Source organism: Streptomyces sp. NRRL B-1347, from assembly GCF_000720325.1.
Classification (GTDB): Bacteria; Actinomycetota; Actinomycetes; order Streptomycetales; family Streptomycetaceae; genus Streptomyces.
On the sequence record NZ_JOJM01000066.1, the window covers coordinates 1 to 43,647 of the forward strand.

Annotated in this window: 38 protein-coding genes; 16 read left to right on the forward strand and 22 right to left on the reverse strand. The window is 74.4% G+C overall.

Annotation, left to right across the window (positions count from 1 at the left end; all coding sequences use genetic code 11):
- Positions 1-126: 126 nt before the first annotated feature.
- Complete coding sequence (locus tag IG74_RS0136440; protein ID WP_030686113.1) at positions 127-2,550, reverse strand: serine/threonine-protein kinase; 2,424 nt, start codon at positions 2,548-2,550, stop codon at positions 127-129.
- A 221-nt stretch (positions 2,551-2,771) separates the two neighbouring features.
- Positions 2,772-3,596 (reverse strand): VOC family protein, encoded by an 825-nt coding sequence (locus IG74_RS0136445; RefSeq protein WP_030686115.1) that lies wholly within the window; start codon positions 3,594-3,596, stop codon positions 2,772-2,774.
- A gap of 324 nt (positions 3,597-3,920) precedes the next feature.
- On the opposite strand from IG74_RS0136445, the gene IG74_RS0136450 reads away from it, so the two are divergent.
- On the forward strand, positions 3,921-4,568 hold the full coding sequence (locus IG74_RS0136450) for a TetR family transcriptional regulator (protein ID WP_030686118.1): 648 nt from the start codon (positions 3,921-3,923) through the stop codon (positions 4,566-4,568).
- A 173-nt stretch (positions 4,569-4,741) separates the two neighbouring features.
- Here the strand turns inward: IG74_RS0136450 and IG74_RS0136455 are convergent, their stop codons facing one another.
- Together IG74_RS0136455 and IG74_RS0136460 are read right to left on the reverse strand one after the other, a co-directional pair.
- On the reverse strand, positions 4,742-5,272 hold the full coding sequence (locus IG74_RS0136455; protein WP_051856168.1) for a nitroreductase family deazaflavin-dependent oxidoreductase: 531 nt from the start codon (positions 5,270-5,272) through the stop codon (positions 4,742-4,744).
- Positions 5,272-6,591 (reverse strand): acyl-CoA dehydrogenase family protein, encoded by a 1,320-nt coding sequence (locus tag IG74_RS0136460; protein ID WP_030686124.1) that lies wholly within the window; start codon positions 6,589-6,591, stop codon positions 5,272-5,274. Before IG74_RS0136460 ends, IG74_RS0136455 begins: the two co-directional genes overlap by 1 nt.
- Positions 6,592-6,737: 146 nt before the next feature.
- On the opposite strand from IG74_RS0136460, the gene IG74_RS0136465 reads away from it, so the two are divergent.
- The 3 genes from IG74_RS0136465 to IG74_RS0136475 all read left to right on the forward strand — a co-directional run bounded on the left by IG74_RS0136465 (position 6,738) and on the right by IG74_RS0136475 (position 9,227).
- Positions 6,738-7,922 carry a thiolase C-terminal domain-containing protein gene (locus IG74_RS0136465; RefSeq protein ID WP_030686126.1) on the forward strand — a complete coding sequence of 395 codons (1,185 nt, stop codon included), beginning with the start codon at positions 6,738-6,740 and terminating at the stop codon, positions 7,920-7,922.
- Positions 7,923-8,043: 121 nt separating this feature from the next.
- Entirely contained in the window at positions 8,044-8,712 is a 669-nt protein-coding gene (locus IG74_RS0136470) for a pyridoxine/pyridoxamine 5'-phosphate oxidase (protein ID WP_030686129.1), read from the forward strand.
- Positions 8,709-9,227, forward strand: coding sequence for a GNAT family N-acetyltransferase (locus IG74_RS0136475; RefSeq protein WP_234334565.1), 519 nt, complete (start codon positions 8,709-8,711; stop codon positions 9,225-9,227). The genes IG74_RS0136470 and IG74_RS0136475 overlap by 4 nt, the downstream gene beginning before the upstream one ends.
- 17 nt (positions 9,228-9,244) lie before the next feature.
- Here IG74_RS0136475 and IG74_RS0136480 read toward each other — a convergent pair whose 3' ends face one another.
- From IG74_RS0136480 to IG74_RS54300, 3 genes are read right to left on the reverse strand one after another with little or no spacing between them, the layout of a single operon-like run.
- Positions 9,245-10,129 carry a GNAT family N-acetyltransferase gene (locus IG74_RS0136480; protein ID WP_030686134.1) on the reverse strand — a complete coding sequence of 295 codons (885 nt, stop codon included), beginning with the start codon at positions 10,127-10,129 and terminating at the stop codon, positions 9,245-9,247.
- Positions 10,089-10,568, reverse strand: coding sequence for a Zn-ribbon domain-containing OB-fold protein (locus IG74_RS0136485; RefSeq protein WP_051856171.1), 480 nt, complete (start codon positions 10,566-10,568; stop codon positions 10,089-10,091). The genes IG74_RS0136480 and IG74_RS0136485 overlap by 41 nt, the downstream gene beginning before the upstream one ends.
- Entirely contained in the window at positions 10,565-10,699 is a 135-nt protein-coding gene (locus IG74_RS54300; protein WP_267885630.1) for a hypothetical protein, read from the reverse strand. Before IG74_RS54300 ends, IG74_RS0136485 begins: the two co-directional genes overlap by 4 nt.
- A gap of 166 nt (positions 10,700-10,865) precedes the next feature.
- Here IG74_RS54300 and IG74_RS0136495 point away from each other — a divergent pair, with 166 nt between their 5' ends.
- Both IG74_RS0136495 and IG74_RS0136500 read left to right on the forward strand, forming a co-directional pair.
- On the forward strand, positions 10,866-12,059 hold the full coding sequence (locus tag IG74_RS0136495; RefSeq protein WP_030686141.1) for a flavin-containing monooxygenase: 1,194 nt from the start codon (positions 10,866-10,868) through the stop codon (positions 12,057-12,059).
- 482 nt (positions 12,060-12,541) lie between these two features.
- Entirely contained in the window at positions 12,542-14,767 is a 2,226-nt protein-coding gene (locus IG74_RS0136500; protein ID WP_030686143.1) for an acetate--CoA ligase family protein, read from the forward strand.
- A 34-nt stretch (positions 14,768-14,801) separates the two neighbouring features.
- On the opposite strand, the gene IG74_RS0136505 is transcribed toward IG74_RS0136500, so the two are convergent.
- Entirely contained in the window at positions 14,802-15,824 is a 1,023-nt protein-coding gene (locus tag IG74_RS0136505; protein ID WP_030686144.1) for a GlxA family transcriptional regulator, read from the reverse strand.
- 59 nt (positions 15,825-15,883) lie between these two features.
- On the opposite strand from IG74_RS0136505, the gene IG74_RS0136510 reads away from it, so the two are divergent.
- Entirely contained in the window at positions 15,884-17,203 is a 1,320-nt protein-coding gene (locus tag IG74_RS0136510; protein WP_030686147.1) for an MFS transporter, read from the forward strand.
- Positions 17,204-17,206: 3 nt separating this feature from the next.
- Here the strand turns inward: IG74_RS0136510 and IG74_RS0136515 are convergent, their stop codons facing one another.
- The 5 genes from IG74_RS0136515 to IG74_RS0136535 all read right to left on the reverse strand — a co-directional run bounded on the left by IG74_RS0136515 (position 17,207) and on the right by IG74_RS0136535 (position 22,064).
- The gene (locus IG74_RS0136515; RefSeq protein WP_078869352.1) at positions 17,207-17,809 is read right to left on the reverse strand and encodes a flavin reductase family protein; all 603 of its coding nucleotides are present in this window, start codon (positions 17,807-17,809) and stop codon (positions 17,207-17,209) included.
- A 153-nt stretch (positions 17,810-17,962) separates the two neighbouring features.
- Positions 17,963-18,754 (reverse strand): enoyl-CoA hydratase/isomerase family protein, encoded by a 792-nt coding sequence (locus tag IG74_RS0136520; protein WP_030686152.1) that lies wholly within the window; start codon positions 18,752-18,754, stop codon positions 17,963-17,965.
- Between the two features lie 55 nt (positions 18,755-18,809).
- Entirely contained in the window at positions 18,810-19,859 is a 1,050-nt protein-coding gene (locus IG74_RS0136525) for a Zn-dependent alcohol dehydrogenase (protein ID WP_030686154.1), read from the reverse strand.
- Between the two features lie 10 nt (positions 19,860-19,869).
- Positions 19,870-21,075 carry an acyl-CoA dehydrogenase family protein gene (locus tag IG74_RS0136530; RefSeq protein ID WP_030686155.1) on the reverse strand — a complete coding sequence of 402 codons (1,206 nt, stop codon included), beginning with the start codon at positions 21,073-21,075 and terminating at the stop codon, positions 19,870-19,872.
- Positions 21,076-21,083: 8 nt separating this feature from the next.
- Positions 21,084-22,064, reverse strand: coding sequence for an SDR family NAD(P)-dependent oxidoreductase (locus tag IG74_RS0136535; RefSeq protein ID WP_030686157.1), 981 nt, complete (start codon positions 22,062-22,064; stop codon positions 21,084-21,086).
- Positions 22,065-22,147: 83 nt separating this feature from the next.
- Here IG74_RS0136535 and IG74_RS0136540 point away from each other — a divergent pair, with 83 nt between their 5' ends.
- Positions 22,148-23,104, forward strand: coding sequence for a cyclase family protein (locus tag IG74_RS0136540; RefSeq protein WP_030686160.1), 957 nt, complete (start codon positions 22,148-22,150; stop codon positions 23,102-23,104).
- 489 nt (positions 23,105-23,593) lie between these two features.
- On the opposite strand, the gene IG74_RS0136545 is transcribed toward IG74_RS0136540, so the two are convergent.
- The 3 genes from IG74_RS0136545 to IG74_RS0136555 all read right to left on the reverse strand — a co-directional run bounded on the left by IG74_RS0136545 (position 23,594) and on the right by IG74_RS0136555 (position 26,575).
- Complete coding sequence (locus IG74_RS0136545) at positions 23,594-24,052, reverse strand: ATP-binding protein (protein ID WP_030686161.1); 459 nt, start codon at positions 24,050-24,052, stop codon at positions 23,594-23,596.
- Between the two features lie 505 nt (positions 24,053-24,557).
- Positions 24,558-25,433, reverse strand: coding sequence for an acyl-CoA dehydrogenase family protein (locus tag IG74_RS0136550; RefSeq protein ID WP_030686165.1), 876 nt, complete (start codon positions 25,431-25,433; stop codon positions 24,558-24,560).
- Positions 25,434-25,441: 8 nt separating this feature from the next.
- Positions 25,442-26,575, reverse strand: a complete 1,134-nt coding sequence (locus tag IG74_RS0136555) for an acyl-CoA dehydrogenase family protein (protein ID WP_030686167.1) — start codon at positions 26,573-26,575, stop codon at positions 25,442-25,444.
- Between the two features lie 168 nt (positions 26,576-26,743).
- Between IG74_RS0136555 and IG74_RS0136560 the strand changes: the two genes are divergently transcribed.
- Positions 26,744-28,303 carry a class I adenylate-forming enzyme family protein gene (locus IG74_RS0136560; RefSeq protein ID WP_030686169.1) on the forward strand — a complete coding sequence of 520 codons (1,560 nt, stop codon included), beginning with the start codon at positions 26,744-26,746 and terminating at the stop codon, positions 28,301-28,303.
- Between the two features lie 9 nt (positions 28,304-28,312).
- Here IG74_RS0136560 and IG74_RS0136565 read toward each other — a convergent pair whose 3' ends face one another.
- Together IG74_RS0136565 and IG74_RS0136570 are read right to left on the reverse strand one after the other, a co-directional pair.
- Positions 28,313-28,804: an EF-hand domain-containing protein gene (locus IG74_RS0136565; protein WP_030686171.1), complete on the reverse strand. Its 492-nt coding sequence runs from the start codon at positions 28,802-28,804 to the stop codon at positions 28,313-28,315.
- Between the two features lie 306 nt (positions 28,805-29,110).
- Positions 29,111-29,485, reverse strand: coding sequence for an STAS domain-containing protein (locus tag IG74_RS0136570; protein WP_030686174.1), 375 nt, complete (start codon positions 29,483-29,485; stop codon positions 29,111-29,113).
- Positions 29,486-29,757: 272 nt separating this feature from the next.
- Between IG74_RS0136570 and IG74_RS0136575 the strand changes: the two genes are divergently transcribed.
- The gene (locus tag IG74_RS0136575) at positions 29,758-30,366 is read left to right on the forward strand and encodes a sigma-70 family RNA polymerase sigma factor (protein ID WP_030686176.1); all 609 of its coding nucleotides are present in this window, start codon (positions 29,758-29,760) and stop codon (positions 30,364-30,366) included.
- Positions 30,363-31,673, forward strand: a complete 1,311-nt coding sequence (locus tag IG74_RS0136580) for a zf-HC2 domain-containing protein (protein WP_051856173.1) — start codon at positions 30,363-30,365, stop codon at positions 31,671-31,673. The genes IG74_RS0136575 and IG74_RS0136580 overlap by 4 nt, the downstream gene beginning before the upstream one ends.
- 46 nt (positions 31,674-31,719) lie before the next feature.
- Here IG74_RS0136580 and purU read toward each other — a convergent pair whose 3' ends face one another.
- On the reverse strand, positions 31,720-32,625 hold the full coding sequence (purU, locus tag IG74_RS0136585) for a formyltetrahydrofolate deformylase (RefSeq protein ID WP_030686181.1): 906 nt from the start codon (positions 32,623-32,625) through the stop codon (positions 31,720-31,722).
- A 51-nt stretch (positions 32,626-32,676) separates the two neighbouring features.
- A complete protein-coding gene (locus tag IG74_RS0136590) occupies positions 32,677-33,177 on the reverse strand; it encodes an SCO4402 family protein (protein ID WP_078869360.1) in 501 nt (166 codons plus the stop codon).
- Between the two features lie 118 nt (positions 33,178-33,295).
- On the opposite strand from IG74_RS0136590, the gene IG74_RS0136595 reads away from it, so the two are divergent.
- Entirely contained in the window at positions 33,296-34,594 is a 1,299-nt protein-coding gene (locus IG74_RS0136595) for an ABC transporter substrate-binding protein (protein WP_030686185.1), read from the forward strand.
- A gap of 49 nt (positions 34,595-34,643) precedes the next feature.
- On the opposite strand, the gene IG74_RS0136600 is transcribed toward IG74_RS0136595, so the two are convergent.
- Positions 34,644-36,419 (reverse strand): hypothetical protein, encoded by a 1,776-nt coding sequence (locus IG74_RS0136600; RefSeq protein WP_030686187.1) that lies wholly within the window; start codon positions 36,417-36,419, stop codon positions 34,644-34,646.
- Between the two features lie 208 nt (positions 36,420-36,627).
- Positions 36,628-38,016 carry a hypothetical protein gene (locus IG74_RS0136605; protein ID WP_030686189.1) on the reverse strand — a complete coding sequence of 463 codons (1,389 nt, stop codon included), beginning with the start codon at positions 38,014-38,016 and terminating at the stop codon, positions 36,628-36,630.
- Positions 38,017-38,406: 390 nt separating this feature from the next.
- Between IG74_RS0136605 and IG74_RS0136610 the strand changes: the two genes are divergently transcribed.
- The 4 genes from IG74_RS0136610 (at position 38,407) to IG74_RS0136625 (ending at position 43,350) form a co-directional block, all read left to right on the forward strand.
- Entirely contained in the window at positions 38,407-39,069 is a 663-nt protein-coding gene (locus IG74_RS0136610) for a bifunctional DNA primase/polymerase (RefSeq protein ID WP_030686192.1), read from the forward strand.
- A gap of 69 nt (positions 39,070-39,138) precedes the next feature.
- On the forward strand, positions 39,139-39,912 hold the full coding sequence (locus IG74_RS0136615) for an ABC transporter ATP-binding protein (protein ID WP_030686195.1): 774 nt from the start codon (positions 39,139-39,141) through the stop codon (positions 39,910-39,912).
- A complete protein-coding gene (locus IG74_RS0136620) occupies positions 39,909-41,543 on the forward strand; it encodes a hypothetical protein (protein WP_030686198.1) in 1,635 nt (544 codons plus the stop codon). Before IG74_RS0136615 ends, IG74_RS0136620 begins: the two co-directional genes overlap by 4 nt.
- 439 nt (positions 41,544-41,982) lie before the next feature.
- A complete protein-coding gene (locus tag IG74_RS0136625; RefSeq protein ID WP_030686200.1) occupies positions 41,983-43,350 on the forward strand; it encodes a PAS domain-containing protein in 1,368 nt (455 codons plus the stop codon).
- Positions 43,351-43,647 lie beyond the last annotated feature (297 nt).

Below are 43,647 nucleotides of genomic sequence, written 5' to 3' on the forward strand. Positions count from 1 at the left end.
GAAGGCTTGCCGGAGATCCCCGTCCCGGGTGGGGGTGGGTGGGTGGGTGGGACCGCCCCGGGTGCGGGGGCTGGGCCCGGTGAGGGCAGGGCCAGGCCCGGAGGGGGCAGGGCCGGGCCCGGGGTGTCAGCGGGCTGTGGCTGTGCCTCGTTCCGCGTCCAGGGCGTAGACGCAGCGGTCCTTGCTGCACGCGTACACCACCCCGTCCCGCACCACGGGCGCCCCCGTGATCTCGCCGCCGGTGGCGAGCTTCCAGCGGAGGCGGCCGTCGTCGGCCTTGAGGGTGTAGAGGAGGTGGTCGGTGGCGCCGAAGTGGATGCGGCGGTCGGCGACGACCGGGGAACCGACCACCTCGCCGCCCGCCTGGAAGCGCCACTTGGGGGTGCCGGTGACGGCGTCGAGGGTGTAGAGGCCCTTGCCGCTGCCGACGTGCACGTGGCCGTCCGCGACCAGGACGGGGTCGACGGATGAGCGGGACTCGGTCGCGATGCGCCAGCGGTCGCGGCCGTCCGTGGCGTCGAGGGCGTACACCGTGCCCAGGTAGTCGGCGAGGTACACGCCGCCGCCGGTGACGGCGGGACCGGGCGCGAAGGCGGGCGGGGAGAGGAACACGGCGGGCGCCTCGAAGTGCCAGCGCACGTGCCCGGCCGCGACATCCAGGGCGAGCACGCGCGTACCCGCGGCCACGTACACGAAGCCGTCGGCGGCCTGGGTCACGCGGACGGGCACGCCGCCGCAGGACGCGGCGTCGCCGATGGGGTACGACCAGCGCTCGATGCCGCTGCGGGCGTCGACGGCGCGGAGCCGGGCGTCCTTCCAGACGTACACCGTGCCGTCGCGGATGACGGGCGCGGCCTCGGGCGTCTCGAACTCGGTCTGGGCGCCGGTGATCTCCCACAGCTTCTCGCCGTTGGCGGCCTCCCAGCCCTGGACGCCGCCGCCGCGCGTCGCGGTGACGACGGTGCCCCGGTCGGCCTGGAGCGCGTACACCCAGGCGTCCGTGGACAGGCGCCACAGGTCGGCGCCGTCGGCGCCGTCGAGGGCGTACAGGGTGGGCCCGTCGGACGCGTGGATGCGGCCGTCCGCGACGGCCATGGACCAGGCGACGTCGCGGGTCTTGAAGCTGCGCCGCCCGGTGCCCACGTCGAGGGCGTGGACCTCGAAGGAGGTGACGTAGACGAGGTTCCCGGCGACGGCGGGGGTGCCCCACACGTCGTTCGACATGCGGAACCGCCAGGGCCGCCAGGAGCCGCCCGCGGCGGCCCCCGCGCCGGTGGGCGCGGCGGCAGGACCGGTGCCGTTGGCGCGCTGCGGTGCCGGTACGGGCGCCGAGGAGCGGGACCAGGACCCGGCGAGCCCGGACGGCGGCGGCACCACGGCGGCGCGGGCCTCGGCGACCCGGGGCCCGGGCCCGATCGGCACCTGGGCGCCCGCGAGCTGCACGGGCCCGGTGTCGGGCACGCCCCCGTGGAAGGGGGCGTGGGAGGCGGCGTGCGAGGGCGTGGAAGGGACCGCCTGCGAGGGGGCGTGCGCGGGCATGGCGGGCGCCTGCCGCGGCGGGGGCGGCATGGAAACGGGCGCGGACGCGGCCCCGGCGCGGCTGTTGCGCCCGGCGGAGCCCGCGGTGGCGGCGGCGCGCGCGGGCGGCCGTCCGCCGCGCCGGGCCTCGATGAGGGCCACGGCCCGCTCGGGCAGCCAGGCGGACGCGGTGCCGCTGTCGTCGCCGGAGCTCTCGGAGGCGAACAGGTGCGGGGCGAGCTGGGCCTGGAGGTCGGCGGGGGTGGGCCGCAGCGTGGCGTCCATCTGCATGCAGGACTCGATGAGCGGCCGCAGCTCGTCGGGCAGACCCTCCAGGTCCGGGCCCTCGCGGAGCAGCATGAAGACGGTCTCGACGGGGTTGGCGCCGTGGAACGGCGCGTGCCCGGTGGCGGCGAAGACGAGGGTGGAGCCGAGCGAGAAGACGTCGCTCGCGCCGGTGACGCTGCGGGAGTCCTTCGCCTGCTCGGGCGACATGTAGGCGGGGGTGCCGACCGCGACGTTCGTCATGGTGAGGCGGGTGTTGGAGACGCCGGACGCGATGCCGAAGTCGATGACGCGCGGGCCGTCCTCGACGACGAGGACGTTGGACGGCTTCAGGTCGCGGTGCACGAGGCCCGCGCCGTGGATGGACTCCAGGGCCTCGGCGACCCCGGCGGCGAGCCAGCGTACGGCCTGGGTGGGCAGCGGCCCGTGCTCGTTCACTATCTCTTCGAGCGAGGGCGCGGGCACGTACGCCGTGGCGAGCCAGGGCACGGCGGCGCGCGGGTCGGCGTCCACCACCGCGGCCGTGTAGAAGCCGGACACGGCGCGCGCGGCCTCCACCTCACGCGTGAAGCGGACCCGGAACAGCTGGTCCTCGGCGAGTTCCGTCCGCACCGTCTTGATCGCCACGCGCCGTCCGGACGCGGAGCGCGCGAGATACACGAGCCCCATGCCGCCGGCACCGAGCCGCCCAAGGACCTCGAACGGGCCGATCCGCCGCGGATCGTGCTGCGTCAGCTGGTCCACCACTTGCCTGCCACCTCCCCGTACCCGGCCACCGTTCCTGAGCGGCCTCGTGCAGCGTCTCACCACCGAGCCGCTCGGGCGGCACGCACCCTGATTCTTCCTGTCCCGGGCGATGGTTGCGAACCCGGGGCAACATCGGGATGTTTCCGTACAAAAGCCGCACGAGGGGACCGGATGGGGGACTTCCGTCCCGGGCGGAGAGCTTCCGTCCCGGATGCCGGACTTCAGTCCTGGAGGATGCCGAAAGTCGCCCCTTGGTTGTCGACGAGGACGGCCACCCTCCCGTACTGCATGTCGAACGGCTCGGTCCGGACCCGTCCGCCGAGGCGTCGCGCCGCGGCGGCCGTCGCGTCGCAGTCGGCCACGCTGAAGTAGCTGAGGAAGTGCGCGGGCATCTCCGCGGGCACGGACCCCGACATCACGGCCCGGCCCCCGATCGCGGTCTCGGGCCCGGCCTCGACGCCCTCCGGCGACCAGGTGCGGAACTCCTCGCCACCGGCCTCACCACCGGCCTCACCACCGCCCTCGCCCCCCGCGTCGCCGCCGATCTCGACGTCGTAGACGCCGTACGCGAAGACCGACTCGTAGAACGGGTCCACCGCGCTCTTGTCGCGTACGTACACCTCGGTCCAGCAGTAGGCGCCCGGCTCCCTGAGCCTTCCGAAGCCGGGGTGGCGCCCCGCCTGCCAGAGGCCGAAGACCGCGCCCTCGGGGTCGGCCACGAGGCCCATCGTGCCGAGGGCGCCCACCGGAACCGGCTCCGTGATCACCTGCCCGCCCGCGGCCGCGACCCGGGCGGCGGCCGTGGCGGCGTCGGGGGTCGCCAGATAGACCGTCCAGGTGGTCGGCATGCGGCCGTCCGGCTTGGGGGCGAGCGCGGCGACGGGTTCGCCGTCGAGCAGGGCCTGGACATGGGGCCCGTGCCCGACACCCGCGCCCGCGCCCGCGTCGAAGGTCCACCCGAAGAGCTCACCGTAGAAGCGCTTGCCGCCCTCCACGTCGGGCAGCATCGCGTCCACCCAGCAGGGGACGCCTTCCGCGAATTCCATAGAACCGTTTCCTCAGCTCTAGAACCGTTTCCTCAGCTCTTGCCGCCGGACGGCCCGGAGGGCCTTTCCCGCGGCTCCCCACGGCTTCCCGCGGCTTCCTGTGGCTCTTCGTGACTCCGTGTGGCTTCCGTCACAGTCAAGCTAACCGCCCGTCCGGGACCGCGCAGCCCGCCAAATCGAACACTTGGCCAATTCATTTCGGACGGCGCACACCTCCGTCCCCGGGCGCACTCCGAACCCCCTCCAGCGCCCCTGTGCCACCGCTCCAACCCCATTTGCACTCGGCCGAATCGCGCTCCGATCACCCCTCGGTAAGCTGACGGCATGACAGGACAGGTACGAACCGTCGACGGCCGAGTGGCCGGTCGACGCGGTCAGGCGACACGTCAGAAACTGCTCGACTGCCTGAGCGAGATGCTCAGCTCCTCGCCCTACCGCGACGTGAAGGTCATCGACGTCGCCCGGAAGGCGGGCACTTCACCGGCGACGTTCTACCAGTACTTCCCGGACGTCGAAGGCGCCGTCCTGGAGATCGCCGAGCAAATGGCCACCGAGGGCGCTGAGTTGACCCACCTCCTCGAGGGCCGCTCCTGGGTCGGCAAGGCAGGCTGGCAGACGTCGCAGGACCTCGTCGACGGCTTCCTGGAGTTCTGGCGGAAGAACGACGCGATCCTCCGGGTCGTCGACCTCGGCGCCGCCGAGGGCGACAAGCGCTTCTACAAGATCCGGATGAAGATCCTCAATTCGGTGAACAACTCCCTTGCGGACACCGTCAAGGAGCTCCAGTCCAAGGGCAAGGTCGACAAGGACGTGAGCCCCGCCGCGATGGCCGGCTCGCTGGTCGCGATGCTCGCCGCGGTCGCGTCCCACCAGCGCGGATTCCAGACGTGGGGCGTCAAACAGGCCGAACTGAAGCCGAACCTGGCCGTGTTGGTCCATATGGGCGTCACGGGCAAGAAGCCCACGAAGTAGCGGCGGCAGCCCCGAACAGTCCTGTCACCCCGGCGCGGCCACCCGGGCCGCGCCAGACGGGGCTGCGCCCCTTTCTCCCCTTTGTCGCCGCACTCCTCCGGCTTTCCCTGGCTTCCCCCGGCTTCCCCCGGCTTCCCCCGGCGCCCCTTCGGGCCCCCCTTCCCGGTTCGCCCTCAATCGCCGGACGGGGCCCCTTCCCGCGATTCCCGCGATTCCCGCGATTCCTCCGGTTCCCGCCGTTCCAGGCGGAACACCCGTATCTCCCGGTCCACCCGCGCCTGGTACGCCGCGTACGGCGGCCAGAACTCCAGGGCGGCGGCCCAGGCGCGGGCCCGCTCGTCGCCGGTGAGCAGCCGGGCCCGCACCGGTACGTCCCGGCCGCGCCAGCTGATCTCGGCCTCCGGATGGGCCAGCAGATTGGCGGTCCACGCGGGGTGGGCGGGCCGCCCGAAGTTGGAGCCGACGAGCAGCCAACTCCCCTCCCGCCACGGCACGCAGGCCAGCGGCGTCCGCCGCGCGAGCCCGCTCCTGGCGCCCCGCGCCGTGAGCACGAGCCCCGGCAGCATGCGCGCGCTCAGCAGCACCCTGCCGCGCGTGAGCCGGTGGACCGCGCGGTCGACGGCGGGCACCACGTGCGGGGCGACCCGGGCGAAGGCGCGGGTCGCCGACACCCTCCGTACGAACCGGACGCCGGGCGCGGCCATCAGACCGCCTCCCCCTCGACCCGGCCCGTGCCGTCCACCCGAACGGGCGCCCGCCCGGGGCCACCCACGGGTGCCGCGGTGTCGGGGTGCCCCGCGAACAATCCGGCGCGTTCGGCCGCGTGCGCCCGCAGCCGGTGCGCGGGGCCGAAGAGCAGCTCGTCGCCCGACGCCCGTTTGAAGAACAGGTGCGCGTCGTGCTCCCAGGTGAAGCCGATGCCGCCGTGCAGCTGGACGGCCTCGGCCGCCGCCGTCCGCAGCGCGTCGAGGGCACACGCGAGCGCGATCCCCGCGACCGGCCCGGCGGACGCCGCCCCTTCCCCGTCCGCCGCTTCCCCGTCCGCCGCTTCCCCGTCCGCCGCTCCCGCCGCCCACGCCGCGTAGTACGCCGCCGACCGTGCCGCGCACACCGACACGTACACGTCCGCGAGGCGGTGCTTCACCGCCTGGAACGACCCGATCGGGCGGCCGAACTGCTCGCGCTCCCCGACGTGCCCGAGGGTGCGCGCGAGCGCCTCGTCCGCGGCACCGACGGCCTCGGCGGCGAGCACGGCGGCGGCCCGCTCCCCCACGTCCGCGAGGGCCGTGAGCACCTCGGCGCCCGCGCCGTCGCCGTCGCCGAGCAACTCCGCTGGTACGTCCCGCAGTTCGAGCCGGGCCTGTGCGCGCGTCTCGTCGAGGGCGGTCCGCCGGGTGCGGACGAGCCCGGTGGCGTCGCCCCGTACGAGGAACAGCAGGGTGCGCGAGCGGGCGAAGCCGCCGGTGTGCGCGGCGACGAGCAGAAGGTCCGCGCTGTGCCCGTCGAGGACCTGGTCCACCTGCCCGTACAGCCGCCAGGACCCGGTGGCGGCGGTGGCCTGGACGCCGCCCGCGCGACCGCCGCCCGCCCAGTCGCCGCCGTTGTCGCCGGTGAGGCCGAGCGCGGTGCCGAGCGCCGCCCCGGGCACGGCGAGGGCGGCCGTCAGCCCGCCGGACGCGACCCGCGGCAGGAGCGCGGCCCGCTGCCGGGCGGTGCCGAGCCGGAGCAGCAGCGGCGCGGCGAGCGCGGCGGTGGCGAACAGCGGCGAGGGCGCGAGCGTCCGGCCGAGCTCCTCCCCCGCGAGGGCGAGTTCGGTGACCCCGCAGCCCACGCCGCCGTACTCCTCGGGCAGCGCGAGCCCGGCCAGGCCGAGCCGCCCGGCGAGGACTTCCCAGAGCGCGGCGTCGTACCCGACGGGGGTGCGCACGGCGGCCCGGACGCCCTCGGCGGCCCGGCGCTTGGTGACGGCCTCGCGCACGGCGCGGCGGATCTCGTCCTGCTCCACGGTGCAGGCGGCGTCCATCGGCGGGCTCCTCCCCGGGCTGCACACCCGTATCTGACGAACCGTCATGTACGACGGCGGGGCGACATGCTAGGACCGCGCGGGGCAGATGCCCAGGCCCGCGACGGCCTCCCGTCACCCACCGGATCTGATGTACCGTCAGATCCATGCCGAGCCCCTCGCGCACAGGAACCCGGAAGGTCGCCGTCGTGGGGGTCGCCCTCGCCGACTGCGGCCGCGTGGACGACGTCACGCCCTACGCCCTGCACGCCCAGGCCGCGCGCCGGGCGCTCGCCGACGCCGGGCTCGGCCGGGACGCCGTGGACGGGCTCGCGTCGGCGGGCCTCGGCACGCTCGCGCCCGTCGAGGTGGCCGAGTACCTGGGGCTCCGCCCGCGCTGGGTGGACTCCACCGCCGTGGGCGGCGCCACCTGGGAGGTCATGGCGGCGCACGCGGCGGACGCGATCGCCGCCGGGCACGCCGACGCGGTCCTGCTCGTGTACGGCTCGACGGCCCGCGCGGACGTCAAGGCGGGCCGCCGCACCGGCAACCTGTCGTTCGGGGCCCGCGGCCCGCTCCAGTTCGAGGTCCCGTACGGGCACTCGCTGATCGCCAAGTACGCGATGGCGGCGCGGCGCCACATGCACGAGTACGGCACCACGCTCGAACAGCTGGCGTCCGTGGCGGTGCAGGCGCGGGCCAACGCGGCGACCAACCCCGAGGCGATGTTCCGCGAGCCGATCACGGTCGACGACGTGCTCGGCGGGCCCATGATCGCCGACCCGTTCACCAAGCTGCACTGCTGTCTGCGCTCCGACGGAGGCTGCGCGGTGCTGCTCGCCGCCGAGCACCTCGTGCGCGACTGCGCGCCCCGGCCCGTCTGGGTCCTCGGCACCGGCGAGCACGTCTCGCACACGGCCATGTCCGAGTGGCGGGACTTCACCGTCTCGCCCGCGGCGGTCAGCGGGCGGCTCGCGTTCGAGCGGGCCGGGGTGCGGCCCGCCGACGTCGACGTGGCGCAGATCTACGACGCGTTCACCTACATGACCCTGGTGACCCTTGAGGACCTGGGGTTCTGCGCGAAGGGCGAGGGCGGCGCGTTCGTGGAGAAGGGGCGGCTGCTGCGGGGCGGCGAGCTGCCGACCAACACCGACGGCGGCGGGCTCTCCGCCCAGCACCCCGGCATGCGGGGCCTGTTCCTGCTCGTGGAGGCGGTGCGGCAGCTGCGCGGCGACGCGGGCGAGGGCCGCCAGGTCCGGCGCGCGGACGGCCGCGTCCCGGAGCTCGCGGTGGCCTCCGGCACGGGCGGGTGGTTCTGCTCGTCGGGGACGGTGGTGCTCGGCCGCGGCTGAGGGAAGCGCCCCAAAGGGGGCGCGGGGAACTGCGCTCCCAGCCCCTACGGACGCGCAGGCGACCGACGGGGCACCGGGGCAGTTCCGGCACAGCGCCCAGCGTTCAGCGCACAATCGAGCCATGACGACGACGGAAGACTTTCGTGACCTGCTCAGATCCCAGAAGGTGTGGAACACCGAACTCCCCGCCTTCGACCCGGCGGCAGCCCCCGACGCGCCGCTCGGCCTCTTCCACCGCTGGTTCGCCGACGCGGTGGCCGCGGGCCAGACCGAGCCGCACACCATGACCCTGGCGACCTCGGACGGGGCGGGCCGCGCCGACGCGCGCACCGTCATGCTGCACGACGCCGACGCGGCGGGCTGGCACTTCGCCTCGCACGACATCAGCCGCAAGGGCCGCCAGCTCGCGGGCACGCCGTACGCGGCCCTGCACTTCTACTGGCCCGCCCAGGCCCGCCAGATCCGGCTGCGCGGCCCGGTCGCCGTCGCCCCGCACACCGAGGCCCTCGCGGACCTGCACGCGCGGACGACGGGGGCGCTCGCCGCGGCACTCGTCGGACACCAGAGCGAAGTCCTCGGCTCGCGCGCCGAGTTGACGGCGGCCTCGGAGGCCGCCTGGGACCGGGCGGCGGAGCGACCGGACGCCGACGCGCCGAGCTGGACGCTGTACGTACTGGCCCCCGATGAGGTGGAGTTCTTCCAAGGGGACGCCCGACGGCGGCACGTGCGCCTGCGGTACCGGGCGGCGGAACAACAGGGGGCCTGGCTGAGGGAGTTGCTGTGGCCGTGACCGAAGAGGAAGGCGTGACCGGAGAGGACGCCGGTCTCGTACTGCGCCCCGCGCGCCCGGAGGACGCGGCGGCGGTCGCCCGGATCTGGCACGCGGGCTGGAGCGACGGCCACCTGGGGCACGTGCCGGAGGCGCTCCTCACGGTCCGCACCCCGCAGTCGTTCGTGCTGCGCGCCCCGCGCCGCGTCGACGACACGGTGGTCGCGCTCGTCGACGGGGCGCTCGCCGGGTTCGTGATGGTGGTCGACGACGAGGTCGAGCAGGTCTACGTGGCCGCGGCACACCGGGGCACGGGCGTGGCGGTCGCGCTGCTCACCGAGGCCGAGCGCGTGGTCGCCGCCAAGGGCCACCGGCGCGCGTGGCTCGCGGTCGTCGACGGCAACGCCCGCGCCCGCCGCTTCTACGAACGCCACGGCTGGCGCGACGAGGGCCTCTTCGAGTACTTGGCGGCGAGCGCCAGCGGCCCCATCCGCGTCCCCTGCCACCGCTACGTGAAACAGATCACCGCGCCGTAGCCCGCCACCACCCGGCGTCACCCGGTGGCGGTGAACGTGCGCTGCGCGAAGTCGCGGACGGGCCGGTAGCCGACCCGCTGGTAGACGCCGTTGCTGGTGGGGTTGGCGAGGTCGGTGAAGAGCAGCACCTCCTGCGCGCCCGCCGCCAGGGCGGCCCCGCTGACCTCCGCGGTCACGGCCGCCGCGTACCCGCGGGCGCGGTGCCCGGCCGGGGTGTAGACGGGCGCGACGCGGACCTGCCCGGCGATGAGCCGGTTGACCCCGGCCATGGAGACGGGCGTTCCGTCGGGCGTCTCCCAGAGCGTGACACCGCCGTACGCGAGCCGCGCGTCGACCCACTCCGCCGGGTCCATCAGGGCCCGCTCCCCGATGTCCTCGGTGAACGCCCGGTGCCAGCGGGCGAGCAGCTCCCGGTCGGCGGCCGCGGCGATCCGCGCGGCGCCGGGCGGTGCGGGAGCGGGCGGCGCGAGCGTGCCGAGCCGGTACAGGCGCTGGCGCAGGTTCTCCTCGGACGCGGCCCCGGTGTGCCGCTGCCAGGCCCGCGCGAAGCCCGCGGCGGTGGCCCGGTCGGACATCACCCCGGGCAGGCCGGGCGCGATCCGGACCAGCTCCCCGGCGAGGGCGTCGAGGGCGTCCTCCTCGCCGGCCGCGAGCGGGCTGAGCGCGACGCGGTGCGGCGGCGTGCGCAGGAAGGCCCCGCGCACCTCCGCGCCCCGGACGAGCCAGCCGAAGACGGGGTCCCCGTCGCCGTACACGTGCGGGCCCCGCCTGCGGAGCGTGTCGGCCACGGTGAGCAGTGCCGTGTTCAGGGCCGGTTCGGCATGCAGGAAGGCGTGGGCGCGGTCCAGGAACTCGGCGGGGTCAGCGGTCAGTTGCCAGCGGGCGCGGGCGGTGGTGGTCATGGGAGATGATCCCACCGTCGCCGGGTTCGAACACCGGTACCGCGAGACCCTCCCCGGCCTCGCGGAACGCGACCCGCAGGGCCATGCCGACCCGTAGGTCCCGCGCCGCGCAGCCCACCACCTCGGTCATCATCCGCGGGCCCTCCGCGAGGTCGACGACGGCGGCGGCGTAGGGGACGCGGGCGTCGAAGGGGGGCAGGTCGTTGCGGTGGACGACGGACCAGGTGTAGAGGGTGGCGCGGCCGCAGGAGCGCTCCCAGGTGACGTCCTCGCTCCAGCAGTGGGGGCAGAACTCGCGCGGGTAGTGGTGCGCGCGCCCGCAGCCGGGCGCGTGGCAGCGGCGGACAAGGAGGTGTCCCTCGGCGGCCGCGTCCCAGTAGGTCCGGGTGAAGGCGTCAACTTCGGGGAGGTCGAAGCGGGGTCGTCCGCCGGCCGTCATCGGCCGGGCCCCGCGCCCCGCTCGAACCAGCCCTTCTCGACCGGGTGCCGTCGCTCCTCCGGCCGCCGCGGACCGGGGCCGGAGCGGGGCGTGGCGGGCTGTGCGGTGCCGCCGGGGCAGTTGGTGTCCATGCGGGAGTCTCTCCTGATCAGCGGGGTCGAGGAGGCATACCTGATGGGGTGTCAGTTCAGCGCAACGGTCAGCCCGCGCGCAAGAGGCCGTCGCACGTGATCAATTCGCAACCGGTTTCGGACTTGTCCGTCACCCATCAAGTGACGGCGTGGTTACTCTCCCGTCATGGCCGACTCGAACCCACCACCCCCCAGCCCCGACCGGCCCCTCCCGGACAGACCAGGACCGGCCCGGCCCGTGTACGTCATCGGCGGCGGCCCCGGCGGTCTCGCCGTCGCGGCCGCGCTGCGCGCACGCGGCGTACGCGCCGTCGTCCTGGAGAAGTCCGACCGCGTCGGCGCGACCTGGCGCGGCCACTACGACCGCCTCCGCCTGCACACCACGCGCCGGCTCTCCGCGCTGCCGGGCCTCGCCATGCCGCGCTCGTTCGGCCGCTGGGTCGCCCGGGACGACGTGGTCCGCTATCTGGAGAAGTACGCGGAGTACCACGAACTGGACGTCGTCACCGGCGTCGAGGTGACCCGTCTGGAGCGCACCGCCGGTGACGGGGGCTGGCTCCTGCGGGCCACCGGGGGGCGCGAGCTGAACGGCCGCGCGGTCATCGTCGCCACCGGCTTCAACCACACCCCGCACGTCCCCGACTGGCCGGGCGCCGACACCTTCACCGGCGACCTCCGGCACGCCTCCGGCTACCGCGAGCCCAGCCCCTACACCGGCAAGGACGTCCTCGTCGTCGGCGTCGGCAACACGGGCGCGGAGATCGCCGTCGACCTCGCGGAGGGCGGCGCGGCCCGCGTCCGGCTCGCCGTGCGCACCGCCCCGCACATCGTGCGCCGCTCCACCGCGGGCTGGCCCGCGCAGCGCTCCGGCATCCTGTGCCGCAGGCTCCCGGTGCCGGTGGTCGACCGGCTCGGCCGCGCGATCGCCCGCGTCAGCGTGCCCGACCTGTCCGCGCACGGCCTGCCGCGCCCCGACACCGGCCTGTACTCGCGCGCCCGCGACGGCGCCATCCCGGTGCAGGACGTCGGGCTCGTCGACGCCGTGCGCGCGGGCCGGGTCGAACCCGTCGCCGCCGTCGAGGCCTTCGAGGGCGGCAAGGTGCTCCTCGCCGACGGCAGCCGCGTCGGCCCCGACGCCGTCATCGCCGCCACCGGCTACCGCCGCGCCCTGGAGCCGCTGCTCGGCCACCTCGGCGTCCTCGACCCCCGCGGCCGCCCCCGCGCGCACGGCCCGCGCACCGCCCCGGAGGCCCCGGACCTGTACTTCACCGGCTTCACCAACCCCATCAGCGGCATGCTGCGGGAACTGGCCAGGGACGCGGACCGGATCGCCCGCGCGGTGGCGCGGTCGTCGGCCTAGCAGCCGGGGGCGGAGTCCACTGCGGTACGGGAGCGCCCCGAAGGGGGGCGGGGCTGTGCTCATGTGCGGCTCCGCCGCGCGGGCGCGACCGGCCACGACGCCCCCGCGGACAATCGACGGCCCGGCGCGGCAATGCGGGCGAAGCGCCTGGGCACCCACGCCCCGGGCACCCGTGCGCAACCGGCCAGTTGCCCGAGGCGCTCTTGGCAGGCGGCGCTTTGTGCGGTTCCGTGGGAGGGCGGGTGCGCAGCCGTCGCAGCGGCCCCACGCGCCCCGCCGGGCGGAGCCCTGCCGCGCACCGGACGCGCGGACCGCCGCCCGCCACGGACTTTGCCCGCAGCACCATTCCTGACAGGCCGTCAGTTCAGTAATCTGACTAAGCGTCAGTTTCGAGTTCCGGCTCTGTCGCAGCCGCCCTCGGCCCCCGTCCACCGGGGCGCGGGGCGGCCCAGTCGTCGCTGTCACAAGGAGCGGGCGTACCGATGCTTGGATCGACGTACGGCACCTTCACCTCCGACCCCCGCCGCGCACGCGCCGTCGCCTGCGGCAGCCTCCCCGCCGCCACCGTCCACGGCCGTGCCGCCACCCCCGGCGACCTGGACGTCAGCGGGCGCCCGCTGTACGCGGAGACCCCCGACCTCGACCGCTTCTTCCGGCCGGAAACCGTCGCCGTCATCGGCGCCTCCGACGCCGAGGGGCGGCCCCACACCGGCATCACCCGCAAGCTCGTCGACTGGGCCGAGCGCGTCGGCGCCCGCCTCCACCCCGTGCACCCCAGCAGGACCGCCGTCTTCGGCATCCCCTGCGCCCGCTCGGTCGCGGACCTGCCGGGGCCGGTCGACGTGGCGGTCGTCCTGGTGCGCGACCCGCTGCCCGTCGTCGAGGAACTCGCCGAGGCCAAGGCGAGGTTCGCGGTGGTCTTCGCGTCCGGCTTCGCCGAGACCGGCGCGGCGGGCGCCGCCGCGCAGGCCCGGCTCGCCGCCGCCGTGAGCCGCTCGGGCCTGCGCCTGCTCGGCCCGAACACCAACCTCAACGCCTTCGAGGAGTTCCGCGAGGACCTCGAAGGCCCCGCCATCGCCCTCATCACCCAGTCCGGGCACCAGGGGCGCCCCCTGTTCACCCTCCAGGAGCTGGGCATCCGCCTCTCCCACTGGGCGCCCACCGGCAACGAGGCCGACCTGGAGACGGCCGACTTCGTGTCGTACTTCGCCGAGCAGCCGGACGTCGGCGCCATCGCCGCGTACGTGGAGGGCCTCAAGGACGGCCGCGCCTTCCTGCTCGCCGCCGACCGGGCCGCCCGGCGCGGCGTCCCGGTCGTCGCCGTGAAGGTCGGCCGCACCGAGACCGGCGCCCGCACGGCCGCGTCCCACACCGGCAAGCTGACCGGCACCGACACCGTCGTGGACGCGGCGATGCGGCAGTTCGGCGTGATCCGCGTCGACGGACTCGACGAACTCCAGGACACCGCGGCCCTGTTGGCCCGCGCCCGGCCGCCCCGCGCGGACGGCGTGGCCGTCTACTCGATCTCCGGCGGCACCGGCGCGCACTTCGCCGACCTGGCGACGGCGGCGGGCCTGAGCCTGCCGACGCTCGCGGAGCCCAAGCAGACCGAGCTCCACCAGTGGATCCCGCACTACCTGAACGTCTCCAACCCCATCGACAACGGCGGCCACCCCGTCGGCGACTGGCGCGGCCGGAAGATCATCGACGCGATCCTGGCCGACCCGGCGATCGGCGTCCTGATCTGCCCCATCACGGGCCCGTTCCCGCCGATGAGCGACAAGCTGGCCGAGGACCTGGTCGCCGCGGCGGCGGAGACGGACAAGCTGGTCTGCGTGGTCTGGGGCTCCCCGGTGGGCACGGAGGAGGCCTACCGCACCACGCTGCTCGGCTCGTCCCGCGTCGCCACCTTCCGCACCTTCGCCAACTGCGTCACGGCCGTGCGCGCCTATCTGGACCACCACCGCTTCACCACCGCCTACCGCTCCCCCTTCGACGAGGCCCCGCGCACCGCCTCGCCCTCCTACCGCAAGGCGCAGGCCCTGATGCGCCCCGGCCAGCTGCTCAGCGAGCACGCCGGGAAGCAGCTCCTTCGCGCGTACGGCATCCGCGTGCCGCGCGAGCAGCTCGTGACCAGCGCGGCGGGGGCCGTGCGCGCCGCCGGGCAGGTCGGCTACCCCGTCGTCATGAAGGCCTCCGGCGCGCACATCGCCCACAAGACCGAACTCGGCCTCGTCCGGATCGGCCTGACCTCCGCGAGCCAGGTCCGCGACGCCTACCGCGACCTCACCGACATCGCCCGCTACGAGGACATCGACCTGGACGGCGTCCTGGTCTGCCAGATGGTGGAGCGCGGCGTCGAGATGGTCGTCGGCGTCAGCCAGGACCCGCTGTTCGGCCCCACCGTGACCGTGGGGCTCGGCGGGGTGCTCGTGGAGGTCCTGCACGACACCTCGGTCCGGGTGCCGCCCTTCGGCGAGGACCAGGCCCGCGCGATGCTCGACGAACTGCGCGGCCGGGCCCTCCTCGACGGGGTGCGCGGGGCGCCGCCCTCCGACCTGGACGCCCTCGTCGAGGTCGTCCTGCGGGTCCAGCGGATGGCTCTCGAACTGGAGGGCCAGCTGGCGGAGCTGGACATCAACCCCTTGATGGTCCTCGGCCGCGGCCAGGGCGCGGTGGCCCTGGACGCCCTCGCGCGCTGCGGGTGACCGCGGGCGCGGACCCGGTCCCGGACGGACGGGGTCAGCCCTCGTCCGCGGCCCGGAACGTGCGGCGGTAGGCGGTCGGCGTCACGCCCAGGACCGACTGGAGGTGCTGGCGCATCGACTGGGCCGTGCCGAAGCCGGACTCGCGGGCGATCCGGTCGACGGAGAGGCCCGTGGACTCCAGGAGGTGGCGGGCCCGTTCCACCCGCTGCCGGGTGAGCCACTGGCCGGGGCTCACGCCGACCTCCTCGCGGAAGCGGCGGGTGAAGGTCCGCACCGACATCGCCTCCTGCTCGGCCAGGTCGCGCAGCTGGATCGGCTCGTGGAGGCGGCCGAGCGCCCAGGCCCGCGCGGAGGTCGTCGTCGCCAGCTGCGGCTCGGGCACCGGGCGCTGGACGTACTGCGCCTGCCCGCCGTCGCGGTGCGGCGGTACGACGGTGGAGCGGGCCACCTCGTTGGCGACGGCCGCGCCGTGGTCGCGGCGCACCACGTGCAGACACAGGTCGAGCCCCGCGGCGACCCCGGCGGAGGTGAGCACGTCGCCGTCGTCGATGAACAGCACGTCCGCGTCGACGTCGACGCGCGGGAAGAGCCGCTGGAAGTGCTCGGCGTGCGCCCAGTGCGTGGTCGCCGGGCGGCCGTCCAGGAGCCCCGCGGCCGCCAGGACGTAGCCGCCCGTGCAGATCGACACCATGCGGGTGCCGGGACGCACGCGCGCGAGGGCCGCGGCCAGCTCGTCGGTCAGCCGGCCCTCCTCGTACACGGGGCCCAGCTCGTGCGAGGCGGGCACCACGACCGTGTCGGCCGCGGCGAGCGCCTCGGGCCCGTGCTCCACGACCACGTCGAAGTCCGCGTCGGTGCGGACCGGCCCGGGCGGCCGTACGGAACAGGTCACGACCTCGTACAGGCGCCGCCCTTCGGCGTTCCGCGCGCGGCCGAAGATGCGCTGGGGAATGCCCAGCTCGAAGGGGATGACGCCGTCCATGACGAGGACGGCGACGCGGTGCGGGGCCGGTGCCCGCCGCTCCCGCCCGCCCCTGCTCACCCGCCGCTCGGCCATGGCCCGATCCTAGCGAACGCTGTCCCCTCGGCCACTCGATCGCGCCGGACCAGGACCGGATGCTGGCTGACGTGACCCAGACAACCGAGACCTCCGCACGGGCGGACGGCACCGAGCGGCCCCCGCACGGCCGGGGGCGGCGGGTGCCGCGCGTCCACCGCGCCTGGTTCGTCGCCGCCGTCACCTTCGTGACGATCATCGGCGGCGCCGCCTTCAACTCCCTGCCCGGCCTGCTCATCGACCCGCTGCACGAGGAGTTCGACTGGTCCCGGGGCGAGATCGGCCTCGCGGTCTCCGTCGACATGGCCCTGTACGGGCTCACCGCGCCGTTCGCCGCCGCGCTCATGGACCGCTTCGGCATCCGCAAGGTCGTCGTGTCCGCGCTCGGCCTGGTCGCGGCGGGCGCGCTGCTCAGCGTGTGGATGACCGCGAGCTGGCAGCTGATGCTCTACTGGGGCCTCCTGGTCGGCCTGGGCACCGGGTCCATGGCGCTCGCCTTCTCCGCGACCGTCACCAACCGCTGGTTCGTCGAGCGGCGCGGCCTGGTCACCGGCATCCTGACGGCGGCGGGGGCCTCCGGGCAGCTGGTGTTCCTGCCGCTGTGCGCGTGGATCGTGGACGAGCACGGGTGGCGGCCCGCGTCCGTGACGGTCGCGCTCGCCGCGCTCGCCGTGGTGCCGTTCGTGTGGCTGCTCCTGCGCGACCACCCCGCCGACGTCGGACTCGCCCCGTACGGCGGCGAGTTCACGCCCAAGCCGGAGCCGACGCGGGGCGCCGCCGCGCGGACCCTGCGGGTGCTGTTCGACGCGGCGAGGACCGGCCCCTTCTGGCTGCTCGCGGGCACCTTCGCCATCTGCGGGGCGTCCACCAACGGCCTGGTGCGCACGCACTTCGTGCCGTCCGCGCACGACCACGGCATGCCGGTCACCGCCGCCGCCTCGCTGCTCGCCGTGATCGGCGTCTTCGACGTCGTGGGCACGATCGCCTCCGGCTGGCTCACGGACCGGTTCGAGGCGCGCCGGCTCCTCGCCGTCTACTACGCGCTGCGCGGCGTCTCCCTTGTGTTCCTGCCGATCCTCCTCGCGCCCAGCGTGCACGTGCCGATGCTGTTCTTCATCGTCTTCTACGGGCTCGACTGGGTGGCCACCGTGCCGCCCACGCTCGCCCTGTGCCGGGAGCACTACGGGGCCGACAGCGCGATCGTCTTCGGCTGGGTGCTCGCCTCGCACCAGGTCGGCGCGGCACTCGTCGCCTTCCTCGGCGGCGTGGCCCGGGACGTCTTCGGCTCGTACGACGTGGTCTGGTACGCGTCCGGCGGGCTGTGCGCGGCCGCGGCGCTGATGGCCCTCGTGATCCGCCGCGGCACGCCCGCGGCCTGAGGCTCAGCCCAGGCGGCCGCGGTGGAACAGCAGCGGGGCCGCCTCCCCTTCGGCGGCGTCCAGGGCCTCCACCCGGCCGACCACGATGAGGTGGTCGCCGCCGGTGTGCACCGCGTGCACGGTGCAGTCGACCCACGCGGATACGCCCGCCAGGCGCGGGGCGCCCGTGACGGGCGCGGCGTCGTAGGTGACCCCCGCGAACTTGTCGGCGCCGCTGACCGCGAACGCCCGGCACAGGTCCGCCTGGTCCGCGCCCAGGACGTTCACGCAGAAGACGCCCGCGCGCGCGATGCGCGGCCACGTCGTGGACGTACGGGCCACCATGAAGCAGACCAGGGGTGGGTCGAGGGAGAGCGAGGAGAAGGACTGACAGGCGAAGCCCGCGGGCGCGTCACCAGGGGCCGTGACCACGGTGACGCCGGTCGCGAAGGTACCGAGCACACGGCGGAACTCAGCCGCGTCGAGCGGCGCGCGCTCGCCCTCGCGGACGGCCCGCAGCCGGGGCCGTGGCACGACGTCGCCCGCCGCGGCCGTAGGAGCCCCCACCGACCTGAGATAGCGAACGACCGTGGCCGCCATGCCCGCATGTCCCATCACGCCCCCCATTGAACCTGACACACCGTCAGATGTGAAGGGGCCGGGGAGAGCACCCCCAGGTCCGAGCGGGAAGCGCCCCGAAGGGGCGCGGGGCTGTGTCTATGTGCGGCTCCGCCGCGTGGGCGCGACCAGCCAGCAACGACCCGCAGGTTCGACACCCCGCTAGCGCCCCTCAAAAGTCGGGGTACGGCGCTCCACGAAGCTGCTGATGCCCTCCTGGGCATCGCGAGTCGCCATGTTGATCTCCTGCGCGGCGGCCTCCGCCGCGAGCGCCGTGGCGCGGCCCGAGTCCAGCGACGCGTTGACGAGCTGCTTGGTGAGGGCGAGGGCCCGGGTGGGCCCGGCGGCAAGGCGCTCCGCCCAGGCGCGGGCGGTCTTCTCCAGGTCCGCGTCCGCCACCACGCGGTTGACCAGGCCGAGCCGCTCCGCGTCGGCCGCGGCGAGCGCGTCGCCGAAGAACATCAGCTCCTTCGCGCGCTGGGGCCCGACGAGCCGCGGCAGCAGATACGCCCCGGCGCCGTCGGGGACGAGGCCCCTGCGGGCGAACACCTCGATGAACGAGGCCGATTCGGCGGCGAGCACCAGATCGCAGGCCAGGGCCAGATGGGCGCCGATCCCGGCGGCGGTGCCGTTCACGGCGGCGACGACGGGCTTCTCGCAGTCGAGGACCGCGGTGATCAGCCGCTGGGCCCCGTCGCGCAGGGTGCGGGCGATGTCCCCCGCGACGCGCTCGCCCCCGGCGGCCGTACCGCGCAGATCGGCGCCCGCGCAGAAGGCCCCGCCACTGCCGGTGATCACGACGGCCCGCGCGGCCGGGGTGCGGGAGGCCTCGTCGAGCAGGCCGATGAGGTGGTCCCGGTCGGCCGGGGCGAGCGCGTTGCGCACCTCGGGCCGGTCCAGGGTGATCCAGGTGACGTGGTGGCTCGTGGTGTGGTGGATACGAGGGTCGGCCATGAGGTTCCTCTCTGGAGGGGGCGAGGGTCGGCTGGGGCACGGGAGCGCGGCCGCCTCAGAACACCACCACCGCCCGCGCCACCCGCCCCGCCTCGGCGTCCGCGCGGGCCCGCGCGAACTCCTCGACGCCGTACGTCCGCGTCACCAGCTCGTCGAGCAGCAGCCGCCCCGCCAGATAGAGCTCCGCGTACAGCGCGAAGTCCCGCTGCGGCCGGGCCGCCCCGTACCGGCAGCCGAGGATCGACTTGTCCAGGAACAGCGACGAGACGACGAACGACGCCTCGGCGGTGGCCTGCGGCATCCCGAGGAGCACCGCCTGCCCGTGCCGGTCCAGGAGGTCCACGGCCTGCCGGACGAGCTCCACCCGGCCCACGCACTCGAAGGCGTGGTCGGCACCGGTCGGCAGGACGTCCGCCACGCCCTGCGCCGACGGCAGGAAGTGCGTGGCGCCGAACCGCCGCGCCGCCTCCTCCTTGGCCGGGTTCGCGTCGACGGCCACGATGGGCCGCGCGCCCGCGATCCGCGCGCCCTGGAGCACGTTGAGCCCGATGCCGCCGGTGCCGATGACGACGACGGAGTCCCCGTACGCGACCCGGGCCCGGTTGAGGACCGCGCCGACGCCGGTGACCACCGCGCAGCCGATGAGCGCGGCGGACGCCAGCGGGATCTCCTTGGGGATCCGCACGGCCTGCACGGCCTTGACGAGGGTCCGCTCGGCGAAGGAGGAGTTCGCCGCGAACTGGTACAGCGGGGTGCCGCCCCGCGCGAACGGCTGCCGGGGCATTCCGATCGCCTTGCGGCACATGGTGGGCCGACCCCGGTGGCACTCGGCGCACGCCCCGCAGTTCGCGATCGTCGACAGGGCCACGTGGTCGCCAGGGACGACGTGCGTGACGCCGGGCCCCACGGCCTCCACCACGCCCGCGCCCTCGTGCCCGAGCACCACCGGCACCGGGAACGGGATCGTCCCGTCGAGCACCGACAGGTCGCTGTGGCAGAGCCCGGCCGCCGCGACGGCCACAAGCACCTCGCCGGGCCCCGGGTCCCGCACCTCCAGGTCGTCGACGACCCGCACGCTCCGCCCGTCGAACACCACGCCCCTCATCGCACGCTCCTCACCGAGGCCCCCTGGCCTCTCTCGGCAGGCCGAGCACGCGCTCGGCGATGATGTTCCGCTGGATCTCGTCGGAGCCGCCGTAGATCGTGTCGGCGCGCGAGAAGAGGAAGAGCCGCTGTGCCGCGTCGAGTTCGTAGGGGGCACCGGCGGTCCAGTCGCCGGGCCCGGCCGCGGCGAGCGCCCCGCGCACCCGCACCGCGACCTCCCCGAGCCGCCGGTGCCAGCCGCCCCACAGCAGCTTCGCGACGCTGGGCGCGCCCGGGTCGGCGCCGCCGAGGGTCCGCAGCGCGTTCCACCGCATGACCCGCAACTCGGCCCAGAGGCCGACCAGTTGCTCCCGCAGTACGGGATCGCGCACGGCCCCGTCGCGCACCGCGTCCCGGACGACGCCCGCCAGCTCCTGCGCGAAGCCGATCTGCTGGGCGAGCGTGGACACCCCGCGCTCGAAGCCGAGCAGCCCCATCGCGACGCGCCACCCCGCGCCCTCGCCGCCGACGACGTGTGCGGCACGCGCGCGTGCCCCGTCGAAGAAGACCTCGTTGAACTCGGCCGTCCCGGTCAGCTGCCGGATCGGCCGCACCTCGATCCGCCCCGGCTGATCCATCGGCACGAGCAGGAACGAGAGGCCCTCGTGCCGCCGCGCCCCGGCGGCCCCGGTGCGCGCGAGCACGAAGCACCAGTCGGCCTCGTGCGCGAGCGAGGTCCAGATCTTCTGGCCGCTGATCCGGTACGCGTCCCCGTCGCGCTCGGCGACCGTGCGGACGCCCGCGAGGTCGGAGCCCGCGCCCGATTCGCTGTACCCCTGGCACCAGAGGGTCTCCCCGCGCGCGATGCCCGGCAGGAACGCGTCCCGCTGCTCCTGGCTCCCGTACGCGAGGAGGGTCGGCGCGAGCAGCTTCTCGCCGATGTGGCCGCAGCGCCCGGGCGCCCGCACGCGCGCGTACTCCTCGGCCCACACGACCTGCTGGGTGAGCGAGGCCGTACGGTTGCCGTACGCGCCCGGTGCCGTGTCCCAGCCGATGCCGATCCAGCCGCCGCGCCCCAACTCCCGCTCCCAGGCCCTGCGCGGGCCCGGGTCCTCGTGCTCGCCGCCGGGCCCGCCGCGCCCCGCGGCCGCCGCGAAGCCGCCGGTCAGATGCCCGTCGAGCCACTCCCGCGCCTGGGCCCTGAACGCCTCGTCCGCGGGCCCGAATGCGAAGTCCACGGCCGGGCCTAGGCGGTGGGGTCCGACGCGGACCGCCCGGCCGGGCCTTCGGGCGGGGCGCCGGACGAGGCGGCAGGGCCCGCGTTGGGCCGCGCGCCCTCCGCCGCCGCCCGCGCCATCGCCTCCACCCGCTCCAGGAGCGGCATCGGGTCGGTGCCCACCGCGGTGGGCAGCAGGTCCGCGATCCGCTCGGGCGTCCAGCCGCCGTCGGCGTACGCGGCCCGCAGCTCGCGCGGCTGCGCCCACACCGCGATCTTGGGCCCGGCGACGGTGTACACCTGCCCGGTGATCCGCTCGTCCCGGGCCCGGTCGCTCAGCAGGTACACCACGAACGCCGCGACGTCCTCCGGCTCGCCGATCTCCGTCAGCTCCATCGGTACGTTCGCGGACATCCGGGTGCGCGCCACGGGCGCCACCGCGTTGGCGGTCACGCCGTACTTGTGCAGGCCGAGCGCGGCGCTGCGCACAAGCGAGATGATGCCGCCCTTGGCCGCGCTGTAGTTGGCCTGCGACACCGAACCCTGGTGGTTGCCGCTGGTGAAGCCGACGAGGGTGCCGGAGCGCTGCGCGCGCATCACGGCGGACGCGGCCCGGAAGACGGTGAAGGTGCCCTTCAGATGCGTGGCGAGGACCGGGTCCCACTCCCGCTCGGTCATGTTGAACAGCATCCGCTCGCGCAGGATCCCGGCCACGCACACGGCCCCGTCGAGCCGCCCGTAGACGGAGCGGGCCACGTCGACGACGCGCTGTCCGCCCGCCATGGTGGAGATGTCGTCGGCGACGGCCACGGCCTCGCCCCCGGCCGCCTCGATCTCCTTGACCACGGCCTCCGCCACCTCGCTCGCGGGCTCGCCGCCCTCGATCGACACCCCGTAGTCGTTGACGACGACCTTGGCGCCCTCGGCCGCCGCGGCGAGGGCGACCGCCCTGCCGATGCCGCGCCCGGCGCCCGTCACGGCGACCACCTTGCCTGCCAAGAAGTTCCCCACACCGGCCCCTTCCCGCGGTTTCTGACGGACCGTTAGATTCTATGACCCGTCAGATACGGTGAGACAAGCCCCGGGGAGGACCCATGTCGGCTCCGCTGCGCGGACCGGACCTGCCGGCCATGCCGCCCGAGTTCCACAAGCTCGCCGAGCGCGTCAACAACTGGGGCCGCTGGGGCGCCGACGACGAACTGGGCACCCTGAACCTGATCACCGACGAGGTGGTGCGCGCCGCCGCGGCCACCGTGCGCACCGGCCGCCGCGTCCCGCTCGCGCTGCCGCTGCGCCACGACGGCGTCCAGGCGGGCCTGATCCCGGGCCGGGTCAACCCACTGCACACGATGGTGCAGATCAACCAGCGCCTCTTCGGCCCCGGCACGGTCGCGACCAGCGACGACGCGGTCACCATGGGCCTGCAGGCGGCGACCCACTGGGACGCCCTGCCGCACGTCTCGCACTCGGGCCTGCTCTACAACGGCCGCCCCGCCGACAGCGTCACGGCCCACGAGGGCGCCCGCTTCAGCGGCATCGACAAGGTCCCGCACCTCGTCTCGCGCGGCGTCCTGCTCGACGTGGCGCGCGCCCACGGCCTCGACCGGCTGCCCGGCGACCACGCGGTCACCCCCGAAGACCTGTCCCGAGCCGAGGAGTTCGGCGAGGTCGCCGTGCGCGCCGGGGACGTGGTACTCGTCCGCACGGGCCAGGTCCAGCTGTATCTGGCGGGCGACAAGCACGCGTACGCGCTGCCGTCGCCCGGACTCTCCTGCCGCACCCCGGAGTGGTTCCACGCGCGGGACGTGGCGGCCGTCGCCAACGACACGCTCACCTTCGAGATCTTCCCGCCGGAGATCGAGAACCTGTGGCTGCCGGTGCACGCCCTCCACCTGGTGGAGATGGGCATGCTCCAGGGCCAGAACTGGAATCTCGAAGAGTTGTCCACAGCCTGTGGAGAGGAACGGCGCCACAGCTTCCTGCTCGTGGCGATGCCCGAGCCGTTCACCGGCGCGACGGGCACTCCGGTGGCACCGGTCGCCGTCTTCTGACCCCGCACGGAGTTCGGGTGGCGGCGCGTCGGCGCTCCGCCCCGAGCGCGTGACCGAGCGCCGCCATCCGGCTCCGGCGTACGAGCCCCGCCCCCCTTCTGCCCTGAAAGGAGCGCGACGCCGAATCGCGAACCGCACCTCGCCGAGGACCGGGCCACAGGCGCCACCGTCCCTCGACGTCCCCTCGCGGCGAATCGCTGCACACAAGCGTGATCAACCGAATACGGTACGTCAACACCCGTCCGGGGATTTATGAATTATGCCGGTTTTGCACCGCCCGCGCACGGCCGCGCATCGTGGCACGTGACGGCGCACGCGCCGGCACGCCGGGGGCACGCCGAGAATTCAGACGAAGAGCCGGCTTCGGCACCATCCAGCCTGTCCGGCGTTTGAGGACGAGGCGCGAAGCGCCGACAAATGGGGGGTACGGGGGGCGAAGCCCCCGGTTCGGGAAGGGGCGGGCCTGGGGCGCCCCCCGCGAGGGCAACCTCAGCGCACCCCGAGAGCAACCTCTGAATACCGCGAAGCCGAAGCCGCAGCGGCAGCACACCGATCCACCTCGCACCAGATCCGCTTGCCGCCCCCCTCCGGCTGCCACCCCCACCGATCCGCGAGCCCGTCCACGAGTTCGAGCCCGCGCCCGTTGGTCTCGTCGCCCTCGGCGTGCCGGGGCCGCGGCGGCCGCGCGCTGCGGTCCGCGACCTCGACGCGGACCGTGCCGGGCTCGCTGGCGGGCACGCCGGGGAGCAGCATGCGCAGGACGGCCGGACAGCCGGTGTGCACAACGGCGTTGGTGACGAGCTCCGAGATCAGCAGGATGAGCGTCTCCGCCAGCGGCTCGTCCGCCGCTATGCCGGACCCGGCGAGCCGTGACCGCGCCCATCTGCGGGCCCGGCCCACTTCCGCGGGGTCCGGCCCGACTTCCAGCTGAACTTGAAGCACCTGCACCGCTCACACCATCCGAACCGGCGGACACAACGCCTCGTGACGCCACAGGGTCACGGAACGTGAGCCCCTGAGGAGACAGCATGGTTGACGTACAGTCACCCCAACAAGCGCTTCGGGCATATTCCAGCGCGAAGGAGTACGCGTGCGGCATACTGTGCGACGCGCGCCGCAGGGGGTCGAACAGGCGGGCGCTCGGCCGCGTCCTGTGCGGCGAGCGGAGCGCGCTACCAGGCACGGAGCTGCCTCGGGGGCAACTCCGGCACGGCTCGGCCTCAGGACCACTCGCATCTCACACAAGGTACCGGAGCCGGACGCCGACTCCGCGTCGCGACGAGTCACGCGTAGGACACAACCCGATATCGACGCTCAGTAGCCTTCACGCCGTTGCCGAGTTTCTCAAGTCGATCAAGCCGTCCGCCAGCACTGCGTGACGACGCGACCCCAACGAGCGACAGCGGCTCCACGGCGTGACCCGCGCCCCGAGGGGCGAAGGACGCCCGCGCCGTCACAGCGCGGCGGCCAGTTCCTCCTCGGCGCGGGCCGCCGTCGTGCCGAGCCCGGCCCGCACCCAGGCCCGCTTGAGATGCAGATGCACGTCCGACTCCCAGGTGAACCCCATGCCGCCGTGCACCTGGAGGCAGTCGCGGGCGTTGCGCACGGCAGCGTCGTCGGCGAGGAGTTTGGCCCCGGCCACCTCGCCCGGATCGCCCGTGACGGCGGCCGCGTACACGGCGGCGCGGGCGACCTCGGTGCGCACGAGCAGCTCGGCGCAGAGGTGCTTGACGGCCTGGAAGGCGCCGATGGGCTGCCCGAACTGCTCGCGCTCGCGGGCGTATTGGACGGCCAGGTCACGGGTGCGGCAGGCGGACCCGAGCTGTTCGGCGGCGAGCAGCAGCGAGACGGAGGGCTCCCCGGCGGGCCCGCTCGGGACGGCTCGCCCGCCGGGGACGCGGTGCAGCGGCGTCAGCGGGTCGACGGACCGCAGGGGTCGCGCGCCGTCGGCGTCGCCCCGGACGACGTCGGCCTCGTCGAGCCAGGGCACGAGCGTGCCGTCCACGGCGGTCACGACGACGTCGCCGGTCGCCGCCCCTTCGACGGCGCCCGCCGCGAGGAACGTCGCGACCAGGGGCCCGGGCAGCAGCGCCCGCCCGGCCTCCTCGAACACGAGCACCGCTTCGGCCGCGCCGAGGCCGAGCCCGCCGCGCGCCTCGGGGACGCACAGGGCGAAGAACCCGGCGTCGCCGACCGCCCGCCACAGCCGCCGGTCGAGGCGGGGTCCGGCCACGGCGGCCCGCAGCGCGTCCCGCCCGAAGCGGCCGGTGAGCAGCGCCCGGAAGCCGTCGCGCAACGCCCGCTGGTCGTCGTCCGGTTGGAGGTCCACGCCGGTCCTCACCGCCCCTTCGGCAGGCCGAGGATCCGCTCGGCCACGATGTTCCGCTGGATCTGCGAGGTGCCCGCGGCGATGGTGTACGACAGCGAGGAGAGCCGCTCCCGCGTCCAGGGGTGGTCCAGGTCGAGGCCGCCGTCCCCGAGCACGTCGGCGGCGGCGTCGTACAGCTCCTGACGCGCGTGCGAGTAGCGCAGTTTGAACACCGAACCGCCCACGCCCGGCACACCGCCGGTGCGCTGCGCCCGGCTCACGTTCGCCTGCGTGAGGCGCCACAGGGCCTGGAACTCGGCGCTCAGGCGGCCGAGTCTGCGGCGCAGCGCCGGGTCGTCCCAGCGGCCGTTCGCGCGGGCCTCGCGGGCGAGTTCGCCGAGCACGCGGCGGCAGGCGACGACCTCCCCGACGAAGGCGGTGCCGCGTTCGAAGGACAGGGTCACCATGGTCACGCGCCAGCCGTCGTCCTCGGCGCCGAGCCTGTTGGCGACGGGCACCGGCACCTCGTCGAGGAAGACCTCGGCGAACTCCGTGGACCCGGCGAGCGTCCGCAGCGGCCGCACCGTGATCCCGGGCGCGTCCATCGGCAGCGCGAGCCAGCTGATGCCCCGGTGCCTGGGCGCTTCGGGGTCGGTCCGCACGAGGAGTTCGCACCAGTCGGCGACCTCGGCGTGCGAGGTCCAGACCTTGGAGCCGGTCACCACGTAGTGGTCGCCGTCGCGCCGCGCGCGGGTGCGCAGCGACGCCAGGTCGGAGCCCGCGTCCGGTTCGCTGAAGCCCTGGCACCAGATCTCGTCGCCGCGCAGGATCGGCTCCAGCCAGCGCGCCCGCTGCTCGGCGGTGCCTTCGGCGGTGATGGTCGGTCCGGCGTGCAGCAGGCCGACGAAGTTCGCGCCCACGTACGGCGCCCCGGCGCGTTCGCTCTCCTCCAGGAAGATCATCCGGAGCGTGGGCGAGGCCTCCCAGTGGACCCCCGCGTACCCGGCGTCGTACAGCGCGCGCTGCCAGCCCGTGTCGTACGCGCGCCGCCCCGGCCAGTCGAGCGGGTCGGGCGGCTCGGGCAGCTTGGGAAGGACCTCCGCGAGCCAGTCCCGCAGGCGGGCGCGGAAGTCCTCTTCCTCCTCGGTGTACGAGAGGTCCATCGGGGTCACCCGCCTCGACCGTTTCTGATGGTTCGTCAGATAGCAGGCTAACCCCGCACCCCTGGACCGACAAGGCGCGGCGCCCTACGCTCTGCGCACGATCTGACGAGGCGTCAGCACTGGGCGCCGTCGACCGTTCCGTCGTCCGGCCGTCCGAGGGGGCACCCCGTGACCGACACCGCCCACGCGCTCGCCGCCTGCCGCACCCTGTGGGAACTGATCGAGCGGCGCGCCGCGCTCACGCCCCGCGCCCCCGTCCTGATCCAGGCGGCCGACGACCCCGGCGACGACCGGACGCTCACCTTCGGCGGCCTGCGGGAGCGCTGCGAGCGGGTCGCGGCGGGCCTGTACGAGCGGGGCGTACGGCCCGGCACCGTCGTCGCCTGGCAGCTGCCCACGCGCATCGAGACCGCGCTGCTCTCCTTCGCCCTGGCCAGGATCGGCGCCGTCCAGTCCCCCGTCATCCCGTTCCACCGCGAGCGCGAAGTCGGCTTCGCGCTGCGCGAGTCGAAGGCGGAGTTCTTCGCGGTGCCCGGGGTGTGGCGGGGCCACGACCACACGGAGATGGCCCGCCGCCTCGGCGCGCGCGGCGTCTTCACCGCGTACGACGAACTGCCCGACGGCGATCCGGGCGTGCTGCCCCCGCCGCCGCGCGACGGCACGGCCGTGCGCTGGATCTACTGGACGTCCGGCACGACGTCCGACCCCAAGGGCGTGCTGCACACGGACCGTTCGCTGATCGCGGGCGGCGCGTGCCTCGGCCACGCCCTGAAGCTCACGCCCGCCGACGTCGGCTCCATGGCGTTCCCCTTCGCGCACATCGCGGGGCCCGACTACACGGTGATGCTGCTCCTGTACGGCTTCCCCGCCGTGATGTTCGAGCGGTTCGCGCTGCCGGACGCCCTGGACGGCTACCGGCGGCACGGCGTGACCGTCGCGGGCGGCTCCACGGCCTTCTACTCGATGTTCCTCGCCGAGCAGCGCAAGGACCCCGCGCGGCCGGTCCTGCCCGCGCTCAGACTGCTCGCGGGCGGCGGCGCCCCCAAGCCGCCGGAGCTGTACCACGCCGTGGTCCGCGAGCTGGGCTGCGAGCTCACCCACGGCTACGGCATGACCGAGGTCCCCATGATCACGATGGGTTCCCCCGACGACACCGCCGAGCACCTCGCCACCACGGAGGGGCGCCCGCCCGCGGGCATGGAGATCCGCGTCACCGACGCCGCGGGCCGGGAGCTGCCCACCGGCGAGGACGGCGAGGTGCGGCTGCGCGGCGAGGCCGTCTGCCAGGGCTACCTCGACGCGGCGGCCACCCGCGAGGCCTTCGACGCCGACGGCTTCCTGCGCACCGGCGACCTCGGCCACGTCCTGGACACCGGGCACCTGGTGCTCACCGGCCGGGCCAAGGACATCATCATCCGCAAGGGCGAGAACATCTCCGCCAAGGAGGTCGAGGACCTGCTGCACGGCCACCCCGCCGTGGCCGACGTGGCGGTGATCGGCCTGCCCGACCCCACCCGCGGCGAACGCGTCTGCGCCGTCGTGGAACGCGCCCCCGGCGGCCCCGGCGCCCCGGACCTGACCCTCGCCGAAGCGACGGCGTACCTGCGCGCCGCGGGCCTGTCCGTCCACAAGCTCCCGGAACAGCTGGAGTTCGTGGACGAACTGCCGCGCAACGACACCCTGCGCAAGGTGCTCAAGTACAAACTGCGGGAGCGGTACGCCGACTGAAGGACCGGCCTACTCGGGGACGGTGAAGTACGCCGCGAAGGCCGCCAGGATCTGGTCCTCGGTCACGGGCCCGAGGCCCTGCGCGGCCAGGGACGCGATCTCCCGCTGCACGCCGAGCGCCCGCAGGGCCCGCTCCACGTCCGCCCCCTGCACGGCCCCGTCGCCGTCCGCCAAGGACAGCGCCGCGTGCAGGAACGGCCGTGCGATCTCCGCGAACCGCGCCGGGTTGTCCCGCAGCCGCTTCACGGCCCCGCCCACGAACTCGTCCCGGGTGATCCGCTGGTCCCCGTCGCGGTCGGCGATCCCGGCCATGCCCTGCCAGAACGCCTCCGCCCCGACGTACAGGGCCTGGCCCTTCTCGGACCGCGCGGTCACCCCGAACTCGGCGAGCAGCGCCGCGGCCGCCGTGCTGAAGTCCTCACGGGAGATGTAGCCGTTGCCGTCCTGGTCGAAGGTGGCGAAACGGGCCGCGATCTTACGCTCGTACTCGGCACTGTCCATGGTGTTCGGGCCGCCTCACTCTCATGCGGTGGAGTCTTCCGACGCGGCCGGGGCCGTGCCGGAGGTCCTTCAGGTGTCTGTTCAGCGAGCGTACGACGCCGTCGGCCGCCGGGAGGCAGAAAAGCGACGCTTGTGCCAAGACCGCGGGAATTCTGCGACAAGGGTGTGTCGCGGACGCGCTCCGGGCCCGGCGGTGGCGCCGACGGTGGCATCCGCTCGGAAAGGTTGTATCAGCAAGCTGATCTTGACGGGTAGACGGGGTTCCGCTTGTCTTCCGGACCCGCGGGCCGACCCACCGGACGGGCCCTAGGCCGACAGCGGCTCCGCGGCGTCGTCGACGGCCCGCGCCGCGTCCGGGTACACCTCGAACAGGCGCCGTACGCCGAGGGCCGTGAGGACCCGGTTGACGTGCGAGCCCTCGACCGCGCCCTGGGCGGGCAGGATCAGCCGCAGCCGGCCCCGGCACGAGCGCATGAGGCGGCGCGTGGCGATCAGCACGCCCACCCCGCTGGAGTCGCAGAACAGCACGTCGGACAGGTCGAGGACCACGCTGCGGCGGCCCTCCGCCACCGCTTCGTGCACCCGCTGGCGCAGCACCGGAGACGTCAGGAGGTCCATCTCGCCCGAGACCCGCAGCACGGCCCAGCCCTGCTGCTCGCCGACGGCAACCTTCAGCGTCACGCGCCACGCCTCTCGTCCACCGAACCCACCGGAACCCTTCCGTCCCTCTTCATCGCGGCTGCCCCACCGTCGTTCCATGAAACACCAGGTCCTTCCCGGCACGGGAAGGGGGCGTTGCGGACGAGCCGGTCAATATCATCCGCGGCGTCCCGGGGCCCCGCGTTGCCGCAAAGAGCGGGAAAGCACGGGGAAAGAGAGGTGCGCCGTCAGGGACGCCGACTACATTCGATTCAACGGTGAAGGTGAGCACGGCGAGCGCACGAGGGGGCCGCATGCCGAAGGACGCGCCGCGTCGTTGGGACCGCCGCATGCAACAGCGGCTTGCGCACGGGGAGGCAGCGGCACTGGGAGAGCTGTACGACCGCTTCGCCTCGCTCGTGCACGGCCTCGCGCACCGGGTGCTCGGCGACGTCGCGGCGGCCGACCGCATCACGCGCGACGTGTTCACGCACGTGTGGGAGAACCCCGAGGCGTACGACCCCAAGCAGGGCCCGCTGCGCTCCTGGATCGCCACGCTCGCCCACCAGCAGGCCGTGCGCCGGCTGCGGCAGACCGAGTCCGCCGCGCTCGCCCGCGGCGGCGGGGGCACCACCGAGGACCTGGAGCGCAAGGTGCGCCGCGCCTCCGCCGCCGCCCGCGCGGACTACATCGTCACGGCCATGCCCGCCCCGCTGCGCGCCGCCCTCGAACTGGCCTACTTCCAGCGGCGCGACTACCGCCAGACCGCCGCCGACCTCGGCGTCACCGAGGACGAGGCGCGCCGCAGGCTCCGGCTCGGCCTGCAGCTGCTGTCCACCGCCCACGACGCCACCGCGACCGCCTTCGGCGACGACCCGTCCGATCAGGACCACGGCGCGCACGGGTACGGGAGAGCACTGTGAACTGGCCGGGCCGCCCCGATCCGTACGACAGCGGGGACGAGGGCACGGGACACGGGCGCGACGACGGCGGCGTCGGCAAGCCGCGCATACCGGCACCGCGCGCGTCCGTGGAGGACACCGGCGCGCCCCTGCCCGACGCGGACCCCGTCGGCGTGCCGCCCGAGCCGCTCGTGCTCGACCACCACGTCCTGAAGTCCCTCCTCGGCGCGTGGGCGCTCGCCGCCTGCTCCGCCGCGGAGTCGAGGGCCGTCGAGGAGCACCTCGGCGGCTGCGGGCCGTGCGCGGAGGAGGCGCTGCGGCTGCGGGACGCCGTCGGGCTCCTCCACCCCGAGGAGAGCCTCGACCTCGACCCGGGCCTGCGCACCCGCGTCCTGGCCAGCTGTCTGGGACGGCGCCCGCCCCGCATCCCGCTCCCGGAGTGGGCCGCTCCGTACGACGCGGAGACCGCCCGGCTCGACGCGCTGCTCCAGGACATCGGGGACGCGGAGTGGCACGCGCCGGTGCGGCTCCGCTGGTTCGACGACGACCACCCCGTGACCCGCAAGACCACCGTCGCGGGCGTGATCGCCCATCTCCTCGCCGTCGACGGCCTGGTCGGCACCGCGCTCGGCCTCGACGACCCGCTGGGCATCGGGGCGCCGCCCAGCCTCGACCCGGGCGAGCGCACGGAGGCGTACTGGCGCGCGTCGCAGTTCCCGCCCACGCGGGCGGTGCGCGGGCCCTGGCGGGACCAGACGCACGAGCTGATCAGGACGGTGTCCTTCGCGGGCGGCGGGTCCGGACGGCTCGCGGTGACGTACGGGGTCGCGCCGGACGCGCCCGGCGGCCCTGCCGGGCGGTTCGAACTCCCGCTGCGCGACTCCATGCTGGAGCGGGCCTTCGAGTGCTGGATCCACGCGGAGGACATCGCCCAGGCCGTCGACTACCCGTACGAGCCGCCCGCGCCGCGGCATCTGCACCACATGATCGACCTGGCGGCGCGGCTGCTTCCCGTGACGCTCGCCGAGCGGCGCCGGGCCGGACGGGCGGGGCCGCCGCGGGAACTGGTCGCCGCGGGCTCGCCGGGGCGCAGCCTGCGCCTGGAGGTCGAGGGCGTCGGGGGCGGCGAGTGGCTGATCCCCCTCGACTCCCCGGGGGCCAGCGGCTCCGCCGATCTGGAGGTCGCGCACGTGGCGCTCGACGGGGTGGAGTTCTGCCGCCTCGCCGCGGGCCACGTGTCCCCCGAGGAGGCGGCAGCGGGCCAGGTCGGCGACCGCGAGGCCATCCGCGACGTCCTGTTCGCCGCCGCGTCCCTGAGCCGCATGTAGCCCCGGCCCCGCCGGGGCCGGAGCCGATTCGCCGAAGGGGCCGAGGTCAGGCGAAGACGACCGTGCGGTGGCCGTTCAGGAGGATGCGGTGCTCCGCGTGCCACTTGACCGCCCGCGCGAGCGCCTGGCACTCGACGTCACGGCCGATCGCCACCAGCTGCGCGGGAGTCACCTCGTGGCCCACCCGCTCGACCTCCTGCTCGATGATCGGGCCCTCGTCGAGGTCCGCGGTCACATAGTGCGCGGTGGCACCGATCAGCTTCACGCCGCGGGCGTGCGCCTGGTGGTACGGCCGCGCGCCCTTGAAGCTCGGCAGGAACGAGTGGTGGATGTTGATGATCCGCCCGCTGAGCTGCTTGCAGAGGTCGTCCGAGATCACCTGCATGTAGCGGGCGAGCACGACGAGGTCGACGTTCTCGTCGCGGACGAGCTGGAGGAGGCGCGCCTCCGCGTCGGCCTTGGTGTCCTTGGTGACCGGAATGTGGTGGAAGGGGATCCCGTACGACGCGGACAGCTCGGCGAAGTCCGTGTGGTTGGAGACGACGGCCGCGATCTCCACCGGAAGCGCGCCGATGCGGGAGCGGAAGAGCAGGTCGTTCAGGCAGTGGCCGAACTTGGACACCATCAGGACGATCCGCATCCGCTCGGCCGCCGCGTGGATCTGCCAGTCCATGTGGAAGGAGTCGCCGATGGCGGCGAAGCTCGCGCGCAGCTTGTCCAGGGTGACGGGCGACTCCGCCGAGAAGTGGACCCGCATGAAGAACAGTCCGGTGTCGTGGTCGCCGAACTGCTGGCTGTCCTCGATGTTGCAGCCGGTCATGAAGAGGTAGCTCGACACGGCGTGCACGATGCCCTGTTTGTCCGGGCAGGAGAGGGTGAGGACGTACTGCTCGGCGCGGTCGGTCGTGCGGTCGGTGCGCTGGTCGCTCGCGGCGGCGGACTGCTCGTTCATCCGCCCAGGGTCCCATATCCGGGCAGGGCTCCCGGCCCGTGCCGGAACCGCTCAGGCCGACCGCGTCAGGATGCGGAGGACCTCCAGGGTGCGCGGCGCGCTGTCCGGGTCGTCGTTGTCACCGGTCGCGAGCCGTACGTGCGCGTCCCGCGCCGCCCGCACCGCCTCCGGCCACCCGGGGTGGTCCAGATACGCGGCCACCGCGGCGTCCGGGCCCACCTCGTGCATGATCCGCAGGACCCGCAGCACGGCCACGTCGACGAGGGCCGCCTCCTGGGAGTCGCGGAAGATCGTCCCGACGTATTTCTCCGCGGACCAGTTGTCCAGCCACGTATCCTCGACGAGGCGGTACACGGCGTCCGTCACGTCTCCGTACCCCTCGTGACCTGCGAGCCAGCACTCCCGCTGGAACTCCTGGTCCGAGAGCATGTGCAGCGCGGAGCGCACGTTGCTGCGCCAGCGCCACCACGGCATGTCGTTCGTTGGCATGGCGCCTATGGTCCTTGACCGACGGCCGCGACGGGAAGACTTCTCCGAACCTTGCACGGTCATCGATCGTACGTTCCCACATCCTCCCCTCTTCTCGGGCCCCACCCGTTCACGCGTTCGTCACCATCCGTTGGGTGGCCGTCACTCCCCGGTTGTTCCCCTCGCGGAATCGTGCGGGTCCATGGCCGCCTTGCGACGCGTCTTCCTCCCCCGCCCCGCCGAGACCGCGCACCGAGTGCGAAAAGCCGTGCTCAGCGCGGCGGCCCTGGCGGCGTGTGCGTCCCTGGCGGCCGGCTGTGGGGTCATCCCCGGTACCACGGGGGGTTCCGGGGATGACCCCATCACCGTCATGACCTGGGCGCCCGACGGCACCAAGGCCACCAACAAGCCCGGCATGCCCGCGATGGCCAAGGCCTTCGCCCGCTGGGTCAACGCGAGCGGCGGCCTCGACGGCCACCCCCTCGAGGTCATCACCTGCAACGACCACAACGACCCGGTGGAGGCCGCGGGCTGCGCCCGGAAGGCCGCCGAGCAGAAGGTGGTCGCGGTCGTCGGCTCCTACAGCCAGCACGGCCGGTCCTTCATCTCCCCGCTGGAGGTCGCGGGCATCCCGTACATCGGGGGCTACGGCCTCACCGACGAGGAGTTCTCCAGCCCGCTGTCCTACCCCGTCAACGGCGGCCAGCCCGCGCTCCTCGCGGGCAACGGACGGCAGCTCGCCGGGGTCTGCGACCGCGTGTCCCTGGTGCGGCCCGACACCACCACGGGCGACAACCTCTCCAAGCTCCTCGACTCCGGCCTGGCCCAGGGCCACCGCGCCGCCTCCGCCGACATCCGGGCGCCCGAGGACGGCACGGACTACACCGCGCAGGCCGAGCAGGCGCTCGACCGCTCCGCGCGCGGCGGCAAGAAGGGCTGTGTGGCGGCGGCGCTCGGCACCCGCACGGACACGTTCTTCGACTCGTTCCGGCGCGTCGAGGGCGGCTACCCGGCGGTGCGCACCGCCTCCGTGCTCGGCAGCGTCGACCAGTCCCTCGTCGACCGCACCGGCGGCGCCGCGGGCCCGTACGAGGGCGCGTACGTCACCGGCTGGTACCCGGCCGAGAGCGACAAGCGCTGGGAGCCGATGCGGGAGGTGATCCGCGGGCACGCCTTCGACGACACCCGCGTGGACCCCTCGGACGCGGGCGTGCAGACCACCTGGATCGCGTACACCGTGCTGCGGCAGGCCGTCGAGTCGCTCAACGGCGCCGAGGTGACGTCGCGCGCCCTGCGCAAGACCCTCGACCAGGGCCTTCGCGTGGACACCGGCGGGCTCACGCCGATGCTGAGCTGGCGCTTCGACGACATGCTCGCGGCCGGCCAGTACCCGCGCCTGGTGAACGCGGACGTGACCTTCCAGGTGGTGCGGGACGGCCGCCTGGTGGTCACGCGCAGGTCGTTCGTCAACGTGCAGAAGACCCTGGAGGCCAGCCGCTGAGCGGCGCGGCGGTTCCCCGGACGAGCACGGGGAACCGCGCGCGAAGCGCTCAGAGCTGCGTCGGGTTCCGCTTGGTCAGGCCGTGCTTGTCGGCGATCGCGTTCCACAGCGCCGCCGCCTGCCGCTTGGCCTTCGTGGCCTCGCCGCTCGCGCGGTTGCCCGCCGCCGTCTGCGGGGTGTTGCGGGCGCGGCCCTTGTGGCAGCCCTTCTTGCCCCCGACCTGGTCGGCCCAGGCGGCGTAGTGGTTGTCGGCCGACGCGGACGCCTTCCAGGCGCGGTTGAGCGCGGCGGTGAGGCGCCCGTTCGCGGGCAGCTTGTCGACGGTGAGGCCCGACAGGCGGCCGACGAGGCCGTTGCGCTGCCTGGCCGCGTCGCGCAGGTCGCTCGCGGACTGCCGCAGGTTCTTGCACGAGCCCACGTTGCGCACCGCGCTGATCACCGACTCACGGCTGTCGTTGCTGTCCGCGAGGAGCTTGTCCAGGGCGACGGCCTGCCGCTTGACGGGGTCCGCCGACGGGGACGGCTTCGCGCTGTCCTTGTCGCCCGGGGCCTCCGACGAGGTCGACGCCAGCGGCTCCTTGTTGTCGGTGTTCTCCGCCTTCGCGTCGCCGCCGCCCCCGGCGAGCATCGCGCCCGCGCCGACGCCGACCACGGCGATGGCCACGCCGACGGCCACGAGCAGCGGGGTCTTGGATCCCGTACGCCCCCTGCGGCGCTGCGCGGGCTCCGGCGCCGGGACCGGCTCCGGAGCCGCCGGGACGAGAGGCATCTGCTGGGTGGAGGAGGCGCCCTCCGGCTCCCGCCGGAAGAGGTTGTCGAACTCGGCGGGCGGCTGCCGCTCGCCGTACCCCCCGGCGGCCGCCGCCGCGGCGGGCGGGCCGTCGTCGGTGACGGGGGCGATGAACTGGGTCGGCGCGTTGTCCCCGTGGAAGGCGGGCTCTTCGGGTACGACGTCCGCGGCCTGGCCCAGGAACTGCGTGGAGTCGGCGCGCCCGAGGAACTGCGTGGCGTCCCCCGCGTGTCCCGCGACTGCTGTGTGCCCGGTGTGCCCGGTGTGACCGGTGTGACCGGTGTGCCCCGTCGGCATCTCGGGCGGCAGCGCGCCGGGGGCGACCGGGGGTATGTACTGCGTCTCCTGCGCGTCGGACCCGCCGCCCTGCTGACCTGCGGACTGGCCCAGCTGCTGGCCCATCTGCCGGTCCAACGGCTGTCCCGGCGACGGGAGGTACGCGTCGGTGGGGCGCAGCACCTGGGTGTGCTCGGCGGCCGGGACCGGCGGGACGGGGCCCGCGGGCGGCAGCGGCTGCCCGTGACCGGCGGGCGGCATCGCGTGCGCCTGGCCGGTGTGCGGCGGCGCGTAGTGCTGCCCGGTGTGCGGCGGCGAGTGGGACTGCTGGCCCGTCGGCGGCAGCGGCTGGCCCTGCGCGGCGGGCGGAAACGTCTCGCCATAGGCCTGCTGCGGCTGCCCGTACGCCGGGGGGCCGTGCTGCTCCGGCGGCAGCGCGCCCGTCCCGCCCCCGTACGACGGCTGCGGCGGCGTGCTGGGCGGCAGGGGCGTGCCCTCGGGGGGCAGCGGCATGCCGCCCGCCGGGCGGGGCGCGGCCCCTGCGTCGCCCCAGGCCTGGCCCGGGCCCGCGGGCGGCTGGGTGGGTTCCGGACCCCACGGCTCGCCCCAGGGGCTGCCGACCGGCGGGGCCGCCTGGTGGCCGCCGGGCATCAGGGGCTCGCCGCCGTCCGCGGGCAGCACGATGCCCTCGTGGGCGTGCCGCTCCGCGGGCTGCCGCGGGTCGGAGGACGCGGCGCCCTGACCGCTCTGCTGCGTCACCGGGACTCCTACTTATGGGGGACCTTCGGAACGTCGGCTCACGCTACCGGGTCCCCGTGGCCGTCTGCCACGCAGCTCAGAGCACTCAGATGACGCCCTTGTCACAGACGCCGCGGAAGTAACGGAAGTTGCGCGGGAGACGCTGTTCAAGGGGCGCGCCGGCCACACCACGCGTGACCGGCCGCCCCGTGCGCGCCTCCCGCCGGGCTCACGCGGCCTGCAACTCGACGCGCGCGCCGAACTCCCTCACCACCGGCTCCTCCCGATACGGCTCCAGGCGCTGCTGGAAGTCCTCCAGGTACTCCGCGCCGCGGTTGGAGCGCAGCGTGCCGAGGAGCTCCACGGCCTTCAGGCCCGTGTGGCAGGCCTGTTCCACGTCGCGCCGCTGCACCTGGGCCGTGGCGAGCAGCACCAGGCCGATCGCGCGCCGCCGCGCCCGGGTCTCCGGGTGCCCGGCGAGGGCCTCCTCGGCGCGCCTCGCCGCCGCGTCCGCCTGGCCCAGGTCGCGGTGGCAGTGCGCCAGTTCGTCGGCCAGATAGGCCTGGTCGAAGTGGCGGATCCAGACCGGGTCGTCGCCGGACCGCTCGCCGCCGACGGCCCGCTCCATCGCCTCGACCGCGCGGCCCGCGACGGCCTGGGTCGACCGGGCGTCGCCGAGCAGCGCGTGCCCGCGGGCCTCGGCGGCGTAGAACATGGACTCCGCGCGCGGGCTCACGCGACCGCGCGCCCCCTCCTGCGCCGCCCGCGCGAGCTGGGCGATCTCGCGGGGGTTGCCGAGCTGGGCGGCGAGGTGGCTCATCGAGGCCGCCAGGACATAGCCGCCGTATCCGCGGTCGCCCGCCGCCTGGGCCAGGCGCAGGGCCTGGATGTAGTACCGCTGGGCGAGGCCCGGCTGGCCCGTGTCCACCGCCATGTACCCGGCGAGCTCCGTCAACCGTGCGACGGCCGCGAACAGTTCGCGCCCCACCGCTTCCCGGTAGGAGCCCGCGAGCAGCCCGGAGACGACGGAGTTCAGATAGTGCACGACGACCGGTCGCACGTGTCCACTGCCGTACTGGTGATCCAGTTGCGTCAGCGCCTCCGTCATCGCCTTGACCGCCGCCACGTCCGACAGGCCGACGCGAGGCCCTGCCGTCCGGCCCACCTGCGGGTCCGGTGACGAGATCAGCCAGTCGCGGCTCGGCTCGACGAGCGCCGACGCGGCCACCGAGGAGCCGGACAGGAAGTCCCTGCGCCCCACGTCGCTGCGCCACAGCTCGCAGACCTGCTCGATCGCGCCGAGAACGGTGGGCGAGAACTGCAGGCCCACACCGGAGGCGAGGTTCTTGCCGTTCGCCATGCCGATCTCGTCGATCGTGACCGTGCGCCCCAGCTTGCGGCCGAGCGCCTCCGCGATGATGCCGGGGGCGCGACCGCGCGGCTGCTGCCCGCGCAGCCAGCGCGCCACCGACGTCTTGTCGTATCGAAGATCGAGACCGTGCTCCGCCCCGCACATGTTGACGCGGCGGGCCAGACCGGCGTTCGAGCAGCCGGCTTCCTGAATGAGTGCTTGCAGCCGTTCGTTGGGCTGCCGCGCGACGAGTGGCCTGGCGGCCATGGCGTACCCCCTGTGTGCACCGTGGACCATCTGGTACTTCGGGTCGGATGACGAATGAGGAACGGTCCCGGACTGGTCCGTCCGAGCCGCCCAGATGATCAATGCCCGGGAAACAACCGGAAGATGCACCACAAACACCCACAAACGCACCACACCCTGCTACAACGCATCGCAATACATCGCAACATGGCACAACGCGTCACACGTCAGCGAGCCGGGTGAACTTGGGTGAACTCCGACTGCCCCTGGACGTGGCTACCCGCGCCCGGACCCCCTTGCCCATGCGCGCCCCCACTCGTGCACCCATGCGCCCCGTAGCGGGAACGATGCTCCTCCCCCGCGCACATGACGGGCCGTAACCGGAGCTGACGAGGGGAAGTTGAGAACTCCGTGGAAGAGACCATCGGAGTCACGTCAGCCGCGCAGATCCCGAAGCAGCGCGGAGAGGCCCTGCAGGATTCGGCCGTACGGTACGCGGAGGAACGGCACTGGGACGTCTTCCCCGGCGCCTGGCTCGAGTCCGTCGACGGTACATGGCGCTGCTCGTGCGGCGACGCGGCGTGCCCCGCGCCCGGCGCGCACGCCGTGCGCGACGACTGGCCGACGCAGGCCACGGGCAGTGCGACCGTCGCCAGGCGCCTCTGGGCGAAGCAGCCGAACGCCTCGATCCTCCTTCCGACGGGCCGTACGTTCGACGCCATCGACGTCCCCGAGACCGCCGGGTTCCTCGCCCTCGCCCGCATGGAGCGCATGGAGCTGACGCTCGGCCCGGTCACCTGCACGCCCGACCGGCGCATGCAGTTCTTCGTCCTGCCCGGGGCCATCGCGAAGGTCCCCGACCTCGTCCGCAAGCTCGGCTGGCCGCCCGCGACCCTCGACCTCGTCACCCTCGGTGAGGGCGCCTACGTGGCCGCGCCGCCCACGCGTTTCGGCGCCTCCGGAGCCGTCCAGTGGGCCTGCCGCCCCACCGCCGCCAACCGCTGGCTCCCGGACGCGGAGGAAATCATCTCCCCGCTGGCCTACGCCTGCGGCAGGGAGGCGCGCAGGCGGTAGCCGCCGGGCCACAGCCCGCCGACGTATCGTGCGCACACGGACGACGGCGGCGACGGCAAAGGGGCGTCCATGACCCACGCGGCGGTACGCGTAGAGAACCTGTGGAAGGCCTTCGGTCAGCAAGTCGCCGTGGCGGGCGTCGACCTCACCCTCCCGGCAGGGAAGTTCGTGGGCCTCGTCGGCCCCAACGGCGCGGGCAAGACCACCACCCTCTCCATGGTCACCGGCCTCCTCCGCCCCGATCAGGGCACGGTCGAGGTCGTCGGCCACGACGTGTGGCGGGACCCGGCCGAGGTCAAGGCCCGCATCGGCGTCCTGCCCGAGGGCCTGCGCCTGTTCGAGCGGCTGTCCGGGCGCGAACTCCTCGCGTACACCGGGCGGCTGCGCGGCCTGCCCGGCACGGAGGTCGACAAACGCGCGACACAGCTCCTGGACGTACTCGACCTCGCGGGCGCCCAGCACAAACTCGTCGTCGACTACTCCACCGGCATGCGCAAGAAGATCGGCCTGGCCACGGCGCTGCTCCACAACCCCGAAGTGCTCTTCCTCGACGAGCCGTTCGAGGGCGTCGACCCGGTGTCGGCGCAGATCATCCGCGGCGTCCTGGAGCGGTACACCGCGTCCGGCGCGACCGTCGTCTTCTCCAGCCACGTCATGGAGCTGGTGGAGTCCCTGTGCGACTGGGTCGCTGTCATGGCGGCGGGCCGCATCCGGGCGCAGGGGCCGCTCGCCGAGGTCAGGGGCGAGGCCCCCTCCCTCCAGCAGGCCTTCCTCGAACTCGTCGGCGCGAACGGCCGCGACACCGGCTCCGACCTCGACTGGCTCGGCGGCGGCGCCCGATGACCGCCACCGCGCCCGCCGCGGGCGCCGCGCCCCTCGCCCCGGTCGAAACAGGCCTGGTCCCCGTCTTCGTACGACTGAAGCTTTCGCTCCTGCGCAACGGCCTGCGCCAGTCCGGCGGACGCCGCGCCGCGTACGTCGCGTCGGCGGTGATCGCCCTGCTCGTCGCCGCGCTCCAGCTGCTCGGCCTGATCCTGCTGCGCGGCGACCCGCACGCCGCCACGGTCTCCGTGCTGCTCGTCGCGGTCCTCGCCCTCGGCTGGGCCGTGCTCCCGCTGTTCTTCCCCAGCGGCGACGAAACCCTCGACCCCACCCGTCTGGTGATGCTGCCGCTGCGCCCGCGCCCCCTGGTGCGGGCGCTGCTCGTCGCGTCCCTCGTGGGCATCGGGCCGCTGTTCACGCTCTGTCTGGCGCTCGGCGCGGCGGTCGCGGTGGCGCGGGGCGGCGCGGCCGTCGCGGTGGCCGTGGTGGCCGTCCCCCTCGTCCTGCTGCTGTGCGTCGCGCTCGCCCGCGCCGTCGCCGCCGCGAACATCCGCCTGCTCACCAGCCGCAAGGGCCGCGACCTCGCCGTCCTCAGCGGTCTCGTCATCGCCATCGGGGCGCAGCTCGTCAACTTCGGGGCACAGCTCATCGGTTCGTCCGACGCGGGCCTCGGCGAACTGGACCCGGCGGCGGACGTCGTCGGCTGGATCCCGCCGGCCTCCGCCCTGGCGGCCGTGCACGCCACCGGCGAGGCCCGCTACGGCGTCGCGGCCGCCCAACTCGCCCTGTCCGTGGCGGCCCTGGTGCTCCTGCTGCGCCTGTGGCAGCGCAGCCTGACCCGGCTGATGACCGCCCCCGACGGCTCCACGCTCGCCGCGGCCGAACCGTCCCGCACCCGGCGCGGCGGCGGCCTCGCGGCGCTGCTCCCGGCCGGGCGCACCGGACCCGTCATGGAGCGCACCCTGCGCTACGTGTGGCGCGACCCGAAGACGAAGGCCGCCTGGGTCACCTCGCTCGCCATCGGCCTGATCGTGCCGCTCTTCAACGCCTTCCAGGGCACCGGATCCGTCTACATCGCCTGCTTCGCGGCGGGCATGCTCGGCATCCAGATGTACAACCAGTTCGGCCAGGACACGTCCGCCTTCTGGATGGTGGCGATGACCATCGCCTCGACGCGCGACGCCTACGACGAACTGCGGGCCCGCGCCTACGCGCTCCTCGTGGTCACGCTCCCCTACTCCGTCCTCGTGACCGTCCTGACCACGGCCGTCCTCGACGTCTGGCACGCCATGCCCGAAGCCCTCGGGATCACCTTCGCGCTGCTCGGCGCCATGCTGGCCACCGGCACCTGGGCGTCGGCCCGCTTCCCGTACTCCATCCCGCAGGAGGGCTACAAGAACGTGGCGCCCGGCCAGGCGGGCCTGGCCTGGATCGCCCTCTTCGGCGGGATGCTCGGCGCCGCCGCCCTGTGCGCGCCCGTCATCGCCGCCACCATCTGGCTGCACGCGTCGGGCCGGGGCTCCTGGTCGTGGCTGCTGCTGCCCGGCGGCACGTTCTACGGCGCCGCCGTCATCGCCCTCGGCCTGCGGATCGCGGCGCCCCGGGTGGCCGCGCGGCTGCCGGAGATCCTGACGGCGGTCAGCAAGGGCTGAGTTCAGGGGAAGCCCGGGGGCGGCCTGAGAACGCAGCAACCCGCGAGCCTGGTCCTCCTCGCCCCTGGGGGGCGGGAGGAGCCGGCCGGACGCACCGGCGGCTCGCGGGTCGGGTGACTGCTGTGAATTCCGGCCGGCTGCGCGCCTGTCTCACGCGCTGGTCCGGCACCGCACTGAACGTGGTGGCGGGCCGCTAGCCCGCAGCCACCTCTTCCGTCCGGTTTCCATACATCTGCCGAACCACCTCCTCTCCGAAGTAACACTCACCCTAGGAAGCGGGCCGGGGCCGTTCAACTGTTTTTCCGGGTGCCGGGCCTCACAACGATTTGCCTCAACTTCCGGGAACCTCCTGTGGTCCGCGTCACGTTCGAGTTGAATGATCTGACGTGCAGCAGACTCAGCTCATGCGGAAGACGACGCGGCCTGCAGGGGGTTCCAGGTGAGTGCTTCCCGACAGAGCGGAACGACGGACGAACTGGGCCCGGAAGAGCCCGAGCCCGGCGGGGCCGAACTGCTCGCGGCGCTCCTCGACGGGATGGACGCCGCGCTGTGCGCCTTCGACTCCGACGGGGTCGTGACGCACTGGAACCGCGAGGCGGAGCGGATCCTCGGCTGGTCCGCCGCGGAGGCCGTCGGGCGCCGCGGGTTCGCCGGGTGGGCCGTGCGGCCCGCCGACGCCGAGGAGGTCGAGGAGCGGCTCCTGGCGGCCATGCACGCGCCCGGCCGCCAGGTGCACGAGTTCGCGCTCCTCACCAAGGGCGGCGGACGCGTCCTCGTCCGCACCCAGTCCGCGGCGGTGCGCGGCGGCGACGGCAAACCCGCCGGGGTGTACTGCGCCTTCAGCGAGGTGCACGCGCAGATCGACCTGGAGCGGTCCATCGCCCTCAGCGAGGCCCTGTTCGAGCACGCCTCCTGGGGCGTCGTCCTCGTCGACGCCGACCTCAGGCCCGCCGTCGTCAACGAACACGCGGCGCGGCTGCTCGGCCTCGGCCGCACCGCGCTGCTCGGACGGCCGCTGGGCGAGGTGCTGCTCCAGGGCGTCGAGGAGCTGGAGAGCGCTCTCGCGCACGTACTGGCCGAGGGGGCGCCGCCCGCGCCCGCCGAGATGTGGGTGACGGCGCGCGCCGAGGGCGGCGAGGCCGAGCGCCGGTGCTGGCGCAGCGGCTTCCTGCGGCTCGGCTCGCCGCTCGCCGAGGAGCCGGTGCCGCTGGGCGTCGGCTGGCTCTTCCGGGACGTCACGGACTCCAAGCGGGCCGAGCAGGAGGCCGCGAAGCTGCGCTTCCGCTCGCAGCAGCTGCACCGCTCCGCGCGGGCCGCCGCCGAGTGCGAGGACCCGATGGAGGCCGCCACCGTCCAGCTGGACTTCGCCCTCGCCGGGTTCGCCGACCACGCCCTGATCGACCTCCTCACCGCCGCCGAGCCCGCGGTGCGGCTCGTCCGGGCCGCGGCGACGCCCGCCGGGGCCCCCGGGCCCTGTCTGCCCGCCGACAAGGCCGGGCTTCCCGTGCGCTATCCGGAGGGGCATCCGGCGACGCAGTGCGTGGAGCGGGCGGGCTCCGTGCGCGCCAGCGCGGGGCTCGCGGCGCCCGAGCGGGCCCGCGAGTGGGCTGCCGCCCGGCAGTGGCCCGACTCCTCCGTGCACGCGCTGTGCGCGGTGCTGCGCAGCCGGGGCCGCACGTTGGGCGTCGTGACGTTTCTGCGGGGTGGGGCGCGGACGCAGTTCGAGCGGGCGGACGCGGTGTACGCGGAGAGCGTGGCGGCCCGGATCGCCGCCGCCCTCGACCTGGCAGCGACCCTGAACCCCTGACCGGGGCCGGGCGGGGCCCGCGGCCCCCGACGCCCGGCCTCTGCGCAAGGGCCGCGCGACACCTGGGGCTACCCACTGGGCGGGGCCCCATGGGCCTTCGGCCGGGGCCCTGCGCAACGGTTGCACGGCACCTGGGGCTGTGCGCACAGCGGGGGCCATGGCCTCCGGCCGGGGTACCGCTGGTGTCCGGGCCCTGCACAACGGTTGCACGGCACCTGGGGCTGTGCCCACCCCTCCCCAAGCTCTCGGCTTCGCCCGAGCAGGGGATGCCCCACTCGCCCTGCGGGACGATTGCCC

What these genes read in the sequence shown, in the direction of transcription:
- IG74_RS0136445 (WP_030686115.1), bottom strand. Translation starts at nt 3,596, where the DNA reads ATGGAATTCGCGGAAGGCGTCCCCTGCTGGGTGGACGCGATGCTGCCC.
- IG74_RS0136450 (WP_030686118.1), top strand. Translation starts at nt 3,921, where the DNA reads ATGACAGGACAGGTACGAACCGTCGACGGCCGAGTGGCCGGTCGACGC.
- IG74_RS0136455 (WP_051856168.1), bottom strand. Translation starts at nt 5,272, where the DNA reads ATGGCCGCGCCCGGCGTCCGGTTCGTACGGAGGGTGTCGGCGACCCGC.
- IG74_RS0136460 (WP_030686124.1), bottom strand. Translation starts at nt 6,591, where the DNA reads ATGGACGCCGCCTGCACCGTGGAGCAGGACGAGATCCGCCGCGCCGTG.
- IG74_RS0136465 (WP_030686126.1), top strand. Translation starts at nt 6,738, where the DNA reads ATGCCGAGCCCCTCGCGCACAGGAACCCGGAAGGTCGCCGTCGTGGGG.
- IG74_RS0136470 (WP_030686129.1), top strand. Translation starts at nt 8,044, where the DNA reads ATGACGACGACGGAAGACTTTCGTGACCTGCTCAGATCCCAGAAGGTG.
- IG74_RS0136480 (WP_030686134.1), bottom strand. Translation starts at nt 10,129, where the DNA reads ATGACCACCACCGCCCGCGCCCGCTGGCAACTGACCGCTGACCCCGCC.
- IG74_RS0136485 (WP_051856171.1), bottom strand. Translation starts at nt 10,568, where the DNA reads ATGACGGCCGGCGGACGACCCCGCTTCGACCTCCCCGAAGTTGACGCC.
- IG74_RS54300 (WP_267885630.1), bottom strand. Translation starts at nt 10,699, where the DNA reads ATGGACACCAACTGCCCCGGCGGCACCGCACAGCCCGCCACGCCCCGC.
- IG74_RS0136495 (WP_030686141.1), top strand. Translation starts at nt 10,866, where the DNA reads ATGGCCGACTCGAACCCACCACCCCCCAGCCCCGACCGGCCCCTCCCG.
- IG74_RS0136500 (WP_030686143.1), top strand. Translation starts at nt 12,542, where the DNA reads ATGCTTGGATCGACGTACGGCACCTTCACCTCCGACCCCCGCCGCGCA.
- IG74_RS0136505 (WP_030686144.1), bottom strand. Translation starts at nt 15,824, where the DNA reads ATGGCCGAGCGGCGGGTGAGCAGGGGCGGGCGGGAGCGGCGGGCACCG.
- IG74_RS0136510 (WP_030686147.1), top strand. Translation starts at nt 15,884, where the DNA reads ATGCTGGCTGACGTGACCCAGACAACCGAGACCTCCGCACGGGCGGAC.
- IG74_RS0136515 (WP_078869352.1), bottom strand. Translation starts at nt 17,809, where the DNA reads ATGGGGGGCGTGATGGGACATGCGGGCATGGCGGCCACGGTCGTTCGC.
- IG74_RS0136520 (WP_030686152.1), bottom strand. Translation starts at nt 18,754, where the DNA reads ATGGCCGACCCTCGTATCCACCACACCACGAGCCACCACGTCACCTGG.
- IG74_RS0136525 (WP_030686154.1), bottom strand. Translation starts at nt 19,859, where the DNA reads ATGAGGGGCGTGGTGTTCGACGGGCGGAGCGTGCGGGTCGTCGACGAC.
- IG74_RS0136540 (WP_030686160.1), top strand. Translation starts at nt 22,148, where the DNA reads ATGTCGGCTCCGCTGCGCGGACCGGACCTGCCGGCCATGCCGCCCGAG.
- IG74_RS0136555 (WP_030686167.1), bottom strand. Translation starts at nt 26,575, where the DNA reads ATGGACCTCTCGTACACCGAGGAGGAAGAGGACTTCCGCGCCCGCCTG.
- IG74_RS0136565 (WP_030686171.1), bottom strand. Translation starts at nt 28,804, where the DNA reads ATGGACAGTGCCGAGTACGAGCGTAAGATCGCGGCCCGTTTCGCCACC.
- IG74_RS0136575 (WP_030686176.1), top strand. Translation starts at nt 29,758, where the DNA reads ATGCCGAAGGACGCGCCGCGTCGTTGGGACCGCCGCATGCAACAGCGG.
- purU (WP_030686181.1), bottom strand. Translation starts at nt 32,625, where the DNA reads ATGAACGAGCAGTCCGCCGCCGCGAGCGACCAGCGCACCGACCGCACG.
- IG74_RS0136590 (WP_078869360.1), bottom strand. Translation starts at nt 33,177, where the DNA reads ATGACCGTGCAAGGTTCGGAGAAGTCTTCCCGTCGCGGCCGTCGGTCA.
- IG74_RS0136595 (WP_030686185.1), top strand. Translation starts at nt 33,296, where the DNA reads ATGGCCGCCTTGCGACGCGTCTTCCTCCCCCGCCCCGCCGAGACCGCG.
- IG74_RS0136605 (WP_030686189.1), bottom strand. Translation starts at nt 38,016, where the DNA reads ATGGCCGCCAGGCCACTCGTCGCGCGGCAGCCCAACGAACGGCTGCAA.
- IG74_RS0136615 (WP_030686195.1), top strand. Translation starts at nt 39,139, where the DNA reads ATGACCCACGCGGCGGTACGCGTAGAGAACCTGTGGAAGGCCTTCGGT.
- IG74_RS0136620 (WP_030686198.1), top strand. Translation starts at nt 39,909, where the DNA reads ATGACCGCCACCGCGCCCGCCGCGGGCGCCGCGCCCCTCGCCCCGGTC.